The sequence below is a fragment of the Micromonospora sp. NPDC049240 genome, from assembly GCF_040647835.1.
Classification (GTDB): domain Bacteria; phylum Actinomycetota; class Actinomycetes; order Mycobacteriales; family Micromonosporaceae; genus Micromonospora.
In genome coordinates this window covers 56627-113467 of record NZ_JBEZCX010000007.1, presented here as the reverse complement: position 1 = coordinate 113467, position 56841 = coordinate 56627, and the positions used below count along the sequence as shown (strand labels likewise).

51 protein-coding genes (2 of these 51 only partly in view) are annotated in these 56841 nt (G+C 74.6%); 26 read left to right on the top strand and 25 right to left on the bottom strand.

Features of this window, described 5'->3' with window-relative positions:
• Positions 1-444 carry the 3' portion of a hypothetical protein gene (locus AB0B02_RS12410; RefSeq protein ID WP_357299778.1) on the top strand. 258 nt of this gene lie to the left of the window's left edge, so the window shows 444 of its 702 coding nt (coding positions 259-702); its start codon lies off the left edge, out of view; its stop codon occupies positions 442-444.
• A 51-nt stretch (positions 445-495) separates the two neighbouring features.
• On the opposite strand, the gene folE is transcribed toward AB0B02_RS12410, so the two are convergent.
• The 4 genes from folE to AB0B02_RS12390 all read right to left on the bottom strand — a co-directional run bounded on the left by folE (position 496) and on the right by AB0B02_RS12390 (position 4397).
• On the bottom strand, positions 496-1113 hold the full coding sequence (folE, locus tag AB0B02_RS12405; protein ID WP_107159537.1) for a GTP cyclohydrolase I FolE: 618 nt from the start codon (positions 1111-1113) through the stop codon (positions 496-498).
• 83 nt (positions 1114-1196) lie between these two features.
• Complete coding sequence (ftsH, locus tag AB0B02_RS12400) at positions 1197-3203, bottom strand: ATP-dependent zinc metalloprotease FtsH (RefSeq protein WP_281934368.1); 2007 nt, start codon at positions 3201-3203, stop codon at positions 1197-1199.
• Between the two features lie 381 nt (positions 3204-3584).
• A complete protein-coding gene (hpt, locus tag AB0B02_RS12395) occupies positions 3585-4160 on the bottom strand; it encodes a hypoxanthine phosphoribosyltransferase (protein WP_281934365.1) in 576 nt (191 codons plus the stop codon).
• Between the two features lie 99 nt (positions 4161-4259).
• A complete protein-coding gene (locus AB0B02_RS12390; RefSeq protein ID WP_199199870.1) occupies positions 4260-4397 on the bottom strand; it encodes a hypothetical protein in 138 nt (45 codons plus the stop codon).
• A gap of 150 nt (positions 4398-4547) precedes the next feature.
• Between AB0B02_RS12390 and AB0B02_RS12385 the strand changes: the two genes are divergently transcribed.
• Complete coding sequence (locus AB0B02_RS12385) at positions 4548-5534, top strand: helix-turn-helix domain-containing protein (RefSeq protein ID WP_357299771.1); 987 nt, start codon at positions 4548-4550, stop codon at positions 5532-5534.
• A 41-nt stretch (positions 5535-5575) separates the two neighbouring features.
• On the opposite strand, the gene tilS is transcribed toward AB0B02_RS12385, so the two are convergent.
• The 3 genes from tilS to dacB all read right to left on the bottom strand — a co-directional run bounded on the left by tilS (position 5576) and on the right by dacB (position 9155).
• Positions 5576-6568: a tRNA lysidine(34) synthetase TilS gene (gene tilS, locus AB0B02_RS12380; RefSeq protein ID WP_357299769.1), complete on the bottom strand. Its 993-nt coding sequence runs from the start codon at positions 6566-6568 to the stop codon at positions 5576-5578.
• Positions 6569-6596: 28 nt separating this feature from the next.
• The gene (locus AB0B02_RS12375) at positions 6597-7664 is read right to left on the bottom strand and encodes a zinc-dependent metalloprotease (RefSeq protein ID WP_281934359.1); all 1068 of its coding nucleotides are present in this window, start codon (positions 7662-7664) and stop codon (positions 6597-6599) included.
• 66 nt (positions 7665-7730) lie between these two features.
• Entirely contained in the window at positions 7731-9155 is a 1425-nt protein-coding gene (gene dacB / locus AB0B02_RS12370) for a D-alanyl-D-alanine carboxypeptidase/D-alanyl-D-alanine-endopeptidase (protein ID WP_357300183.1), read from the bottom strand.
• 427 nt (positions 9156-9582) lie between these two features.
• Between dacB and AB0B02_RS12365 the strand changes: the two genes are divergently transcribed.
• A complete protein-coding gene (locus AB0B02_RS12365; RefSeq protein ID WP_091070192.1) occupies positions 9583-10089 on the top strand; it encodes an inorganic diphosphatase in 507 nt (168 codons plus the stop codon).
• Between the two features lie 52 nt (positions 10090-10141).
• On the opposite strand, the gene eccD is transcribed toward AB0B02_RS12365, so the two are convergent.
• On the bottom strand, positions 10142-11524 hold the full coding sequence (gene eccD / locus AB0B02_RS12360; protein WP_357299765.1) for a type VII secretion integral membrane protein EccD: 1383 nt from the start codon (positions 11522-11524) through the stop codon (positions 10142-10144).
• Between the two features lie 101 nt (positions 11525-11625).
• Here eccD and eccCa point away from each other — a divergent pair, with 101 nt between their 5' ends.
• The 4 genes from eccCa (at position 11626) to AB0B02_RS12340 (ending at position 18564) form a co-directional block, all read left to right on the top strand.
• On the top strand, positions 11626-15573 hold the full coding sequence (gene eccCa, locus AB0B02_RS12355) for a type VII secretion protein EccCa (RefSeq protein ID WP_357299762.1): 3948 nt from the start codon (positions 11626-11628) through the stop codon (positions 15571-15573).
• Positions 15574-15662: 89 nt separating this feature from the next.
• Positions 15663-16976, top strand: a complete 1314-nt coding sequence (gene mycP, locus AB0B02_RS12350; RefSeq protein WP_281934352.1) for a type VII secretion-associated serine protease mycosin — start codon at positions 15663-15665, stop codon at positions 16974-16976.
• 43 nt (positions 16977-17019) lie between these two features.
• On the top strand, positions 17020-17808 hold the full coding sequence (locus AB0B02_RS12345; protein WP_281934350.1) for a phosphatase PAP2 family protein: 789 nt from the start codon (positions 17020-17022) through the stop codon (positions 17806-17808).
• A 30-nt stretch (positions 17809-17838) separates the two neighbouring features.
• A complete protein-coding gene (locus tag AB0B02_RS12340; RefSeq protein WP_357299757.1) occupies positions 17839-18564 on the top strand; it encodes a phosphatase PAP2 family protein in 726 nt (241 codons plus the stop codon).
• 43 nt (positions 18565-18607) lie between these two features.
• On the opposite strand, the gene AB0B02_RS12335 is transcribed toward AB0B02_RS12340, so the two are convergent.
• The 6 genes from AB0B02_RS12335 to AB0B02_RS12310 form a co-directional block, all read right to left on the bottom strand.
• Positions 18608-19786: a MarP family serine protease gene (locus AB0B02_RS12335; protein ID WP_281934339.1), complete on the bottom strand. Its 1179-nt coding sequence runs from the start codon at positions 19784-19786 to the stop codon at positions 18608-18610.
• A 76-nt stretch (positions 19787-19862) separates the two neighbouring features.
• On the bottom strand, positions 19863-20555 hold the full coding sequence (locus tag AB0B02_RS12330) for a CoA pyrophosphatase (protein WP_357299754.1): 693 nt from the start codon (positions 20553-20555) through the stop codon (positions 19863-19865).
• Entirely contained in the window at positions 20552-21154 is a 603-nt protein-coding gene (locus AB0B02_RS12325; RefSeq protein ID WP_357299752.1) for a TlpA disulfide reductase family protein, read from the bottom strand. Before AB0B02_RS12325 ends, AB0B02_RS12330 begins: the two co-directional genes overlap by 4 nt.
• The gene (gene nth, locus AB0B02_RS12320) at positions 21151-21930 is read right to left on the bottom strand and encodes an endonuclease III (protein WP_281934333.1); all 780 of its coding nucleotides are present in this window, start codon (positions 21928-21930) and stop codon (positions 21151-21153) included. The genes AB0B02_RS12325 and nth overlap by 4 nt, the downstream gene beginning before the upstream one ends.
• Positions 21931-21989: 59 nt before the next feature.
• A complete protein-coding gene (locus AB0B02_RS12315; protein ID WP_357299749.1) occupies positions 21990-23153 on the bottom strand; it encodes a CapA family protein in 1164 nt (387 codons plus the stop codon).
• 136 nt (positions 23154-23289) lie between these two features.
• Positions 23290-23994 (bottom strand): adenosylcobinamide amidohydrolase, encoded by a 705-nt coding sequence (locus AB0B02_RS12310; RefSeq protein WP_357300180.1) that lies wholly within the window; start codon positions 23992-23994, stop codon positions 23290-23292.
• 174 nt (positions 23995-24168) lie between these two features.
• Here AB0B02_RS12310 and AB0B02_RS12305 point away from each other — a divergent pair, with 174 nt between their 5' ends.
• The 7 genes from AB0B02_RS12305 to AB0B02_RS12275 all read left to right on the top strand — a co-directional run bounded on the left by AB0B02_RS12305 (position 24169) and on the right by AB0B02_RS12275 (position 29417).
• A complete protein-coding gene (locus AB0B02_RS12305; protein WP_007073398.1) occupies positions 24169-24846 on the top strand; it encodes a Crp/Fnr family transcriptional regulator in 678 nt (225 codons plus the stop codon).
• Positions 24847-24957: 111 nt separating this feature from the next.
• Positions 24958-25701 carry a metallophosphoesterase family protein gene (locus tag AB0B02_RS12300; protein ID WP_281934329.1) on the top strand — a complete coding sequence of 248 codons (744 nt, stop codon included), beginning with the start codon at positions 24958-24960 and terminating at the stop codon, positions 25699-25701.
• Positions 25702-25766: 65 nt separating this feature from the next.
• The gene (locus AB0B02_RS12295) at positions 25767-26228 is read left to right on the top strand and encodes a glycosyltransferase (protein ID WP_107159567.1); all 462 of its coding nucleotides are present in this window, start codon (positions 25767-25769) and stop codon (positions 26226-26228) included.
• A gap of 2 nt (positions 26229-26230) precedes the next feature.
• On the top strand, positions 26231-26725 hold the full coding sequence (locus AB0B02_RS12290) for a hypothetical protein (protein WP_357299744.1): 495 nt from the start codon (positions 26231-26233) through the stop codon (positions 26723-26725).
• Entirely contained in the window at positions 26722-27543 is an 822-nt protein-coding gene (locus AB0B02_RS12285; RefSeq protein WP_281934324.1) for a class I SAM-dependent methyltransferase, read from the top strand. The genes AB0B02_RS12290 and AB0B02_RS12285 overlap by 4 nt, the downstream gene beginning before the upstream one ends.
• 28 nt (positions 27544-27571) lie before the next feature.
• Positions 27572-28645: a radical SAM protein gene (locus AB0B02_RS12280; protein ID WP_357299739.1), complete on the top strand. Its 1074-nt coding sequence runs from the start codon at positions 27572-27574 to the stop codon at positions 28643-28645.
• A 4-nt stretch (positions 28646-28649) separates the two neighbouring features.
• The gene (locus tag AB0B02_RS12275) at positions 28650-29417 is read left to right on the top strand and encodes a class I SAM-dependent methyltransferase (protein WP_357299736.1); all 768 of its coding nucleotides are present in this window, start codon (positions 28650-28652) and stop codon (positions 29415-29417) included.
• Positions 29418-29449: 32 nt separating this feature from the next.
• On the opposite strand, the gene AB0B02_RS12270 is transcribed toward AB0B02_RS12275, so the two are convergent.
• Complete coding sequence (locus AB0B02_RS12270) at positions 29450-31486, bottom strand: aminotransferase class I/II-fold pyridoxal phosphate-dependent enzyme (RefSeq protein ID WP_357299733.1); 2037 nt, start codon at positions 31484-31486, stop codon at positions 29450-29452.
• A 121-nt stretch (positions 31487-31607) separates the two neighbouring features.
• Between AB0B02_RS12270 and AB0B02_RS12265 the strand changes: the two genes are divergently transcribed.
• The 8 genes from AB0B02_RS12265 (at position 31608) to AB0B02_RS12230 (ending at position 41523) form a co-directional block, all read left to right on the top strand.
• The gene (locus tag AB0B02_RS12265; RefSeq protein ID WP_107159578.1) at positions 31608-32222 is read left to right on the top strand and encodes a TetR/AcrR family transcriptional regulator; all 615 of its coding nucleotides are present in this window, start codon (positions 31608-31610) and stop codon (positions 32220-32222) included.
• Positions 32223-32246: 24 nt separating this feature from the next.
• Positions 32247-33035, top strand: coding sequence for a TIGR03084 family metal-binding protein (locus AB0B02_RS12260; RefSeq protein WP_357299729.1), 789 nt, complete (start codon positions 32247-32249; stop codon positions 33033-33035).
• Positions 33032-34711 carry an acyclic terpene utilization AtuA family protein gene (locus tag AB0B02_RS12255; RefSeq protein WP_357299726.1) on the top strand — a complete coding sequence of 560 codons (1680 nt, stop codon included), beginning with the start codon at positions 33032-33034 and terminating at the stop codon, positions 34709-34711. The genes AB0B02_RS12260 and AB0B02_RS12255 overlap by 4 nt, the downstream gene beginning before the upstream one ends.
• Positions 34708-35898, top strand: a complete 1191-nt coding sequence (locus AB0B02_RS12250; RefSeq protein ID WP_357299723.1) for an acyl-CoA dehydrogenase family protein — start codon at positions 34708-34710, stop codon at positions 35896-35898. The genes AB0B02_RS12255 and AB0B02_RS12250 overlap by 4 nt, the downstream gene beginning before the upstream one ends.
• Entirely contained in the window at positions 35895-37496 is a 1602-nt protein-coding gene (locus tag AB0B02_RS12245; RefSeq protein ID WP_357299720.1) for a carboxyl transferase domain-containing protein, read from the top strand. Before AB0B02_RS12250 ends, AB0B02_RS12245 begins: the two co-directional genes overlap by 4 nt.
• A gap of 70 nt (positions 37497-37566) precedes the next feature.
• Positions 37567-39567, top strand: a complete 2001-nt coding sequence (locus AB0B02_RS12240) for a biotin carboxylase N-terminal domain-containing protein (protein ID WP_357299717.1) — start codon at positions 37567-37569, stop codon at positions 39565-39567.
• A complete protein-coding gene (locus AB0B02_RS12235) occupies positions 39564-40727 on the top strand; it encodes an acyl-CoA dehydrogenase (RefSeq protein ID WP_281934306.1) in 1164 nt (387 codons plus the stop codon). The genes AB0B02_RS12240 and AB0B02_RS12235 overlap by 4 nt, the downstream gene beginning before the upstream one ends.
• 109 nt (positions 40728-40836) lie before the next feature.
• Complete coding sequence (locus AB0B02_RS12230) at positions 40837-41523, top strand: hypothetical protein (protein WP_281934304.1); 687 nt, start codon at positions 40837-40839, stop codon at positions 41521-41523.
• Between the two features lie 89 nt (positions 41524-41612).
• On the opposite strand, the gene AB0B02_RS12225 is transcribed toward AB0B02_RS12230, so the two are convergent.
• From AB0B02_RS12225 to AB0B02_RS12215, 3 genes are all read right to left on the bottom strand, one after another.
• Positions 41613-42707 (bottom strand): hypothetical protein, encoded by a 1095-nt coding sequence (locus tag AB0B02_RS12225; RefSeq protein WP_357299712.1) that lies wholly within the window; start codon positions 42705-42707, stop codon positions 41613-41615.
• Complete coding sequence (locus AB0B02_RS12220; protein ID WP_281934300.1) at positions 42704-43642, bottom strand: transporter substrate-binding domain-containing protein; 939 nt, start codon at positions 43640-43642, stop codon at positions 42704-42706. The genes AB0B02_RS12225 and AB0B02_RS12220 overlap by 4 nt, the downstream gene beginning before the upstream one ends.
• A 124-nt stretch (positions 43643-43766) precedes the next feature.
• Positions 43767-45548 (bottom strand): alpha/beta hydrolase, encoded by a 1782-nt coding sequence (locus AB0B02_RS12215; protein WP_357299709.1) that lies wholly within the window; start codon positions 45546-45548, stop codon positions 43767-43769.
• 236 nt (positions 45549-45784) lie between these two features.
• Between AB0B02_RS12215 and AB0B02_RS12210 the strand changes: the two genes are divergently transcribed.
• Positions 45785-46249, top strand: a complete 465-nt coding sequence (locus tag AB0B02_RS12210) for a hypothetical protein (RefSeq protein ID WP_281934296.1) — start codon at positions 45785-45787, stop codon at positions 46247-46249.
• A 15-nt stretch (positions 46250-46264) separates the two neighbouring features.
• Here AB0B02_RS12210 and AB0B02_RS12205 read toward each other — a convergent pair whose 3' ends face one another.
• From AB0B02_RS12205 to AB0B02_RS12175, 7 genes are all read right to left on the bottom strand, one after another.
• On the bottom strand, positions 46265-47755 hold the full coding sequence (locus AB0B02_RS12205) for a serine/threonine-protein kinase (protein WP_281934294.1): 1491 nt from the start codon (positions 47753-47755) through the stop codon (positions 46265-46267).
• Positions 47756-47785: 30 nt separating this feature from the next.
• A complete protein-coding gene (locus AB0B02_RS12200) occupies positions 47786-48256 on the bottom strand; it encodes a hypothetical protein (RefSeq protein WP_281934292.1) in 471 nt (156 codons plus the stop codon).
• Between the two features lie 101 nt (positions 48257-48357).
• Positions 48358-51936: an adenylate/guanylate cyclase domain-containing protein gene (locus tag AB0B02_RS12195; protein WP_281934289.1), complete on the bottom strand. Its 3579-nt coding sequence runs from the start codon at positions 51934-51936 to the stop codon at positions 48358-48360.
• The gene (locus AB0B02_RS12190) at positions 51933-52727 is read right to left on the bottom strand and encodes an MBL fold metallo-hydrolase (protein ID WP_281934287.1); all 795 of its coding nucleotides are present in this window, start codon (positions 52725-52727) and stop codon (positions 51933-51935) included. Before AB0B02_RS12190 ends, AB0B02_RS12195 begins: the two co-directional genes overlap by 4 nt.
• A 115-nt stretch (positions 52728-52842) precedes the next feature.
• The gene (locus AB0B02_RS12185) at positions 52843-53304 is read right to left on the bottom strand and encodes a RidA family protein (RefSeq protein ID WP_107159613.1); all 462 of its coding nucleotides are present in this window, start codon (positions 53302-53304) and stop codon (positions 52843-52845) included.
• A 3-nt stretch (positions 53305-53307) separates the two neighbouring features.
• On the bottom strand, positions 53308-53463 hold the full coding sequence (locus AB0B02_RS12180; protein ID WP_013289021.1) for a DUF4177 domain-containing protein: 156 nt from the start codon (positions 53461-53463) through the stop codon (positions 53308-53310).
• Between the two features lie 62 nt (positions 53464-53525).
• Positions 53526-53972 carry a hypothetical protein gene (locus AB0B02_RS12175; RefSeq protein WP_281934659.1) on the bottom strand — a complete coding sequence of 149 codons (447 nt, stop codon included), beginning with the start codon at positions 53970-53972 and terminating at the stop codon, positions 53526-53528.
• 334 nt (positions 53973-54306) lie between these two features.
• Between AB0B02_RS12175 and AB0B02_RS12170 the strand changes: the two genes are divergently transcribed.
• The 3 genes in view from AB0B02_RS12170 to AB0B02_RS12160 are tightly spaced (at most 55 nt apart) and all read left to right on the top strand, a layout consistent with a single transcriptional unit that may run on beyond the window.
• Complete coding sequence (locus AB0B02_RS12170; protein WP_281934282.1) at positions 54307-54915, top strand: hypothetical protein; 609 nt, start codon at positions 54307-54309, stop codon at positions 54913-54915.
• Positions 54916-54941: 26 nt separating this feature from the next.
• The gene (locus AB0B02_RS12165) at positions 54942-55916 is read left to right on the top strand and encodes an ArsA-related P-loop ATPase (protein ID WP_281934281.1); all 975 of its coding nucleotides are present in this window, start codon (positions 54942-54944) and stop codon (positions 55914-55916) included.
• A gap of 55 nt (positions 55917-55971) precedes the next feature.
• Positions 55972-56841, top strand: the 5' portion of a protein-coding gene (locus AB0B02_RS12160) for an ArsA-related P-loop ATPase (protein WP_281934280.1). It continues 282 nt past the right edge of the window; only the first 870 of its 1152 coding nucleotides appear in the window; it begins with the start codon at positions 55972-55974; the stop codon falls past the right edge of the window.

Sequence of the window (56841 nt, the reverse complement as noted above, 5' to 3'; positions counted from 1 at the left end):
GCCCCGACGCCGCCGGAGGTGAGCGAGGCGGCCCGGTCGATGGCGGGTGGGCCGTCGGCCGTGCTGGCGGCGCTGCGGGCTGCCGGCGGCTGGGCGGACGCCGCGGACGACACGTTGGCCGCGCACGGCCTGCCCCGGCTGGCCCGCTGGCCGGCCCGCCCGCGCAACCTGCTGGTGTACGGGCCGTTGGCGTTGGTGGTGCCGCTGTTGCAGCTCGTCCTCTACGCGGTCGCGGGTGCCGGGCCGGTGACCGTGTTGGCGCTGCTGGTGGGGCTGCCGCTGCCGGCGGTGGCGTTCATGCTGGGTTGGCTGGCGGTCGGGCGGGTGTTCCGTCCGCGCCCGACCGACCGGGTGGACCGGACGCCCCGGTTCGGCGCGCTGGTCTGCCTGGTCCCGGCCGTGCTCACCGCCGCCGGTCTGCTGCTGGCCATGCTGCCCGGCTGACCGGCCCCGGGACGACCACGGCCGCGCCGGGAAGCGTGGACGCCGGTCGGGTCAGCGGTGCATGATCAGCGCCATCGCCTCGGCCCGCGACTTGGCGTCGTTCTGGAGGCCGCCCCGGACCGCCGAGGTGATGGTCTTGGCGCCGGACTTCTGGATGCCGCGCATCGCCATGCACATGTGCTCGCACTCGAGCACCACGATGACGCCGCGCGGGGCGAGGCTGGACATCAGCAGGTCGGCGATCTGCGACGTGAGCCGCTCCTGCACCTGCGGCCGGCGGGCGAACACCTCGACCAGTCGGGCCAGCTTGGACAGGCCGGTGATCCGGCCGTCCGGCCCGGGGATGTAGCCGATGTGGGCGCTGCCCCGGAACGGCAGCAGGTGGTGCTCGCACAGGCTCATCACGTCGATGTCCCGAACGAGCACCAACTCCTCATGGTTGGCCTCGAAGGTGGTGCGGAGCACCTGCGCCGGGTCGACGCGCAGGCCGGCGAAGAGTTCGGCGTACGCGCGGGCGACCCGGGCCGGTGTCTGCTGGAGGCCGTCCCGGTCCGGGTCCTCACCGACCGCGATGAGGATCTCCCGGACCGCCTTCTCGATCCGGCCCAGGTCGACGCTGTCCTCGACCGGGCCGCCGGTGAGCTTGCCGCTGATCAGGCGCGCGGCCACGTAGTCGAGCGCGTCGTCCCCGTCGGGCTCGGTCGCGGAGACGGCCGGCTCCCGGTGAGGGGAGCCGGCCGTCGGGTCGGTGCTCAGTGCGAACCGTCCGAGTTGTTGCTGGCGCCGCCGACCGAGATGCCGTCGGCGGTGGCCTGCTTCTGCAGCGCGTCCTTCTCGGCCGGGGTGAGCACCGGCGGCTCGGTGGAGGGCAGGCGCTTGCCGAAGCCGTGATAGGGCGCCATCGGCGGGCGCTTGACCACCCGGGCGGCGATCCGCGCCATATCGGCGGTGGAGAGGGTCTCCTTCTCCATCAGCTCAAGGACCATGGTGTCCAGCACGTCCCGGTATTCCACCAGGATCTCCCAGGCCTCGTCGTGCGCCAGCTCGATCAGCGCGCGCATCTCGCTGTCGATCTCGGCGGCCACCGAGTCCGAGTAGTCCCTCTCATGGCCCATGTTGCGGCCGAGGAACGGCTCGTCGCCGCTGGTGCCGTACTTGATCGCACCGAGCTTGGAGCTCATGCCGTACTGGGTGATCATCGCGCGGGCCAACTGGGTGGCCTTCTCGATGTCGTTGCCGGCGCCGGTGGTCGGCTCGTGGAACACGAGTTCCTCGGCCGCCCGACCGCCCAGCGCGTACGCCAGGGTGTCGATCATCTCGGCCCGGGTCTGGGTGTACTTGTCCTCGGTCGGGAGGACCAGCGTGTGCCCCAGCGACCGGCCCCGGGACAGGATGGTCACCTTGTGCACCGGCGCGGCGTGCGGCAGCGCCCAGGCGACAAGCGCGTGCCCACCCTCGTGGTACGCGGTGATCTTCTTCTCCTGGTCGCTCATCACCCGGGTGCGACGCTGCGGGCCGGCGATCACCCGGTCGATCGACTCCTCGAGCGAGTCGTTGGAGATCGCCCGCTGCTCCTTGCGCGCGGTGAGCAGCGCGGACTCGTTGATCACGTTGGCCAGGTCGGCGCCGGAGAAGCCCGGGGTACGCCGGGCCACCGCGTCGAGGTCGACGTCGGGCGTGAACGGCTTGCCCTTGGCGTGCACCCGCAGGATGGCCTTGCGGCCCTCCATGTCGGGGGCGTCGACCGGGATCTGCCTGTCGAACCGGCCCGGGCGCAGCAGCGCCGGGTCGAGGATGTCCGGCCGGTTGGTGGCGGCGATCAGGATGACGCCGCCCTTGGTGTCGAAGCCGTCCATCTCGACCAGGAGCTGGTTGAGCGTCTGCTCCCGCTCGTCGTGGCCGCCGCCCATGCCGGCGCCACGGTGGCGGCCGACCGCGTCGATCTCGTCGACGAAGACGATCGCCGGCGCGTTCGACTTGGCCTGCTCGAACAGGTCACGGACCCGGCTGGCGCCGACACCGACGAACATCTCGACGAAGTCGGAGCCGGAGATGGAGTAGAAGGGCACGCCGGCCTCACCGGCCACGGCGCGGGCCAGCAGCGTCTTACCGGTACCGGGCGGGCCGAAGAGCAGCACGCCCTTCGGGATCTTGGCGCCCAGGGCCTGGTACTTCGCCGGGTTCTGCAGGAAGTCCTTGATCTCGTGCAGTTCCTCGACGGCCTCTTCCGCCCCGGCCACGTCCGCGAAGGTCGTCTTCGGCGTGTCCTTGGTGATCATCTTCGCCTTGGACTTGCCGAAGTTGAGCACCCGCGAGCCGCCGCCCTGCATCTGCGACATGAAGAACAGCAGCAGGAGCACGAGCAGCGCGATGGGGAGGAGATTGACCAGCAGGCTGACCCAGATGCTGTCCGACGACACCTTGGTGTCGACCGGGCCGGTGATCCGGTCCGCCGCCTCGGCCTCGCGGACCTGGTTCCAGACCTGGCCGCCGACCTCGTACGGGAACTGCGCCTCGATCTTGTCGGTGGTGGTGTCGTCGAACTTGGCCTTGTCCTTCAGGTCGAGCTGGAGCGTCTGCTCCTTGTCCTGGAAGACGACCTTCTCGATACCACCCTTGTTGAGCTGGTCGAGCGCGACGGACGTGTCCACCCGGTGGTAGCTCGGACCAGCGGTGAACAGTTGACTGAGCACAACGGCGCCGAGGATGACCAGGATGATCCAGACCACCGGTCGGCGGAAGAAACGCGTACGTTCCATGCTGTCGTCGGGCACCGAGGCGCCCGCATCCTCCTGATCGACGTCCTGACCGTCTGAATGGTGTCGCCGCCTCGGGCGGCGGCCGGGGCCGCCGTGCGGGCCGGCCCGACCCCCGGGGCGCGCGAACTGCCGCACCACGGTCACTCGACGGTACACCGTTCGTGCCGGATGTGAGCTTGCGAGCCCGGCACTTACGCGTACGGCGAACCAGGGTTTGAGCCGGCGTGGCGGGGAGCTCCGCACCCGACCGGCCCATGCCGCACGGTCACGCGGCTCGGAGGGTCGGGCGTGGAGAGTGCCTCCACGTCACCGGCCCCTACCGTAGACCGAAAGACTGAGAGCCCGCTGAACGTCCGCTGACGAGCGACTCGACGGCGGCGCTCAGGCCCGCGCGTAGACCTCGGGCTTGAGCACCCCGACGTACGGCACCTCGCGGTAGCGCTCGCCGAAGTCGAGCCCGTAGCCGACCACGAACTCGGTCGGGATGTCGAAGCCGACGTACTTCACCGGCACCTGCACCTTGACCGCGTCCGGCTTGCGGAACAGGGCGACCACCTCGACGCTGGCCGCGGAGCGCGACTCCAGGTAACGCAGCAGCCAGGACAGGGTGAGGCCGGAGTCGACGATGTCCTCGACCACCACCACGTGCCGGCCGGCGATGTCCCGGTCCAGGTCCTTGAGGATGCGGACCACCCCGGACGAGGTGGTGCCCTGGCCGTACGACGAGACGGCCATGAACTCCAGCTCGGCGGGCGGGCCCTGGCGGCCCAACGCGCGGGCGAAGTCGGCCATGAACATGACCGCGCCCTTGAGCACGCAGACGAGCAGGAGACCGTCCTCGACGTGCGCGTAGTCCGCCGAGACCTGCTTGGCGAGTTCCGCGGTCTTCTCGCGGATCTGCGCCTCGGAGATGATCACGTGGTCGATGTCGGCGTCGTACCAGGAGCCGTCAGCCATGCTCCTAGCCTGCCGTACGCCGGATGGTCGCCGTCGGCGGGGCCGCCCCTTTTGGCGCGGTCCCGCCGGGGATCTTCGGCGCGAACGGAACAATTCACCTCAGCAGGTACGGGAGCGCCAGCGCCGCCCGTCGTCGGTCGGCTTCCAGTCGGCCGAGTCGCGGGTGTCGGCGGTGAACCCGAGGGCGCTGGCGCCGGCCAGCAGGAGCAGGAACAGCAGGAGCAGCAGGACGGTCATGGCGGCGCTCGCTTTCGCATGGTTGGTTCGCTTTTCGCCGCCGGTGCGCACCGGACACCACCAAGTCTGCGACCCGCCGTCCGACCCGGACAGTGGCAGAAATGACCGCGAGCATCGATTTCCTGCCACCTGCCGGGTTACCCTCGTCACATGTTGCGCTCGGTGGCGGTGTTGGCGATGGACCGGGTGGCCACGTTCGAGTTGGGCGTGTTCGCCGAGGTGTTCGGCACCGACCGCACCGACGACGGCTTCCCCGCCTACCGGTTCCAGGTCTGCTCGCCCGACGGCGGGGCGGTACGCACCTCGTCCGGGTTCCACCTCCAGCCGCACGCCGACCTGGCCCCGCTCGACGACGCCGACCTCGTCGCGGTCCCCGCGCACTTCAGCGGCGTCGCCGTGCCCGGCGAGGACGACCTGCGGGCCATCCCGCCCGCCGTGCCGGCGGCGCTGCGTCGGGCCGCCGACCGCGGGGCGTACGTGCTGAGCGTCTGCTCGGGCGCGTTCGTGCTCGGCGCGGCCGGCCTGCTGGACGACCGGGAGTGCACCACCCACTGGCTCTACGTCGACGAGTTGCAGCGTCGCAATCCCCGGGCGCGGGTCCGGTGCAACTCGCTCTACGTGCAGGACGGCCGGCTGCTCACCAGCGCCGGCACGGCCGCCGGGATCGACGCCTGCCTGCACCTGGTCCGCCAGGAGCACGGCTCGGCGACGGCCACCCGGCTGGCCCGGCGGATGGTGGTCCCGCCGCACCGCGACGGCGGCCAGGCACAGTACGTCGAGGCGCCGATCCCGAAGGCGCCGGAGGCGCCCACGCTCGAACCGGTGCTGGAGTGGCTGATGGGCCACCTCGACCGCGGCGTGACCGTGGACGAGCTGGCCGCCCGGGCCGGGATGGCCCCGCGTACGTTCGCCCGCCGGTTCCGCGCCGAGACCGGCACCACGCCGCACGACTGGCTGACCAACCAGCGGGTGCTGCTGGCCCGGCGGCTGCTGGAGGACACCCGGCTCAGCGTGGAGAGCGTCGCCGACCGGGCCGGCTTCGGTGATGCGGCGGCGCTGCGGCACCACTTCACCCGCCGGGTCGGCACCACGCCGCACGCGTACCGGACCACGTTCCGCGAGCGCGCCGACGCCTGAGCCCCTGGTGTTAAGCGGGGGCCCCGCCTATACCGGAGGCGTTAAGCGGGGGCCCCTCCTTGCACCAGGCGGCCGGTGCGTCGGTGCACCTGGTGGTTGCCGGGCAGGTGGACCGGGCCCTGGCCACGCCAGGCGGTGACCAGCGCGTCCAGCGCCGCCACGTGCCGGTGGGACAGCGCGGCCGGCGCGGCGCCCAGCTCCCGCGCCCAGGCGTGCAGCACCCGGGTGCGGACCGCCGCCGGCAACGCGACCAGCCCGTCGACCGAGAGCCCGCCACCGGCGGCCCGGACGTCGGCGAGCGCGTCGCCGGCCAGCGCGTCGAGCGCGGCGGTGTCCGCCGCGAGCAGGCGCGCGGTCCGGGCCAGGTTCGCCACCACGCCCGGCCCGAGCGCGTCGACGAGCGCCGGCAACGCGTCGGCCCGGACCCGCGCCCGGGCGTACGCGGGATCGGTGTTGTGCGGGTCGGCCCACGCCGCCAGGCCGAGCGCGGCGCAGGCGGCCCGGGTGTCGGACCGGGGCACGTCGAGCAGCGGGCGCAGCAGCGGCACCCCGTCCCGCTCGCGCCGCTCCGGCATCCCGGACAGCCCGCGTGGCCCGGCGCCCCGGGCCAGCGCGAGCAGCACGGTCTCCGCCTGGTCGTCCCGGGTGTGCCCGAGCAGCACCCCGGCCGCGTCGTGCCGCCGGGCGGCGGCGACAAGCGCCTCGTAGCGGGCCTCCCGGGCGGCTGCCTCGGGACCGCCGTCGCGCCCGGCCACCCGTACCGCAACCACCTCGACCGGGTCGAACCCGGCCGCGCGGGCCCAGCCGGCGACCGCGGCGGCCCGCTCGGGCGAACCGGCCTGCAGGCCGTGGTCGACGGTCACCAGGCCGGCCGCGCGGCCGAGCCGGTGCGCCACGAACGCGGTGGCCGCGGCGAGCGCCAGCGAGTCGGCCCCGCCGGAGCAGGCCACCAGCACCGGTCCGGGCCCGGGCAGGTCGGTCAGCAGCCGGCGTACGGCGAGCCGCACGGCGGCCACTGACGGCGCCGGGCTCACCGGTGGCCGGAGAGCCGGCGCGGCCGGTTCAGCCGGCGGTCGGGGTGGCACCGGCCGGCCCGTGCACCCGGGACACCCAGGCGTCCGGGTCGCCCAGCTCGTCGAGCCGGGGCAGCGTGAGCGGGGAGGAGAAGATCTTGTTGAAGCCGGCCATGCCGACCCGGTCCACCACGCCGTGCACGAACTTCCGGCCCTCGGCGTACTGGCGCATCTTGACCTCGACGCCGAGCAGCCGGCGGATCGCCTTCTCCAGCGGGTTGCCGGACTCGCGGCGGCGGTTGAACGACGCCCGGATCGACCCGACGCTGGGGATGACCTGCGGGCCGACGCCGTCCATCACGAACTCGGCGTGCCCCTCCAGCAGCGTCATCAGCGCGGTCAGCCGGTCCAGCACGGCGCGCTGCGCCGGGGTCTGCACGATGTCGAGCACGCTGGCCCGGCTCTCCGGGTCCTTGACCGCGTCGGAGAGCGTGGCGACGCCGCGGCGCAGGCGCTCCAGCAGGTGTTCGCCGCCCTGCGAGGCGTCCACGAACGCCTGCACCTCGCCCAGGAAGTAGGCGCGCATCCACGGCACGGCGGTGAACTGGGTGCGGTGGGTGACCTCGTGCAGGCACACCCAGAGCCGGAAGTCCCGCGGGTCGGCGCCGAGCTTCCGCTCCACCTCGACGATGTTCGGCGCCACCAGCAGCAGTTGGCCGGGGTCGCCGGCGAAGACCTCGTACTGGCCGAGCACCCGGCCGGAGAGGTACGCCAGCACGGTGCCGGCCTGCACGCCGGTCACCCGGGAGCCGATCGCCTCGGTGAGCGCGCCCGGCCGCTTGTCCCCGGAGAGCCGTTCCACAAGCGGCGAGACGACCTCACGCAGCCCGGCGATGTTGGCCGCCGCCCAGTCGCGGCGGTCGACCACGCGGACCGGCGGGTGCGCCACCTGGGCCCGCAGGCCGGTGTAGTCGGCGACGTGCCCGGCGGCCTCCTCGGTCAGCCGGCGCAGGTCGCCGACCACGTCGGTGGCCTCGGCGTACGACACCCGGGGGCCCGACTTGCTCAGCGCCCCCGCGGTAGCGGCGGCCAGATCCCAGTCCACGAACTGCGCCATGAACCCACCGTACCCGCGCCGCGACACCCCCACCCGGGCTCGTCCGGACGGATCGACACCGGTCGGTCAGCGGCAGCCGCAGCCGGCCAGCGTGGAGGTGATCCGGTCGAGCGCCTGCCGGGTCTCGTCGAGCGAGCCCGTCGTCCGGTCGGTGAGCACGGCGAACGTGAGCAGCCGGCCGTCGACCGTGGTGACCGTGCCGGCGATGGCGTTCACCCCGGACAGCGTGCCGGTCTTGGCGCGCACCACGCCGGCGCCGGTCCGCGTCGCGGCCACCTGGTAGCGCTCGTCGAGCGTGCCGGACCAGCCGCCGACCGGCAGGCCGCCGAAGATCGCGGCCAGCTCGGGGTGGCTTCCGTTGCCGGCGAGCGTGATCAGGTCGGTGAGCAGCGACGGGCTGATCCGGTTGGTGCGGGACAGCCCGCTGCCGTCGGCCAGGCTGATCTCACCGGCCGGCAGGCCGAGACCGCCGAGCACCTCGTCGGTGGCCGCCGCGCCGCCGACGAAGGACCCGGGCTTGCCCTTGGCCAGCGCCACCTGGCGGGCCATCGCCTCGGCGATCACGTTGTCGCTGTCGCTGATCATGATGTCGACCAGCCGGATCACCGGCAGGGACTCGACAGTGCCCAGCTCGGCGCCGGGCGCGGTGCCGGAGCCGCCGGCGGCCGGCGCGGTCCCCCGGGTCACCTGTGCGGCACCCCCGGTGAGCCCGAGCAGCTTGGCGAACTGCCGGCCGGCGGTCAGGTCCGGCTGGGGGACCCGCTCGGCGGCGTGGTTGGTCTCCTCCGCGGTACGCCGGGCCTGCGCCGGGTCCTTCCGGGCGCCGTCGGTCATCAGCGCGGTGATCGCCGCGCCGAACCCGCCGGTGGGGATGTCGGCGTCCCAGCCGGGTTCGAAGACCGGGCCGCCGAACAGCGTCGCGTCCACGATGACCTTGGTCGGGGCGGTGCCACCGAGCGCGGTGCGCACCTGGGCGGCCAGGTCGTCCAGTCGGGCCGCGCCCGGATAGAAGGCGTTCTTCCGGTCCACCGCGAGGGTCGGGTCACCGCCGCCGACCAGGACCACCTCGCCCGGGTTCGGGCCGGCCACCGCGCGGGTGGGGATCCGGTACGCGGGGCCGCGCGCGGCGAGCACCGCGACGCCGGTGGCGAGCTTGGTCACCGAGGCGGGCACGGTCGGCGCGTCCGCTCCCCTGCCGTAGAGCGCCTGGCCGGTGGTCACGTCCGCCACCGAGACGTTCACCCGGTCACCGAGTGCGGCGGCGCGCACCAGCGGGTCCAGCGCGGCGCGGAGCCCGGCCACAGTGGGCAGCGGGGCGTTGCCGTCCGGCCCGGCCAGCACCGCCGGCGGGTCGGGCTCGGGCGGCGCGGCGGTCGCGCCGGACGAGGTGCCTCCGCTGCCCAGCCAGCCGGCCAGCGGGCCGGGGCGGAGCACCGCCAGCCCGGCCACGGCCAGGACCAGCACCAGCACGCCGGCCAGCGCCGCGACCAGCCGGCCGCGGCGGCGCGGCGGGACCGGAGGCGGGCTGGGCGGGGGCGGCGCGGTGCCGACCGGTGGGACCGGTGGGCTCACCGGCACCGGGGCCGGCCAGTTCCCGGCCGGCCGGTCGTCGGGGTGGGCCGCGCCGGTGGGCGGAGTCGCACGGTGGGTGAGGTTGGCACCCGGCACGGACACCCGGCCGGTGGCGCCTGCCGGGCCGGAACCGGATCCGACGGACCGCCGCCCGTCAACCCCTCCGGGGCGGTAGTGTGAGTCTTCCCTCCCCACGGCCCCCTCCTCCCCGCTCGAAATCACCTTGGGTGACACTACTTCGGTCCGAACACTATGCGGCGGCCGGAGCCGGCGGGGGCGTTCTCCCGTGCGGGCGGCGAGCCGGTGGTTCCGTTAGCCAGCGTGGGCAAACGAGGGAGCGTGGGAGATGGATTTCGACGTCACGGTTGAGATCCCGAAGGGTCACCGCAACAAGTACGAGGTGGACCACGCGACCGGCCGGATCCGGCTGGACCGCACCCTCTTCACCTCCACGCAGTACCCCGCCGACTACGGCTTCATCGAGGGCACCCTGGGCGAGGACGGCGACCCGCTGGACGCGCTCGTGCTGGTGCCCGAACCCACCTTCCCGGGCTGCCTGATCCGCTGCCGCACCATCGGCATGTTCCGGATGACGGACGAGAAGGGCGGCGACGACAAGGTCCTCTGCGTGCCCTACGAGGACCCGCGCCAGGAGCACCTGCGCGACATCCACCACCTGGGCGAGTTCGACCGGCTGGAGATCCAGCACTTCTTCGAGGTCTACAAGGACCTGGAGCCGGGCAAGTCGGTCGAGGGCGCGACCTGGGTGGGCCGGGTCGAGGCGGAGGCGGAGATCGTCAACTCGTACCGCCGGGCCAAGGAGGCCGCGGAGCGCGGCGAGACGCTGCACTGACGGCGAGACTTCCGGGGCCCGGGTCGCATCGGCGACCCGGGCCTTTCGCCGTTCAGGCGAGCAGGCCGCGGGCCCGGTCGTAGAGGTCGAGCACCGCGCAGGCCACCGGCACCACGGCCACCACCAGCGCGGTGTCGGTCAGGTCGGCCAGCCGACCGAGGTACGGCGAGACGGGCCGACGGGCGTACGTGGCGCCGGCGGTGACCGCGACGAGGGCCAGGGTCAGCCCGCCGACGGTCAGCGCGAGGTGGCCCCCGGGCCCGGCCCGGTCCGCCAGCACCACGCCGAGCAGCGCGTACCCGGCCAGGCCGGCGGCGACGGCCGGCACCCGGTGCCGCACCGCCACGAAGAGCCGGGAGCGCAGCAGCAGCACCCCGGCGGCGACGGCGACCAGCAGCCGCCCGGCGGTCCCCCCGGCGGCGACGAGCACGGCGGCGGCGCCCACGGCCAGCACCGCGTGCCCGAGCAGCATCCCGGTCAACGCCTCCTCGGCGCGGGCCACGGCTGCGTGCACCCGTCCCCGGTCGGGCAGGTCGCGGGTGCCGGCGGGGGCGGGCAGGGTGAGTGGCGGCAGCGGCAGCTTGCCGACCCGGATGGCCAGCAGCGGCAGCCCGCCGAGCGCGAAGACCAGAACGGCGAGCAGCACGGCCGCGGTGCCGGCCGGGTCGAGCAGCAGCGCGCCGAGCGCGGCCACCGCGCCGACCGCGCCGACCGTCACGCCGGCCACCGGGACCCGGGACCGGTGCGCGACGCCGAGCAGGCCGAGCACCGCCACCAGCAGCACCGCCACCGAGCCGACCAGCAGTTCGGGGGCGCCGACCCAGCGCAGGCCGGGGATCGGGCCGACCGGGTCGCCGGAACCGACCGCGAGCGCGCCGGCCGCCGCCGCCCAGGGCAGCGCGTACCCGCCGAGCGTGACGCCGACCGGGCCGTCGCCGTAGGCCCGGGAGGCCGCGGTGGCGGCGAGCACCAGGATCAGGGCGCCCGCCGCGGCGACCGTCCAGCCGCGCCCGCCGGGACCGGCGGACAGCACCGCGACCAGCCCGACCGCCAGCGGCACGGCGGCGCCGGCCAGCGCGGCGGCCCGGGTCGCCCCGGCCGACCAGGCGACGCCCCGGCGGCGGGCGCCGTCCACGATCGCCTCGACCACGTCGTCGTACTCCAGCTCGGGCCACTCGGCGCGGGCCGGCACGAGATGCAGCACCTCGCCGTCGCGGACGCCCTGCGGCAGCAGCGCCTGGGCGGTGGCCAGCACCGCGCCGTCGGTGCGTCGCAGCACCCAGCCGCCGTGCCGTTCGCCGTCGTCGGCGAGCCCCTCCCCGGCGTGCCGGAGCACCTCGGGCAGCAGCTCGGCCAGGGGAACCTGCTCCGGCAGGGCCACGTCGACCCGTCGCCGGGGCGCGCTGATCGTGACCCGGGCGAGCCCGCTTGTCATCGACGTATCTCCATCATCGAGCCGGATCGGTGGGCTGACGGACGGAAGGACTTTACCTACTATGAGCCAGGCTCGGGTTACCGAGAGCCATGGGAGGCCGCGTGTCCACTGTCGTCATCAAGCGACCGCCGCGCCGACCGGCCCCGGAGATCCCGGTCGGTGAGCTGCCCGTCGAGGCGCCGCCGGAGATCCCGGTGGCGACCGGCGGGCGCTGGCAGCAGGCGCTGATGGTGCTGCCGATGCTCGGCGGGACGGTGGCCATGGCGATGATGTTCGGCCGGGGCGGCGGTGCCTACTCGTACGTGGTGGGCGGCATGTTCGGGCTCTCCTCGCTGGCCATGCTGGTGACCACCTGGGGCAGCGCCGGCCCGAAGAAGTCCGAGCTGATGGCCGCCCGTCGGGAGTACCTGCGCCACCTGGCCACGCTGCGTCGCCGGGTCCGGGAGACGGCCGGCGCCCAGCGCGCCGGGCTCGCCTACCGCCACCCGGAGCCGGGGCGGCTCTGGTCCACCGTCGACAGCCACCGGGTCTGGGAACGCCGGCCGGATGACCCGGACTTCGCGGTGGTCCGGGTCGGCGTCGGGCCGCAGACGCTGGCCACCCCGCTGGTCCCGCCGGTCACCCGGCCGCTGGAGGAGCTGGAGCCGATGACCGCCGGGGCGCTGCGGCGCTTCCTGGACGCGTACTCGGTGGTGCCGGACCTGCCGGTGGCGCTGTCGCTGCGCAGCTTCGCCCGGGTCTTCGTGCGCGGCCCGGCCGGCGAGGTACGCGGCACCGGCTCGCCGGCCGCCCGGGCGCTGGCCCGGGCGGTGCTCACCCAGCTCGCCGTCTTCCACGCCCCGGACGAGCTGCTGATCGCGGTCTGCGCCGGCCCGGAGCGCCGGGACCGGTGGGAGTGGGTGAAGTGGCTACCGCACGCCCACCACCCGGCGCGCACCGACGCGCTCGGCCCGGTGCGGCTGGTCACCAGCGCCGCCGCCGACCTGGAACGACTCCTCGACGACGTGCTCGGCAGCCGGTCCCGGTTCAGCCCGCACGGCCCGGCCACCGACGGGCCGCACGTCGTGGTGGTGCTCGACGGCGGCGACCTGATCGGGGCCGCCGACCTGGCCGGCGACGGCGGCATCGACGCGGTCACCGTGCTCGACCTGGACACGCCGCCGCCCCGGCTGCTCGACCGGTACGCGCTGCTGCTCGACCTGGTCGACGGCCGGCTGCACTCGCACTCGGCGGAGGGGCCCGCCGAGGTGGGCGCCGCCGACGCGTTGCCGACGGCCGACGCGGAGGCGGTCGCGCGGCGGCTCGCGCCGCTGCGGCTGGCCGGCACGGTACGCGGGTCGGACGCGCCGCCCGGCGCCGAGCCGGGCCTGCCGGAGCTGCTCGGTCTCGGCGACCCGGACGGTTTCACCGCCGAGCAGGGCTGGGCGCCCCGCGCCGCCCGGGATCGGCTGCGGGTGCCGATCGGGGTGGGCGCCGACGGCGGGGCGATCGACCTCGACCTCAAGGAGTCGGCGCTGGACGGCATGGGTCCGCACGGGCTGCTGATCGGCGCCACCGGCTCCGGCAAGTCGGAGCTGCTGCGCACGCTGGTGCTCGGCCTGGCCGCGACGCACAGCTCGGAGCAGCTCAACTTCGTGCTTGTCGACTTCAAGGGCGGCGCCACGTTCGCGCCGTTCGAGCGCCTGCCGCACACCGCCGCCGTGATCACCAACCTGGCGGACGCGCTGCCGCTCGTCGACCGGATGGTCGACGCGATCAACGGGGAGCTGATGCGCCGCCAGGAGCTGCTGCGCCGGGCCGGCAACTTCGCGAGCGTGCGTGACTACGAGCGGGCGCGCGCGGCCGGCAGTCCGCTCGCCCCGTTGCCGTCGCTGCTGCTGGTCTGCGACGAGTTCTCCGAGCTGCTCTCCGCCAAGCCCGACTTCATCGACCTGTTCGTGCAGATCGGCCGGCTGGGCCGGTCGCTCGGCGTGCACCTGCTGCTGGCCAGTCAACGGCTGGAGGAGGGCCGGCTGCGGGGGTTGGACACCCACCTGTCGTACCGGATCGGGTTGCGCACGTTCTCCACGTTGGAGTCCCGGACGGTGCTCGGCGTGCCGGACGCGTACGAGCTGCCCCGCAGCCCGGGGCACGGGTACCTGCGCTCCGGCACCGAGCCGCTGGTCCGGTTCAAGGCGGCGTACGTCTCCGGCGCGGTCCGTCGACGCATCGGCCCGGCGGGTGCGTCCGGCGTCGGCGCCGCGCGGGTGCTCGCGTTCTCCACCCACCTCGCGCCGGTGCCCGCGCCAGCCGCGCCGGCCGCGCTCCCGGCCGAGGAGGAGAGCGGCGAGACGCTGCTCGACCTGCTGGTCGACCGGCTGGCCGGGCAGGGCCCGCCGGCGCACCGGGTGTGGCTGCCGCCGTTGGACGCCTCCCCCACGCTCGACGAGCTGCTCGGGCCGATCGGCGTCGACCCGGTCCGTGGGCTCACCGTGGCCAATCCCGAGCTGCACGGCGCGTTGCAGGTGCCGGTGGCGTTGGTGGACAAGCCGTTCGAGCAGCGGCGGGACCTGTTCTGGCTGGCGTTGGACGGCGCGGCCGGGCACGTCGCGGTGGTCGGCACCACCCGCAGCGGCCGGTCCGCCGTGCTGCGCACGCTGGTCTGCGCGCTGGCGCTCACCCACACCCCGGCCGAGGTGCAGGTCTACTGCCTCGACTTCGGTGGCGGCACGCTCGGCGCGCTGCGGGAGCTGCCGCACGTCGGCGGCGTGAGCGGGCGGACCGACGGCACCGCGGTGCGCCGTACCGTCGGCGAGGTCGCCGGCCTGCTCGCCGAGCGGGAGCGGCGCTTCACCGAGTCCGGGGTGGAGTCGATGGCGGCGTGGCGTCGGCGACGGGCCGCGACACCGGCGGCCGGCGCCGACCCGTTCGGGGACGTGTTCCTGGTCGTCGACGGCTGGAACACGCTGCGCGGCGAGTACGAGGACCTGGAACCGCTGGTCACCGAGCTGGCCACCCGGGGGCTGGCGTACGGGGTGCACGTGGTGGCGAGCGCGCTTCGCTGGTCGGACTTCCGCCCGGCGATCCGTGACCTGTTCGGCTCCCGGCTGGAGCTGCGCCTCGGCGACCCGGCCGACTCGGTGGTGGTCAAGCGCGCGCTGGCGGCCACCGTGCCGGAGGAGCGGCCGGGGCGCGGGATCACCGCCGGCGGGCTGCACTTCCTCACCGCCGAGCCCCGGTCGGCCGCGTCGGGCGACGGGACCGCCGACCTGGTGAAGGCCGTCGCCGACGGGTGGTCCGGGCCGGTGGCGCCCCGGGTGCGGCTGCTCCCGCCGGTGCTCCCGTACGCCGAACTGGACCAGACCGCGACGACCGGGCTGGCGTTCCCGGTCGGGGTGGCGGAGGCGGATCTGGCCCCGGTGGTGCTGGACTTCGCCACCGAGCCGAATTTCGTGGTCTTCGGCGACGCCGAGTGCGGCAAGTCCTCGTTCCTGCGCGCGCTGGCCACCTCGATCGTCCACCGGTTCACCCCGGAGCAGGCCCGGGTGATCCTGGTCGACTACCGGCGCAGCCTGATGGGCGCCATCGAGACCGCGCACCTGATCGGGTACGGCACGGCCGCGCCGCACACCACCGAGCTGATCGAGTCGGCGGCCGGTTACCTCCAGGGGCGGCAGCCCGGCCCGGAGGTGACCCCGGCCGAGTTGCGCGCCCGGACGTGGTGGACCGGGCCGGAGCTGTTCGTGCTGGTGGACGACTACGACCTGGTGGCCGGTGGGCCGACGAACCCGCTGCGCGCGTTGGAGGAGCACCTGCCGCACGCCCGGGATGTCGGGCTGCACCTGGTGCTGGCGCGGCGCTCCGGCGGCGCCGGCCGGACCGCGTACGAGCCGATCATCCAGCGGCTGCGGGAGCTGTCCACGGCCGGGCTGGTGATGTCCGGCGGCCCGGAGGAGGGGCCGCTCGTCGGCCAGGTGAAGGCCGGGCCGCTGCCGCCCGGTCGGGCCCGCCTGGTCACCCGGCGTGAGGGCGTCCGTCTGGTGCAGTTGGCTCATCTCCCGCCCGGATGAGCCGGGTGCGCCGAGTTGCCCCGGGACGGCCGGGACTACCGGTAATCTCCGAGCAGCATGTGTCGGACGCGACGGAATGGCTGGGGAATGTGACCAGGGATCGGCAGGGGCTTCCCGGCGTGCCGTCCCGGCGTCTCGCCGGGCGTGCGCTGCTGGCCGGCGCGGCGGCGTTGGCCGTGACGGCCGGCCCGCTGGCCCCGCCGGCACACGCCGCGCCGGCCACCGTCCAGGTGCCGGCCTGGTCCGCGCCGGAGCGCGTGTTCCGGGCCGACCAGGTCCGCGACGAGCAGTGGCAGTTGGCGGAGCTGCGGGCGAAGACCGCCTGGCGGACGTCGACCGGGCGCGGCGTGGTGGTCGCGGTGATCGACTCGGGAGTGGACGCTTCGCACCCCGACCTGGCCGGTCAGGTGCTGCCCGGCCTCGACCTGGTCGAGCCGGGCGGCACGGACGAGCCGGACCCGGTGGGGCACGGGACCACGGTGGCCGGGCTGATCGCCGGGCGGGCCGACGACGACCACGGCGTGGTGGGGCTGGCGCCGGACGCCCGGATCCTGCCGGTCCGGGTGCTGGACGCGGAGAACCGGTACGACGACGCGTTGATCATCGCGAAGGCGGTGCGCTGGGCGGTCGACAACGGCGCCCGGGTGGTGAACCTGTCACTCGGGGGCGGCGGCGACAGCCCGGCGCTGGCCGCGGCGCTCGACTACGCGTTCGCCCGGGACGTGGTGGTGGTCGCCTGCACCGGCAACCTGGCCACCTCGACCACCACCAAGGTCTGGTACCCGGCCCGTGAGCCGGGCGTGCTGGCGGTCACCGGCCTGGACCGCGACAGCGAGAACCTCTGGTCCGGTTCGATCACCGGCCACGAGACCACGCTCAGCGCCCCGGCCACCGCGCTCTACGGCGCCCGTTCCCGGGGCGGCTACTGGCGGGTGCAGGGGACGAGCTTCGCCGCGCCGCTGGTCGCCGCGACGGCCGCCCTGGTCCGGGCCCGCTATCCGCGGATGCCAGCCGGGGACGTGGTCAACCGGCTGATCAGCACCGCCCGGGACCTCGGCCCGACCGGCCGGGACGACCGGTTCGGGTACGGCATGGTCGACCCGGTGGCCGCGCTCACCGCCGACGTGGCGCCGGTGGGCCGCAACCCGCTCGACGACAACGCCGCCCCCGGCGTGGTGGGTTTCGGTCCCGCCCCGGGCGAGGGCCCGGACACCCGGGCCGCGGCGGCGGGGCAGGGCGGCGACCCGTTCGGTCGCCCGCAGCCGGCCGGTTGGTCGGCCGGCGCGGCGGGCCAGACCGACAACCCCGCCCAGGGACGGCTCTGGATCGGCCTGGCCCTGCTCGTCGCCCTGGTCACCGGCTCCGCGCTGGTGGTGCGCCGGTTCCGGCGGGCCCGCCGCTGACCGGCGAGTCTGACCGCGCCCTTCCCTGGGTAGTGAACGGCGCATGAACAGCACCGGCCCGGCGTCCACGCGCGACCGGTCGTGGCGGAGCCGCCGCCTCGACCCCGACCACTCGCTGGGGCTGCGCCTCAGCCTGGCCGCGGTCGCGGCGGTCCTGGTGCTGGTGCCGTTCGCCCTGCTCGCGCTGCTGGTGCTGGGCGCCTGGCCGCCGCTGCTCCGGCTGGACGCCTCGGTCACCGACGCGTTCCACGGATATGCGGTGCACCATCCGCTGTGGGTCCGGGTGATGACGGTCTGGACGCACGCGTTCGGGCCGGGTCCGCTGCGGGTGGCCGCCGCGGTGGCGGTGGTCTGGCTGCTGCGGCGCGGGGCGCCGCGGCTGGCGGTCTGGGTGGTCACCACGATGCTTGTCGGCGGCCTGCTCGGCGCGCTGCTCAAGCTGCTGGTCGGCCGGGACCGGCCGGACCTGCTCGAACCGGTGGCCCGGGCCGCCGGCTACTCCTTCCCGTCCGGTCACGCGCTGAACGCGGCGCTGGCCGCCGGGGTGCTGCTGTTGCTCTTCCTGCCGTTCGCCCGCGACAACCGCGCCGGCCGCATCGCGCTCTGGACGGCGGCGACGCTGCTCACGGTGGTGACCGGGTTGAGCCGGATCGCGCTGGGCGTGCACTGGACCAGTGACGTGGTGGGCGGCTGGGTGCTGGGGGTGGCCACGGTCGCCGCCACCACGGCCGGGTTCGCCACCTGGCGCACCGGGACCGGCCAGCGGCCGACCCACCCGCTGCGTGAGGGGGTCGAGCCGGAGCTGGCCGACCCGGAGGATCGACACGCGTAACAAGACGTCCGCCGGGGTAAAGGGCGGCTCATGTCCGATGTCGCGGTCCAGATCGCCCGGCGCGTCCTGCTGCCGGTGGCCCTGCTCTTCGCCGTGATGGTGGGGCTGGGCCTGCTGGTCACCCGGGTGCTCACGCACACCTGGCCGTTCACCGTGGAGGACGCGGTGAACCGCGAGTTCGCCGGTGACCGGTCGTCCGGCTGGAACGACGTGTCGCTGGTCTTCAGCACGCTGGCCAGCACCCAGATAATCGTCGTGGTGACGGTGCTGGCCGCGCTGGTGCTACGGCTGGTGCTGCACCGCTGGCGGGAGCCGATCTTCCTGTGCGCGGCGGTCAGCGCGCAGGCGCTGATCTTCCTGTTCACCACCATGGTCATCGACCGGAACCGGCCGGCCGTGGAGCACATGGACGCCTCTCCCCCGACGTCCAGCTTCCCCTCCGGGCACACCTCGGCGGCGACCGCGCTCTACGTCGGCCTCGCGGTGCTGCTGGCGCTGCGGGCGCGCAGCACCCCGGCCAAGGTCACCTGGTGGACGCTGCTGGTGCTGGTGCCGGTCGGCGTGGCGCTCACCCGGATGTACCGGGGCATGCACCACCCCAGCGACGTGGTGGCCTCGTTCGTCAACGGCGGCACCTGTGTCGCGATCATGGCGCGGGCGGTGCTCGACCGCACGCTCACCTGGGGCCGCGCGAACCTGTCGCTGAGCCGGCCGGGCGACGACGTGACGCCGGCCGGGGCCCCGGCGGGCGGCTGACCGCCGCGCCGGCCGGCTCGGGCACCGGCCGCCGGTGCCGGGTTCAGGTGCAGTCGCCGGTGGCCACGCCCCGGGTTCGTTCCGCGCCGGCCAGCGCCACCGACCGCGCCTCGGCGGCGGTCACCGCGAAGCCGGTGTTCGGGTCGTCCGCCGCCGCCGCGAAGATCACGCCGAGCACCAGCCCGTTCGAGGAGACCAGCGGGCCGCCGGAGTTGCCGCTGCGCACCAGCGCGCGGATCGTGTAGATCTCCCGCGTCACGTCCCCGGAGGAGTAGATGTCCGGCCCGGTGATCCGGTCGACGTCCCGCACCCGGGCCGGCCGGGCGTCGTACGGGCCGTCCAGGGGGAAGCCGAGCACGATCGCGTCCGCCCCGCTGGCCGCCGCACCGGCGGCGAAGCGCAGCGACGGCCCGGGCAGCCCGGGCACGTAGAGCACGGCCAGGTCCCGATCCGGGTCGTAGACCACCACCTCGCCGTCGTACCGCTCGCCGCGCAGTTCCACCGCCACCGAACGCGTGCCGGCCACCACGTGCGCGTTGGTCATCACCCGGTCGTCGGCGTAGACGAAGCCGGAGCCCTCGATCCGGCGGGAGCAGCTCGGCGCGGAGCCGAGCACCTTCACCACCGACCGCTTGCTGTTCTGCACCACCTGGGAGTTGGCCAGCGCCGGGTCGGGCGGCGAGACCTGCCGGGCGTTGGTGCTGCCCAGGCCGTTGAACACGTCGGGGAAGCCGTTGGTGTCGACGGTGTCCCGCAGGGCGGTGGAGAGTTCCTGGGCCCGGTCGGGCAGCACCCGGTCCACCACGGTGAGCAACGCGCTGTCCTTGACCGAGGCGGCCAGCCAGGGCACCGACGAGGAACCCAGCGGCACCGCGACCAGCCAGGCCACCAGCATGACCGCGATGACCGAGATGAACGCGCCGCCGACGTCGTCGACCTTCTTGCCGGCCGGCCCGGTGATGGCCGCGCGCAGGTTGGAGCCGAGCCAGCCGGCCAGCGCCTGCCCCAGCACGGCAAGCCCGAAGATCGCCACCAGGGAGATCAACACCCGGGTGCCGCTGGACGCGAACTGCCTGGCGATCAGCGGGCCGACCTGGAGGCCGAGCAACGCGCCCAGGAAGAAGCCCGAGAACGACAGCGCTCCGACGACGAAGCCCTGGCGGTATCCGCTGATCGCGAACACGAGCATGAGCAGGAGCAGGACGAGATCCACGGCGGACACGCCCCAAGGGTACGGGCACCGGGCCGGTGGCCGGCTCAGCGCTCGCTGAACGTGACCTGAGGATGCGTGCGGGTGATCAGCGCACCGGGCTCTCGTCGGCCGCGTCGGTGCCGGCCGAGGGGGCCGGGGTGGCGCCGACCGGCGGCAGCTCCCACACCCGCGAGCGGGGCCAGGGCCGGGCCCAGCCGCCCAGCTCCAACAGTCGGTCGATCACGCCGCCGGTGAAGCCCCAGACCAGCATGCCGCGGACCGAGAACGCGGGGCCGATCCAGCCGCTGGGATGGCGTACCCGCATGCGGTTGTCCGGGTCGACCAGCTCGGCGACCGGCAGGCGGGCGACGTGCGCGACCTCGGCCGGCTCGCGCGGGTGGACCGGGTGCGGGTCGTGCCACCAGGCGAGCACCGGGGTCACCACGAAGTCGCTGACCGGGATCCACAGCCGGGGCAGTTCGGCCAACACGGTGACGCTGGCCGGGTCGAGGCCGACCTCCTCGTTCGCCTCGCGCAGCGCGGTGGCGCGGGCGTCGGCGTCCTCCGGGTCGGCCGCGCCGCCGGGGAAGGCCGGCTGCCCGGCGTGGTTGCGCAGCGTGGCGGCGCGCTGGAGGACCAGCATGTCCGGCCCGGCGCCGGGATCCTCGCCGAGCAGCACCAGCACGGCGCTCTCCCGGCCGCCGGTCTCCGGCGTGGTGAGCTGGGTGAAGTCCTCGGCCCGGGCGCTGCCGAGCCGGCCCAGCAGCGGGTCCAGCCATCCGGGCGGCGTCCGGGTCACACCCGCACCCCGAGATGCGTACGGACGAGCGCGGCGAGGCGGGCGTCGTCGAGCGCGCCGGTCCCCTCGATGTGCCGGATCCGGCCGTCCGCGTCGACCAGGACGGTCAACGGGAACGCGCTGCGTTCGAGCGCGCGCTCGAACGCGTCGCCCTGGTCGAGCAGCATCGGGAAGTCGATGCCGAAGTCCTCGCCGAGGGACTGCGCGCCGCCGCGGCTGTCCCGGCTGTTCACGCCGATCACCTGGAACCGGCCGTCGGCCCGGTCGCTGAGCCGCTGGAACGCGGGCAGCTCCTTGCGGCAGGGCGGGCACCAGGACGCCCACACGTTGATCACGGCGGGGCCCTTCACGTCGCGCAGCTTCACCGGCGCGCCGCCGGTGAAGCAGTTGAGCGCCAGGTCGGGCAGCGGATCACCGGGCCGGCCGGCCGGCGACGGCGCGGCCGAGGCCGGCGCCACGGTCAGCGGGGCGCAGTCGGCGAACGGCGAGGGGCGCTCCGCGCGGGTGGCCGACGCCGGGCCGGCCGGCTCCTCGGCCGTGGCGGTGCAGCCCGCCGCCAGCAGCAACGGGACGAGCAGGAACACGAGCCGGCGGGTCACGGCACGTCCGCCACGGTCGCCTGCTGCGGCACCAGGTCCGGGTCGAGGCCGACGGCCGACGCGAGGTCCCGCGCGCGGGGGCCCTTCAGCAACTTGGCCGCGGCGGCCGGCTCGGTCGGCCCGGTGCCGTACGCGGGGCAGAGCTTCGCCAGCGTGCACGCGCCGCAGGCCGGCTTGCGGGCGTGGCAGACCCGACGGCCGTGGAAGATGATCCGGTGCGACAGCATGGTCCAGTCCCGCTTGGGGTAGAGCACGCCGATCGCGTGCTCGATCTTGACCGGGTCGGTCTCGGTGGTCAGCTCCCACCGCTGCACCAGCCGCTGGAAGTGGGTGTCGACGGTGATGCCCGGGACGTCGAACGCGTTGCCGAGGATCACGTTCGCGGTCTTGCGCCCGATCCCCGGCAGGGTGACCAGGTCGGCGAGCCGGCCGGGCACCTCGCCGTCGTACCGCTCGCAGAGCGCGCGGCCCAGGTTGATCAGCGAGCTGGTCTTGTTGCGGTAGAAACCGGTGGGCCGGATCAGCTCCTCCAGCTCGACGCGGTCCGCCCCGGCGTAGTCGGCGGCGGTGCGGTAGCGGGCGAACAGCTTCGGCGTGACCTCGTTGACCTTCTTGTCGGTGCACTGGGCGGACAGGATCGTGGCGACCGCCAGCTCCAGCGCGTTGCCGTGGTCGAGTTCACAGTGCGCGTCGGGGTGGGTCTCGGTCAGCACCCGCCCGATGCGGCGGGCCCGACGCGTACGGCCGAGGTCGGTCTCGGGGGAGCGCGTGGTCACGCCGGCCAGCCTACGTCGCGGGGCCGACGCCCCGGTGGGCCGACGCGGGCGGCGTGCGCTCAGCCACCCGCCGGGGCGCTGATCTTGCCGCTCGCGTCGAGCTTCGCGCCGGTGTCCGGGAAGTCCGCCCGGGTCACCTCGCGCACCAGCCCGAGGCCCCGGTCCTGCCGGTCGACGGAGGGTCGGCCGACGCCGTTCATCACGGTAGAGGTGAACGTGCCGCCGACGAAGCGGCCCTCGGCGGTGAGCGACACCTTGAGCACCCCGCCATAGCCGAGCCGGCCGGCGCTCTGCAACGACTTCCCGCCGCCGGCGAAGTTGCCCAGGCTGTAGGCGATCAGCTTGCCCTGGTAGAACTCCAGGCCCCGCAGCACGTGCGGGCCGTGCCCGATCACCAGGTCCGCGCCGGCGTCGATCACGGTCCGGGCGAAACGCATCGGGTCGCCCCGGTTCTCCCCGACGTACATCTCGGTGCCGGGCTTGACCCGGGTCTTGTCCGCGCCCTCGGCGCCCATGTGCACCTGCACCACCACGAGCTTGGCCATCCCCTTGGCCATCTCGATGACCTGCTTGGCGGCGTTCAGGTCGATCAGGCTGTTCGACCAGGGGTACGACGAGAAGCCGACCACTGCCACCTTGACGCCCTTGACGTCCACGACGGTGATCTCGCCGGGCGCGCCGGTGTGCTTGAGGCCGTGCGCCTCCAGCGCCGACTGGGTGTTCTCGTAACCCTGCTGGCCGTAGTCGTTGCCGTGGTTGTTGGCCTGGTTGAGCAGTTGGAACCCGGCCGAGCGCAGGTGCGCGGCATAGCCGGGCGGCGCCCGGAACTGGTAGCAGTTCTGCGGGTTCGGGCCGCACTTGCCGGCGCCGGTGTCGTCGGTGAGCGGCTCCTCCAGGTTGCCCATCACCAGGTCGCCCTTGAGCGCGGACTTCACGTCGTCGAAGAAGCCCTTGCCGCCGTTGGGCGGCAGCCGGTTCGGCGCGTTCCCCATGATCACGTCACCGGTCGCGGTCAGCGAGATCGACGGCTCGGTCGACTCGCCGGAGGCGGCCGGCTGGTCGCCGGACGCGGGGCCGGCCGACCCGGTCGACCCGCCGCCCTGCCCGGTCTGCCAGAGCGGGCCGTCGCCGCCGCCGGAGTCCGAGCAGCCGGCGGCGAGCAGGACCGCGAAGAGCGCGGCCAGCGCGGCGAGGCGCGGGCGGGGGACGGCACGGCGTGGCACGGGACCGACGGGGCGGGGCCCGGTGGCGCGGCGGGAACGGGGCACAGAGTGGGCGGAAGCGTACATCGTCGGCGACGCTACCGCCCCGGGGACGCCGCGACGAGGGCCGAATGGTCGGAATACCGGTCTGCGCACGTCAGCCGGCCCGCCGGTCGGACCAGGGCACGACCGGGCCGGCGCCGCCGGCGCGCACGGCGGCGTGCACGGCCCGGGCCAGCGGTGCGCCCCAGGTCGAGCGCGGGCCGCCGTACGGGGCCGGCGCGCCGTCGGCCGGGCAGAGCACGGTGACCGCGTCGGTGGCGGTGCCGGTGGCCGGCAGTCCCAGCTCCCAGATCGCCTGCGCCTTCGCCTCGGTGGCGGTGGCCACCGCGTTGACCAGCGCGGCGTCCCCGAGCCGGACCGGCACGTGCACCACGATGTTGACGGTGCCGACCGGGTGGGCCGGCGCGGGCCCGGCCGCCGTGGCCGGGGCGTCGGTGGTCTCCCGGCCGCCGCCGACCGGCGCGGCGGCCCAGACCGGGGTGCCCAGGCCGACCGTCGCCCAGACCCGCACGCCGGCGTCGCCGCGGTGCACCACCTCGGTCACGTCCACGCCGGTGAGCAGCCCGACCCCGGGCCCGTCCAGGCCCAGGTCGCGGGCCAGTTCGGCCAGGTGGGCGGCCGGGTCGTCCCGGTCGTACGTCATCGGCACGGTCGCGTTGACCACCCACCGGCGGACGCCGATCCCCCCGCCCAGCGGGGCGGAGCCGACCGCCAGCAACGGCGTCTCGGCCCGCCACACCAGCAGCGGGATGTCCCACCCGGCTTCGGACCGGCTGGTCAGGATCGGCTCGCACAGCACGCCGGTCACCTTACGATCAGGTGGGGACCGGTGGCACCCGGCCCGGTGCCGCGGGGCCGGATCCAGGGGTGCACCTCCGATTCCTGCTCATGTGCGCCTAGACTGGCGGCGCGCGAGGGATCAGCGGACGGCGGACCCGGGCCGACGGACGGCACGCGCAGGCGGAGGTGCGCGATGGACGAGGTACTGGCCCGCAGCGGGATCTTCCAGGGTGTCGACCCGGAGGCTGCCGAGGCGCTCGCCAAGGAGATGGAGACGATCGAGGTCCGCAAGGGCGAGGTCGTCTTCAACGAGGGCGAGCCCGGTGACAGTCTCTACATCCTCCTGTCCGGCAAGATCAAGGTGGGTCGCCGCGCGGCGGACGGCCGGCAGAACCTGATCGCCGTGATGGGCCCGTCGGACATGGTCGGCGAGTTGTCGCTGTTCGACCCCGGCCCGCGGACGGCGACCGCCACGGCGGTCACCGACACCCGGCTGGTCCGGCTGCGCAAGCAGGCCCTGCGGCCGTGGCTCAACAACCGGCCCGAGATCGCCGAGCAGCTCCTGCGGGTGCTGGCCCGCAGGCTGCGCCGGACGAACGACTCGCTCGCCGACCTGATCTTCACGGACGTGCCCGGCCGGGTCGCCAAGAACCTGCTCCAGATGGCCGGCCGGTTCGGCACCCGCGACGGCGGCGTGCTGCGGGTGACCCACGACCTCACCCAGGAGGAGATCGCCCAGCTCGTCGGCGCCTCCCGGGAGACCGTCAACAAGGCGCTCGCCGACTTCGCCTCGCGCGGCTGGCTGCGGCTGGACGGCAAGAGCATCATCATCCTCGACCCGGAGCGCCTGGCCCGTCGCGCGCGGGTCTGACCTTCCGCACCTCCACGCCGGCCCGGCCCGCCCCACGCGGTCCGGGCCGGCGCGTGTCTGCCCGGCGCAGAATTCCTGGACGTCCCGGTGACCGACGTCCAGGCTGGGCCGATGATCGAACGCGTCGCCGTCCTCTCCGACATCCACGGTGTGCTGCCGGCGCTGGAGGCCGTCCTGGCCGAGCCGGACGTGGCCGCCGCCGACCTGATCGTGCTCACCGGGGACATCGCCTCCGGCCCGCAGCCGGTCGAGGTGCTGGACCGGCTCGCCGCGCTCGGCGACCGCGCCCGCTGGGTCGGCGGGAACGGCGAGCGGGAGCTGGTCGAGGCGCGGGCCGGGAAGCCGTCGGAGTTCGAGGTCGCCAACTGGGCCGCCGCGCAGCTCCGGGACGACCAGGTGGCCCGGCTGGCCGCGCTGCCACCGCACGTCACGCTGCCGGTGACCGGTCTCGGCGACGTGCTGTTCTGCCACGCGACGCCCCGCGACGACGAGGAGGTCGTACTCGTCGACTCGCGGCCGGAGCGCTGGGCCGAGGTCTTCGCCGGCCTGCCGGCCGAGGTCGGCACCGTGGTCTGCGGGCACACCCACATGCCGTACACCCGCTTGGTCGACCGTCGCCTGGTGGTCAACCCGGGCAGTGTCGGCATGCCGTACGGGGGCGCGGGCGCCTGGTGGGCGCTGCTCGGTCCGGGGGTGCAGTTGCGCCGCACCCGGTTCGACGTGGACGCCGCCTGCGCCGAGGTGGTCGCCGGGTCCGGCTTCCCGGAGGCGGCGCAGTGGGCCGACGAGTACCTGCGCGGCGGATACTCCGACCTGGACGCGCTCACCGCCTTCGGCCCCCGGGACGGTCGCTGACGGGTACCCGACGTCCACGCTGGACGGGGGCGTCCTGAGTCGCGACTCTGCGATAGCGTGGCCTGATGGGACGGCGGTACCGGGTGCTCCTCGTCTCCAGCAGCGGTGGCGTCCTGCTGGACCTGCTGGCGCTCCGCCCCTGGTGGGCACGACACGATCCGGTCTGGGTCGCGGTCCGGGCCCCCGACACCGAGGTGGCGTTGGCCGGGCAGCGGGTGCACTGGCAGCCCGAGTTGTCGACCCGCACCCGGCTGCGGGTGCTGCCGGCGACCTGGCGGGCGCTGCGGCTGCTGCGCCGCGAGCGACCCGACGTGGTGGTGTCGGCCGGCACCGGCGTGGCCGTCGGCGTCTTCCTCGCCGCTCGCCTGCTCCGGGTGCCGTCGCTGTGGTTGGAGACGTTCAACATGACCGGGCCCGCCGGCTCCGCCGCCCGGCTCTGCTCCCGGCTCGCCGCCGCGGTGCTGGTGCAGCGCCCCGCCCTGCTGGCGTCCCGCCCCCGCGCGGTGCTCATCGGAGAGCTCTACTGACCATGGCCCGTGTCCTGGTCACCGTCGGCATGGGTCCGTGGCCGTTCGACCGCCTGATCCACGGCGTCGCGCCGCTCTGCGCCGCGCACGAGGTGTTCGTCCAGACCGGCACGTCGACCGTGACGCCGCCGTGCCCGCACGAGGCGTTCCTGCCCCTGGACGACCTGCGCGAGCGGCTGGCCGCCGCCGACGTGGTGATCACCCACGCGGGGAACACCGTGCGCCTGGTCCAGCGGCTCGGCCGGGTGCCGGTGGCGGTGGCCCGGGAGGCCGCGCGGGGCGAGATGGGCAACGACCACCAGGTCGCCTACCTGCGCGACGAGGAGCGTTCCGGCCGGGTGATCGCGGTGTGGGACGCGGCCGACCTGCCGGCCGTGGTGGCCGCGCACCCGGAGCGGCAGCGGCGGTTGCTGGCCGAGCGGCCACTGCCCGGCGCGGTCGACGGCGCCCGGTTGGCCGCCACGTTGGACGCGCTCTGCGCCCGGCTGGTCCGATGAGCCGGGCCGACGAACGCCCGGCCGGTCCGACGAACCGGGCCGACGCGGCGACCGGCCGACCGGGCCGGCAGCCCTTCGCCACCCACCCGCTGCGCCGGTACGCGTTCGCCTGGTCCGCGCTGGCCGGCCGCACCGGCCGGCACCTCGACCTGGGCTGCGGCCCCGGGGACTTCCTCGCCGCGCTGCACGACCACGGCACCGTGACCTGCGAGGGCGCCGACCCGCACCCCGGTTACCTCGCCGGGCTGGCCACCCGCCACCCCGACCTGCCGCTGCACCGGCTGCGGGTCGGTCGGCCGCTGCCGTTCACCGACTGTCGCTTCGACTCGGTCAGCCTGCTCGACGTGCTGGAGCACGTGCCCGACGAGGCCGCGCTGCTCGCCGAGACGCACCGGGTGCTCGTCCCCGGTGGGCTGCTGGTGCTCACCGTGCCGCGCCGGCACGTGTTCAGCTTCCTCGACCCCGACAACGCGAAGTTCGACTTCCCCCGGCTGCACCGTCGCGTCTACTCGTGGCGGTTCGGGTCGCAGGTGTGGCACAGCCGGTTCGCGGACCTCTCGAACGACCTGCGCGGGGACATGTCGGTCGGCCGGGACCGGCACACCAACTACCGCACCGCCGACCTGCTCGACCTGCTGCGCGCGGCCGGTTTCGCGCCGACCACGGTGACCGGCGCCAACCTGTTCTGGCGGTGGTTGCAGATCCCGGCGCTGCTCACCGGCGGGCCGGTACGCCGCCTGCTGGAGCGCGGCATCCACCTCGACGGCCGGCTGTTCCGCGCGGCCAACCTCTTCGTCGTCGCCCGGAGGCAGCCGTGAGCATCACCCACCCCACCCGGAGGCAGCCGTGAGCGTGGCCGACACCGCGCGGCTGGCCTGGTTCTTCGGCCGGCTCGCCATCAAGGAGCGGGTCGCGCCCCGGCTGCACGTCCGGCCGCTGGTCGCCGAGCTGTTCCTCACCGACAACTGCAACCTGCGCTGCACGAGCTGCGGCTGCTGGACCACCAACACCAAGGGTGAGCTGTCCACCGACGAGTGGCGGGACGTCCTGCGCCAACTCGTCGCGATGCGCATCCACAAGGTGAACTTCACCGGCGGTGAGCCGTTGATCCGGCCGGACGCGGTGACCCTGATGGCGTACGCGCGCGAGGTGGGGGTGCGCCACCTGCACCTGAACACCAACGGCATCCGGCTCGCCCCGCCCGTCCTCGACGAGGTGCTCGCCGCGGGCGTACGCAGCTTCAACGTCTCGGTCGACGGCCCGACGGCGCTGGTGCACGACCGGATCCGGGGCCGGCTCGGCGCGTTCGAGACGACCACCCGGCACCTGCGGAACCTGATCGCGGAGCGCGACCGGCTCGGCCTGAAGGTGCGGATGAACTTCACCGTCATGCGGGACAACGTGGACAGCCTGCCCGGCATCGCGGCGCTGGCCCAGGAGCTGGGCGTGGCGCTCTATCTCAACCTGGTCACCGACCGGACGTTCCTGTTCCGCACCGACGCGGTCACCGGGCAGACCGACGTGGCCGGCGACCGGCTCGACGCGGCGCTGGCCGAGTTGGAGGCGATGGCCCGGGCGGACCAGCGGTGGTTGCCGCGCTACTCGGAGCTGCGGTACCTGCGCGGGCACTTCGACGATCTCGTGCAACGGGACCTGCCCTGCGCCGAGTCGCAGCTCAAGCTGATGGTGCACTCCCGGGGCGAGATCGGCGGCTGCTGGGCGCACGACCCGACCGCCTCGGTCCGGCAGCGCCCGATCGCCGAGATCGTCGACGCCCCGGAGTACCGCGCCGAGCACACGCGGCTGTTCCGCAAGGAGTGCGTCGGCTGCGGCAGCAACTACAGCCTCAACCTGCGCTGGCGGCCGGGCACCTACCTGGCCGACCGGCAGTGGCGGCGCGGGCGGCGCAGCCTTGTCTGAGCCGATGCGCCCGAGCCAGCCGCTGTACGACGCGCTGGCGCCCGGCTACGAGGAGCACTTCGCGGTGCCGCACCGGCGCGCGTACGACGATCTGGCGTGGGAGCGGGTCAGCGCGCTGCTGCCGCCCGACGGCCCGGTGGTGGACGCCGGCTGCGGCGTGGGCCGCTGGGCCCGACGCCTGCTCGACCTGGGCCATCCGGTGACCGGCGTGGAGCAGGCCCCGGGGATGGTCGCCGAGTTGCGTCGCCGCCCGCCCGGCCCCGGCTTCACGCTTGTCGAGGGCTCGATGACGGAGGTGACGCTGCCCGCCACGGCCGGCGCGGTGCTGGCGATGGGTTCGCTGCAATACACAGCCGATCCCGAGCGGGCGGTCCGGCACCTGGCCGGCTGGCTGCGTCCGGGCGGGGTGCTGGCCGTGCTCGTCGACTCGCTGGTGGGCCTGGTGCTGGAACTGGTCGGCGCCGGCCGGGACGACGAGGCGGTGGACCGGTTGGCCCGGCGCCGGGGCGTCTGGCGGGCCGACGGGCACGCCGCCGACCTGCACCTGCTGGACCGCGCCCGGTTGGAGGCCGCGTTCACCGCCGCCGGCCTGGTCGAGGTCCGCAGCGCCGGGTTGCTGGTCAGCGCCGGGCCGTTGGGCCGGGCGGGGCTGGCCGGGCGGCTCGCCGCCGACCGGGACGCGCTGCTGGCGTTGGAGCGCCGGCTCGGCGACGACCCGGTCCTCGCCGACGCCGGCAAGCAACTGCTGGTGACCGGCCGCCTCCCGGCCTGACCGCCCGGCCCGCCACCCGGTGCCGGCGAGGTTCAGCCCAGGCAGCGGCGCAACGCGGCGACCACCCGTTCCGCCTGCTCCACGGTGAGTTCCGACGACATCGGCAGCGCGAGCGCCTCGGCGTCCAGCCGGTCGGTCACCGGCAGCCGTTCGCCGCCGCCGAGCGGGCCACGGTGGATCGCCGCGAAGTAGGGTTTGGTCTGCACGCCGAGCGCGGCCAGCGCGTCCGCCACCCGGTCCCGGTCGGCGATCCGGGCCACCCAGTGCACCCAGCAGTGCCGGTCTCCCGGGCGGACCTGCTGGAACTCCACCGGCAGGGTGCGGGCGGCGGCGGCGTACACCTCGGCCACCTCGGCCCGCCGGCGGACCAGCGTGTCCAGCTCCGCGAGCTGGTCGACCGCGACGACGGCGTGCAGCTCGTTCATCAGCTCGGAGCGGGTCCAGCCGGCCGGCGCGGCGAGCACCGCCTCGGCGGCGTCGGCGGGCAGCACCAGGGCGCCGCCGGCCCCACCGGCGGAGACCACCTTGGCGAAGCTCATCGAGTACGAGTGGGCCAGCGCCTGCTGTGCCACCGGGCGGCCCCGGTGCAGGCTGCCGAGAGCGGCGGCGGAGTCGGCCAGCAGCGCCACGCCGGCGGGGTCGCAGACCGCCCGCAGGGCCGGGTAGTCGCACGGGTTGCCGAAGGTGTCCACGGCGAGCACCACGCGTACGCCGCCCCGCGCGACGGCGCCGGCGACGGCCGCCGGGTCGAGCGTCCAGGTCGCGGCGTCCACGTCGACGAAGCGCAGCGCGTACCCGAGCTGGACCAGGATCTCCGCCGTCGCGGGGAACGTGTACGACGGCAGCACCGCCACGTCGCCGGGACGGGCCGGGCCGACGGTGGCGGCCACCATGATCCGTAGCGCGGCGGTACCGGACGCGGTGACCAGCACCCGGTGGTCGTCGTCGAGTTCCAGCTCCTTACCCAGTCGTTCGGTCAGCTCCCGCGTCCACCGGTTGCCGTGCTTGACCTCGCCGCTGGCGAGCGCCGCCTGCTGGCGGTCGGCCACCAGGTCGGGGTGGGCGGGCGGCGGCGGCACGACGACCGGCAGCGGCGGCCGGAACACGGGTGCCCGGTCGGCGTCCACCGCGGCGACCAGTTCCGCCAGGCGCGGGCGGAGCGGCGGCACGCGGTGACCGGCGGCGGTCAGCTTGTCGGTGACCACCAGGCCGGAGCTGTCCGGCGTACGCCGGGGTGTGGTCAGCAGCGGCGCCGACGACCCGCACAGGTCACGGATCCAGGTGGCGAGGTCGACCAGGGACACCGGCTCCCCGCCGACGTTCCAGACGCCGGGGCCGATCCCGTCGAGCAGCATCCGGGCGAGGGCGTCGGCGGGCAGGAAGCTGCGTACGGCGTCCGCGGTGACCGGCAGCGGCAGCCCCTGGCGGGCCCGGCGGACCAGCCGGGTGGCGACCCGGTGCTGTCCCGCGCCGAAGGCGTTCGCGAGCCGGAGCACGGTCAGCCGGTCGGGGTCGACCGCGCCGGCGACGAGCCGTTCCTGGGCGAGCTTCGCCATCGCGTACGTCCACCGGCCGGTCGGGTCGGCGTCGGCCATGGCCCGGGCCAGTGGGGCGGCCCGCCAGGGCGGGCAGGGCGTCCGGGCCAGTTCGCGGGCGGCGGCGCACCAGCCGTCGAGTTCCTCGACGGACCACGGCAGGTCGGGTGCGGTCTCCTCGGTCAGCGGACCGGCCGCGGCGCCGTACACCTCGACGGAGGAGGTGAGCACCACCTGGCGTCCGGCCAGCCGGGGCAGCAGCCGGGCGGTGCTGATCGCGTTGTCGAGCGGCAGCGTCCAGGGCCGGCGGGGGCGCGGCTCGCTGGCGCCGAGCAGCACCACGACGAGGCCGGGCGGCAGCTCGGGTGGGTCGTCGACCAGCAGGTCGACGCGAATCCAGTCGGGCGCGCCGGTGTTCGTGCCGGCCGGCGGATGCCGGTCCACGACGGTCACCCGCGCGCCGGCGGCCAGCAGTGCCTCGGCGGTCGCGGCGCCCAGGAAACCGGAGCCGCCGACCAGCACGAATTCATCCATCGTCGTGCCTCCCCGTGAACCGAGCACAGTATCGCGGAACGGACCGTGCGAGGGGTGTCGGATAGCGGCGGCAGAAAAAGTCAGGCTTGACTGTTTGTTTCCCGGGCGGGAGGCTGTCCCCGTGCCCACCGCACCGACCCGCGTCCCGCAGCAGGAACGCAGCCGCGCCACCCAGGCCCGGCTGCTGGAGGCGACCGTCGAGTGCCTGGTCGAACACGGCTGGTCCGGCACCACGACCACGGTGGTGGCCGCCCGGGCCGGCGTCTCCCGGGGCGCCCAGCTGCACCACTACCCCACCAAGGCCGCCCTGGTCACCGCCGCCGTCGCCCATCTCGCCGAGCGCCGGGCGGTGGAGCTGCGCACCGAGGCGGACGCGCTGCCGGCCGGCCCGCGACGGCTGGACCGGGTGATCGACCTGCTCGGCGCCGCCTTCACCGGGCCGCTCTTCGTCGCCGCCCTCGAACTCTGGGTCGCCGCCCGCACCGACGCCGAGCTACGCGACGCGCTGGTGCCGCTGGAGGCCACGGTGGGCCGGGAGATGCACCGGCTCACCGTCGAGCTGCTCGGCGTGGACGAACGCCGGCCCGGCATCCGCGAGGCCGTGCAGGCCACCCTCGACCTGCTCCGCGGGCTGGGCGTGGCCAACCTGCTCAGCGACGACTCACCCCGCCGCACCGCCCTGCTGCGGATGTGGAAGCGCCAACTCGCCACCCTGCTCACCCCCGACGCCCCCTGACCGGCCCACCCGCCCGGAGGCACCATGGTCGACGCGACCGCACTGCTCGCGGATCTCACCGCCGAGTCCGACCAGCTCGACGCGCTCGTCAGCGGGCTGCCACCGGAGGACTGGGCCCGGCACACCCCGGCCGCCGGCTGGACCGTCGCCCACCAGATCGCCCACCTGGCCTGGACCGACCACGTGGCCGGGCTCGCCGCCACCGACCCCGACGCGTTCTACGCCTCGGTGCTGTCCGCGCCCGACCCGGCCCGGCTGGTCGACGACGGGGCCGAGTCCTTCCTCGCCCCGCCGGCCGCGCTGCTGGCCCGCTGGCGGGACGGCCGCACCGCGCTCGCGACGGCCCTGGCCGCCACCCCGGCCGGCGAGAAGCTGCCCTGGTACGGCACCCGGATGTCGCCCGCCTCGATGGCCACCGCCCGGCTCATGGAGACCTGGGCGCACGGCGAGGACGTCGCCGACGCGCTCGGTGTCACCCGCGCCCCGACCGCCCGGCTGCGACACGTCGCGCACCTCGGCTTCCGTACCCTCGGGCACAGCTTCGCCGCGCACGGCCGCCCGGTGCCGACGGACCCGGTCCGGGTCGAACTCACCGCACCGGCGGGCGACGAGGTCTGGGCCTTCGGGCCTGCCGCGGCGACCGACCGGGTGACCGGGCCGGCGCTCGACTTCTGCCTGCTGGTCACGCAGCGCCGGCACCGCGCCGACCTGTCCCTGGTCGCGACCGGGCCGGTCGCCGACGAGTGGCTGGACGTGGCCCAGGCGTTCGCCGGCCCGCCGGGCGCCGGCCGGGCGGCGGAGGCCCGGCCATGAGCGGGGTGCTGCGCGTCGGCAACGCGTCCGGCTTCTACGGTGACCGGTTCGCCGCCTGGCGGGAGATGCTCGACGGCGGCGAGCTGGACGTGCTGACCGGCGACTACCTGGCCGAGCTGACCATGCTGATCCTCGGACGCGACCGGATGCGCGACGCGTCGCTGGGCTACGCGAAGACGTTCCTGCGACAGGCGGAGGGCGTGCTCGGCACCGCGTCGGAGCGCGGGGTCACGCTGGTCACCAACGCCGGCGGCCTCAACCCGGCCGGGCTGGCCGACGCGATCCGGTCGCTCGCCGCACGACTCGGCCTCGACGTGCGGGTCGGGTACGTCGAGGGCGACGCGCTCCAGCGGCCGGACGCGCTGACCGCGAACGCGTACCTGGGCGCGTTCGGGATCGCGGCCTGCCTCGACGCGGGCGCGGACGTGGTGGTGACCGGGCGGGTCACCGACGCGTCGCTGGCGGTCGGCCCGGCGATCGCCCGGTTCGGCTGGACCCGGGACGACCTCGACGCGCTGGCCGGGGCGACCGTGGCCGGGCACCTGATCGAGTGCGGGGCGCAGGTCACCGGCGGCAACTTCAGCTTCTTCACCGAGTTGCCGGACGGCGGCCGGCGCCCCGGCTTCCCGATCGCCGAGCTGCACCCGGACGGCACGTCGGTGCTCACCAAGCACCCCAGCACCGGCGGCGCGGTCACCGTCGAGACGGTCACCGCGCAACTGCTGTACGAGGTAGGCGGGCCGGACTACCTCGGGCCGGACGTGGTGACCCGGCTGGACACGGTCCGGCTGGAGCAGGCGGGACCGGACCGGGTACGCGTGTCCGGCGTACGCGGCACGCCCCCGCCGGACACGCTCAAGGTGGGCGTCAACAACCTGGGCGGCTTCCGCAACTCGATGACGTTCGTGCTGTGCGGGCTGGACATCCCGGCCAAGGCGGCCCTGGTCCGGGGTCAGGTGACGGATGCGGTGGGCCCGGACGGGCTGGAGTTCACGCTGGCCCGCACCGACCACCCGGACGCGGCCGACACCGAGGCGGCGAGCGCGCTGCTGCACGTACACCTGCGCGACGTCGACAAGGCGCGGGCCGGGCGGGCGTTCTCGGCGGCGGCGGTGGAGCTGGCACTGGCCTCCTACCCGGGCTGCACGCTGACCACGTTGCCCGGCGACGCCACGCCGTACGGCGTGTTCACCTCGGACACCGTGCCCCAGGACGCGGTGCCGCACGTGGCGGTGCTCCCCTCCGGCGAGCGCGTGCAAATCCCCCCGCCCTCCGTGGTGGGTGGTTTGCCCGGGCCCCCTGTTATGCACCAGGCGTTAACCGGGGGCCCCTCCTTACCCGCCACCCGGCGGGGGGCGCTGGGGGAGCTGGTGGGGGCGCGGTCGGGGGACAAGGGTGGGGACGCCAACCTCGGCGTCTGGGCCCGCACGGACGCCACCTGGGCCTGGCTGCGCGGCTGGCTGACCGTGGCGCGGCTGGCCGAGCTGCTGCCGGAGACCGCCCCGCTGACCGTGGAGCGGTACGAGCTGCCGAACCTGCGCGCGGTCAACTTCGTGATCCGCGGGCTGCTCGGGCCGGGCGTGGCCGCCTCCACCCGATTCGACCCCCAGGCCAAGGCGCTCGGCGAGCTGCTCCGGGCCCGGGTGGTCGACCTGCCGGCGGAGGTGCCGGCATGACCATCGTGGACACCCCGGAGCGTCGCCAACTTCGCGAGCTGACCCGCGCGTTCGTCACCCGGGAGGTGCTGCCGCACCTGGCCGACTGGGAGCGGTCCGGTGAGGTGCCCCGCTCACTGCACGAGACCGCCGCGAAGGTCGGGCTGCTCGGCATCGGCTTCCCGGAGTCGGTCGGTGGCAGCGGCGGCGACCTGCTCGACTCGATCGTGGTCACTGAGGAGATCATCCGCTCCGGCGGCTCGTCCGGGCTGATCGCCGCGTTGTTCACGCACGGCATCGCGCTCCCGCACATCATCGCGGCGCAGGACGAGCACCTGATCGACACGTACGTCCGGCCCACGCTGGGCGGGACGATGATCGGCGCGTTGGCGATCACCGAACCGGACGGCGGCTCGGACGTGGCCGCCATCCGCACCTGCGCGGTCCGCGACGGCGACCACTACGTGGTGAACGGCGCGAAGACGTACATCACCAGCGGCGTCCGGGCGGACTTCGTGACCACCGCGGTCTGCACCGACTTTCCCGGCTCCGGCTCACTCAGCCTGCTGGTGATCGACAAGGGCACGCCCGGGTTCACCGTGGGCCGGCGGCTGGAGAAGCTGGGTTGGCACTGCTCGGACACCGCCGAGCTGTCCTTCGTCGACGTCCGGGTGCCGATGGTGAACCGGGTCGGCCCGGAGGACACCGCCTTCCTGGCCGTCATGCAGCAGTTCGCCGCCGAGCGGCTGTCGCTGGCCACCCAGGCGTACGCGACCGCGCAGCGCTGCGTCGACCTGGCGGTGCGGTGGTGCCGGGACCGTTCCACGTTCGGTCGTCCGCTCGCGAGCCGGCAGCTCGTCCGGCACCGGCTGGCCGAGATGCACACCCGCGCCGAGGCGGCCCGCGCGTACGTGCACGAGGTGGCCGAGCGGGTGGCTCGACCACTCCAGCTCGGCGCGTCTGGCGCCGCGCCGCGACCTGGAGCAGTCGGCGGGCAGCCGGTGGTGACCGAGGTGGCGATGGCGAAGAACGTGGCGGTGGCCGCCTGCGACCACGTGGTGGACGCCGCGCTGCAACTGCACGGCGGCTTCGGCTACCTGCGCGACGCGGAGGTGGAGCGGCACTACCGGGACGCCCGCATCCTCGGCATCGGCGGCGGCACCACCGAGATCATGAACGAGATCATCGCGAAGGGCATGGGCCTGTGACCGTTCTCCAGACTGCGATCGACACCTCCGCACCCGCCTTCGCGGCCAACCGGGAGGCGCTGCTGGAGCGCCTCGCCGAGTTGGAGACCGTGCTGGACCAGGCGCGGGCCGGCGGCGGCGAGAAGTACGTGACCCGGCACCACAAGCGCGGCAAGCTGCTCCCCCGGGAACGCATCGAGCTGCTGCTCGACCCGGACAGTCCGTTCCTGGAGCTGTCGCCGGTGGCCGCGTACGGCACGGACTTCCCGGTCGGCGCCAGCACCGTGACCGGGATCGGCGTGGTCGAGGGCGTGGAGTGCCTGATCGTGGCGAACGACCCGACGGTACGCGGCGGCGCGATCAACCCGTGGTCGTTGGCGAAGACGCGCCGGGCGGGTGAGATCGCGCTGGCCAACCGGCTGCCGATGGTGAACCTGGTCGAGTCGGCCGGCGCGGACCTGCCCTCCCAGGCGGAGATCTTCATTCCCGGCGGGCGGGTGTTCCGTGACCTGACGCGGCTCTCCGCGGCGAAGATCCCCACGGTCAGCGTGGTGTTCGGCAACGCCACCGCCGGCGGCGCGTACGTGCCCGGCATGTCGGACTTCACCATCATGATCCGGGGCCGGTCGCAGGTCTACCTGGCCGGGCCGCCGCTGGTGAAGATGGCCACCGGCGAGGTCACCGACGACGAGTCGCTGGGCGGTGCGACCATGCACGCCACCACGTCCGGCCTGGCCGACTTCCTCGCCGAGGACGAGCGGGACGGCATCCGGCTGGCCCGGCAGTGCGTCCGCCGGCTCAACTGGCGCAAGGGCGGCCCGCCGCCGCGCACCTTGTCCCCGCTGCCACCCCGGTACGACCCGGAGGAGCTGCTCGGCATCGCCAGCGCCGACCTGAAGGTGCCGTTCGACCCGCGCGAGGTGCTCGCCCGGGTGCTCGACGACAGCGCGTTCGACGAGTTCAAGCCCGGCTACGGCACGGCACTGGTGACCGGCTGGGGCGAGCTGCACGGCTGGCCGGTCGGCGTGCTGGCGAACGCCCGGGGCGTGCTGTTCGGCGAGGAGGCGCAGAAGGCGGCCCAGTTCATCCAGCTCGCCAACGCGGCCGACACGCCGCTGGTCTTCCTCCAGAACACCACCGGCTACATGGTCGGCACCGAGTACGAACAGCGCGGCATCATCAAGCACGGCGCGCTGATGATCAACGCGGTGTCGAACTCGACGGTGCCGCACCTGACGGTCAACCTGGGCGCCTCCTACGGCGCCGGCAACTACGGCATGTGCGGCCGGGCGTACGAGCCGAGGTTCCTGTTCACCTGGCCGAACGCGAAGTCGGCGGTGATGGGCCCGGCGCAGTTGGCCGGCGTGCTGTCGATCGTGGCCCGGCAGGCCGCCGCGGCCCGGGGGCGCGACTACGACGAGGACTCCGACACCGCCATGCGGATGATGGTCGAGCAGCAGATCGAGTCGCAGTCCGGCGCGCTGTTCCTCTCCGGCCGGCTCTACGACGACGGGGTGATCGACCCCCGGGACACCCGTACCGTCCTCGGGCTCTGCCTGTCGGCGATCCACAACGGACCGGTGAAGGGCGCCGACGGCTTCGGCGTCTTCCGGATGTGAGGGCCGTGAGCGCGAGGAACGCAGCGAAGCGGAGTCCCGCAGTCGCGAACGAAAGGCAGGCTCAGCGCAAATGATCACTCGACTTCTGGTGGCCAACCGGGGGGAGATCGCCCGCCGGGTCTTCGCCACCTGCCGGGCGCTCGGCGTGGCCACGGTCGCCGTGCACTCCGACGCGGACGCCGACGCGCCGTTCGTCGCCGAGGCCGACCACGCGGTCCGGCTGCCGGGGAACACGCCGGCCGAGACGTACCTGCGGATCGACCTCATCCTGGACGCGGCCCGGCGCTCCGGCGCGGACGCGGTCCACCCCGGCTACGGCTTCCTCGCCGAGAACGCGGAGTTCGCGGCGGCGGTGACCGACGCGGGCCTGACCTGGGTCGGCCCGTCCGCCAAGGCGATCGCCGCGATGGGCGACAAGATGGCGGCCAAGGCGCTGCTCGCCGACGCGGGCGTGCCGATGCTGCCCACCTGGACCGACCCCGACCAGGTCACCGCGTTCCCGGTGCTGGTCAAGGCAAGTGCCGGCGGCGGTGGCCGGGGCATGCGGATCGTCCGCGACGCGGCCGGGCTCGCCGAGGCCGTCGCGGGCGCGCGCCGCGAGGCGGCGGCGGCGTTCGGCGACGGCACGGTCTTCATCGAGCGGTACGTCGAGCGTGGCCGGCACGTCGAGGTGCAGATCTTCGGCGACACCCACGGCACGATCGTGGCGCTCGGGGTACGCGACTGTTCGATCCAGCGCCGGCACCAGAAGATCGTCGAGGAGGCGCCCGGGGTGCTGCCCGACGAGGTGCGCGAGCGGCTGCACTCCGCAGCGGTGGCGGCCGGCCGGGCGGTCGACTACGTCGGCGCGGGCACCGTGGAGTTCCTGCTGGCCCCGGACGGGCAGGTGCACTTCCTGGAGATGAACACCCGGCTCCAGGTCGAGCACCCGGTCACCGAGCTGACCACCGGCCTGGACCTGGTCCGGCTGCAACTGCTGGTCGCCGACGGCGAGCCGCTGCCGGTCACCACCACACCGGCCGCCGACGGCCACGCCATCGAGGTACGGCTCTGCGCGGAGGAACCGGCCGAGGGGTTCCGCCCGGCCACCGGCACGCTGCACCGGTTCGCGATCCCCGGCGTCGACGCCGAGTTCGGGCCCACCCGGGGCCTGCGCCTGGACTCCGGCGTGGTGGACGGCTCGACGGTGAGCGTGCACTACGACTCGATGCTGGCCAAGCTGGTCGCCTGGGCGCCCACCCGCACCGAGGCGGCCCGTGCCCTGGCCGGCGCGCTGGCCCGGGCCGAGCTGCACGGCGTGGCCACCAACCGGGACCTGCTGGTCCGGGTGCTGCGCAGTCCCGAGTTCGCCGCCGCCGACGTGGACACCGGTTTCCTGGACCGGCACCCCGAGGTCTTCGCGCCGCTGCTGCCGGCCGACCAGCTCCCGGTGGTGGCGCTCGCCGCCGCGCTGTCCGGGGCCGCCGCGCGCCGGGCCGCCGCACCGGTGCTGGCCGGGCTCCCGTCGGGCTGGCGCAACGTGCCGGCTCATCCGCAGGTCACCCGCTTCACCGACATCGAGATCCACTACCGCCTCACCCGCACCGGCGCACTCGCCGAGTGGACAAGGACGGGCCCCCTCCTAACGGATTCGGTAGAGGAACGCGCCCCGCTTGACAGCGAGCTGCCCGTGGTCGAGCTGGTGTCGGCCGACCCGGACCGCGTGGTGCTCGACGTGGACGGCGTGCGGCGGGCTTTCCGCGTACACCGGGTGGGGTCGTCGGTGTTCGTGGACGGCCCGGACGGGGCGGCGAGCCTCACCGAACTGCCGCGGCTGCCCCGGCCCACCGCGGAGCTGGCGGCCGGGTCGCTGCTCGCGCCGCTGCCCGGCGCGGTGACCCGGGTGCACGTCGAGGTCGGCCAGCGGGTCGCCGCCGGTGACCTGCTGCTGACGCTGGAAGCGATGAAGCTCGAACACCCCGTGCTCGCCCCGGCCGACGGCGTGGTGGCGGAGCTGCCGGTCGCGCCCGGCGGCCAGGTGGAGACGGGTGCCGTGCTGGCCGTGGTCGACCCCGAGGAGGACCCGCAGTGAACTTCGACCTCACCCCCGAGCAGGACCAGCTCCGCGACGCGGTACGCGCGCTGGGCCGCCGGTACGGCCACCCCTACTTCGTGGCCAGGGCCAAGTCGGGAGAACACACCACCGAGCTGTGGCACGAGGCCGGACGGCTCGGCTACCTCGGCGTCAACATCCCCACCGAGTACGGCGGCGGGGGCGGCGGCATCACCGAACTGGCGCTGGTCTGCGAGGAACTGGCCGCGGCGGGCTGCCCGCTGCTGCTGCTCGTGGTCTCCCCCGCCATCGCCGCCACCGTGATCAACAAGCACGGCACGGAGGAGCAGCGCAAGAAGCACCTACCCGGCCTCGCCGACGGCTCCCAGAAGATCGTCTTCGCGATCACCGAGCCGGACGCCGGGTCGAACTTCCACCGCCTCGGCACGGTCGCCCGCCGCGACGGCGACGACTGGCTGCTCACCGGCCGCAAGGTCTACATCTCCGGGGTCGACGAGGCCGACCACGTGCTCGTGGTCGCCAGAACCGAGGATGCCTCCTCCGGAAAGCTCAAGCCGGCGTTGTTCATCGTGCCGACCGACGCGCCCGGCCTGGAGAAGTCCAAGCTGGACATGGAGATCCTCTCCCCGGAGAACCAGTTCCAGCTCTTCCTGGACGACGTCCGGCTGCCCGCCGACGCGCTCGTCGGTGAGTCGCTGGACGCCGGCCTGCCGGCGTTGTTCGCCGGGCTCAACCCGGAACGGATCACGGTCGCCGCGATGGGCGCCGGCACCGGCCGCTACGCCGTCGAGAAGGCGTCCGACTACACCGCCACCCGCAAGGTCTGGGGCGGACGCTCGATCGGCTCGCACCAGGGCGTCTCGCACCCGCTCGCGCACGCCGCCGTCCAGGTGGAGCTGGCCCGGCTCATGATCTACAAGGCGGCCAGCCTCTATGACGCCGGCCGCGACCTGGAGGCCGGCGTCTCCGGCAACATGGCCAAGTACGCGGCCGGTGAGGCCGCCGCGCTCGCCGTGGACACCGCCGTCCAGGCGCTCGGCGGGGCCGGCATGACCACCGAGTACGGCGTGGCGACGCTGCTCGGCGCCGTACGCGCCGGCCGGATCGCCCCGGTCAGCCGCGAGATGATCCTCAACTTCGTCGCCCAACACGTCCTGTCCCAGGACAAGTCCTACTGACCGCAGCTTTCTTCGCGCCCCCTGGGGCGACGAGTGGAACGCCGTGGCTGTCTCCGGCCCCGTGTGACAGCCATGGCGTTCCACCCGAGCGGTCGGCGAGACTGGCGGGGTGGGAACGGGCGAGGTGGAGCGGGCGGGTGAACGGCTGTACGCCGTGTTCGCCCGGCACCCGATGCCGGGCGACATGGCGGCGTGCGAACACTGCGTGGACCCGGCCGACGTCGACCGCTTCCGGCGTACGCCGCTGCGCGCGTTGACGCCGGACCAACTCGGCAGCTACCTGTCCAACCCCGGCACCTGGGGTGACGGGAGCGAGCTGCCGCACCTGGTGCCCCGGCTGCTGACCGCGTACGCCGCCGGCGAGATGGTCGACCAGCCATGGCCGGACACGCTGGCCCGCCGGATCGCCGGGCACTGGGCGGACTGGACGCCCGTCGAGCGGAGCGCCGTGAAGGACTTCCTCCGCGCCTGGTGGCGGTCGACGCTGACCTCGTGGCCGTCCGAGCACCCGGCGGAGGACATCCTGGACGCGGTGGCCGCGCTGGAGCTGGACCTCGGCCCGTACCTGGCGGCCTTCGCCGAGCTGCCGGGCGGGGCGGTCACTCGGCACCTGGCGGAGATCGTCGGATGGTCGGCACCCGACGAACGGGCGGGACGCGCGCTGGACCGCTGGCTGACCTCCGACACCCCGGCCGAACTGTTGTGGGCCGCGGCGGTCGCCGACGCGGGAACCCCGCTCGGCGACGAGTTGGTCGAGGCGGCCGACCTGGCCGACCTGCTCCGCAAGACACGCTGACCCGGGTTCGGGGCAGATCTTGGAAGCAAACGGCCCTCGGAGGGGCCCTCATCTTCCAAGATCTGCGTGCGGATTGCGAGCCGCGCCGGTCAGCGGACGGTGCGGCAGGCGGCATCGATGCGGTGGACCGGGCGGACCCGGCGACCCAGCCCCTCCAGTAGTGAATCCTCCACGTGGAAGTCACGCACCCGGAGCTGCCGCCGGGGCAGCTCGTCCTCGCTCGGGCAGAGCACCTGCGCGCGTACCTGGCCGACCGGCAGGTAGCGGACGCCACCACGTTCCTGGAGCAGCACCACGTCGACGTCGTCCACGGTGACCACGTGACCGCGGACGTCCTCGGTGACGCCGGGCGACGTCTCGACGGTGGTGACGGTCAGCGGCAGCACCGGCGTGCTGATCACCGGCAGCGCGGCCCAGACCAGCATGGCCAGCACCGCCGCCTCGGTGACCGAGGCGAGCGGCCGGACCACCGCCGCCGGCAGCGGACCGGTCACGAACAACGCCAGCACCGGGGGTACGACAAGCAGCGCCAGCGCCAGCGCCTCCCCCTGCCCGCCGGCGTCGAGCAGGGTGGGCCCGAGCAGCCAGAGGTATCCGGCGAACCCGGCGGCGAGCAGCAGCAGCCGGGGCACCCGCTGCTCGTGCAGCCGTTCCGGGCCGAGCTGGAACGCGGCCACGAACGCCGGCAGCAGCAGCGGCAGGTAGAGCAGCGGCCAGGTGCCCAGCGCGAGCAGGAAGCTGGCCACCGCGAACCAGGCCGGCGTGCTGTCCACCCAGCGGGCGAAGAGCGGCCGACGGATTCCGGGCGGCATCCGGTCCACGCTGACCCGCAGCACCGCGCCGAGCGCGAACACCGCGACCAGGGCGGTGGAGAGCAGCGCGGCGGCGGTGGTGAGGAAGCCGGCCAGCAGGTTCACCGTGCCGACGTTGGCGACCAGCAGCAGCGTGGTCTGCAACTCGCCGCCCGCCTCGACGCCGAGCCGCAGCACCGAGAAGACGGCCGGCACCCCGACGACCGCGGTCCAGAACGACTGGGTGGCCCGCGCGCGACGCTCGGCCGGGTCGGCCGGCGGTGGCACGGCCCGGGTCGGCGCGGCGGCACCCGGGCCGGCGGCCCCGGCAGCGGCAGTGCCCGCGCCCGGATCGGCAGTGCCCGCCGGGACGGCGTCCGGCGGGGCGGTCATCGCCGGGGCGCCTTGTCGTCGAAGTCGACGAGCTTCGGCACGTTCAGCGGCTGCGGCTGGGACTTGTCCGCCTTGAGCCACGGCCCGAGCGTGCGGTTGTACGCGGTCAGCCACGGGCTGCTGATCCCGTCCCGCCCTTCCAGGTAGCTCTTCTGGAGCGCGAACGCGACCAGGTCACGCAGCGCCGGGTCGCCGATCGGCACACCGATGCCGAGCAGCTCGCTGGTGCCGAACGGCATGTCGACGATCTCGAACTCGGTGGGGTACTGGGACAGGAAGCCGGCCAGGATCGTCTCGTCGGAGCTGACCACGTCGTACCGCTTCTCCCGGATGCCCCGTACGCAGTCGCCGACGGTCTTCACCACGTACGCCCGGACCTGGTGTTTCTCCAGTTCCGCCTCGGTGGTGGAACCGCCGCTGGTGCAGACGCGCAGCCCCGGCCGGCGTAGGTCCTCGATGGTGCGGACCCGGTCGCGCAGCCGCGTCGGCACCATCACCTCCTGGGTGGTGACGAAGTACGGCCCGGCGAAGCTGATCAGCTTCTGGCGCTCCTCGGTCATCGAGAAGCTCGACACGATCAGGTCGACGGTGCCGCCCTGGAGCGCGGGAATGCGGTCCTCGGTGGCCAGCGCCACCCACTGGATACGCTGCTCACCCTGGAAGCCGAGGAACGCGGCGATGTAGCGGGCGATCTCCACGTCGAAGCCGATGTGCGCGCCGTTGCGCAGCTCGCCCATCAGCGGCTCGGTCTCCGACACCCCGATCTTGATCTTCGCTTGACCGTCGATGTGCGAGTCGTGCAGCTTGTCGAGCACCGAGGGCAGCGGGGGTTCGCGACGGTTGTCGCAGCCGGCGGCGGCGGCCAGGGTGAGTGTCAGCGCCACGGCCAACGTGGTGGCGAGGGAACGGAGCCGGCGGGGAGAGATCTCGGGCATCGGACACCTCGTTCGCGGGACACGACGACGGGAAACTCAGCGTAGCGGCCACCACACAATGCGCTGCGCCCTGCGGCCCGGGGTACGGCGGACGCCCGATCGCCCGCCGCACCTCGGGGGTCCGTCAGCGGACGGTAAGCGTGCCGACCGCCGGCCGCGGCGTGCTCACCGGCGGCAGCCGCTTCGGCTCGCCCCGACCGGGCGCGCCGGCGCGGGCCAGCTCGCTCTTGGACGCGGCCACCCGGCCGGTCGGCGGGTCCTCCTGGAACGGCTGGGCGTCACCGACGCAGCGCGCACCCTTGGCCGGCGGCTTGCCGGTGAGCAGGTACGCGTCGATCTTCCCGGTCACGCACGCCGAGGTGCCGTACGCGGTGTGCCCCCAACTGTCGCTGCTCAACAGCCGGCTGTTCGGCAGCAGCGCGGCCGAGCTGACCGCACCCTGGTAGCTGGTCGCCGGGTCCCAGTAGTTGCCGACCACGAGCACCGGGGCGGCGGTGGTGCGGTTGAACGGGCCGGGGTACGCGTCCTCGTCGCGCACCGTCCAGGTGTCGCGGGCGCAGGGCGCGGTGCCCCAGGCCCAGGCCCGCCCGAAGTACGGGGCCCGCTGGTCCTCCCTGGCCGTCAGCGCCGGCCAGGCGTCCGCGTTCCTCGGGTGGTACGCGTCGGTGCAGTCGACGGTCAGGAACGTCTCCAGCCCGTTGTTGTAGGGGAAGTCGTACCCCCGCTGCTGCCGGGCCTGCGCGGCACGGGCGGCGAGCGCCCTGCGGGCCGTCGTGGCGGCGGCCCTGCCGGTGGCCGGGTCGGTCGCGGCCAGCAGTTGCACGGTGATGTCCACGACCGACTGCCAGCCGTACGGGTCGTAGAGCGCGTTGAGCGTGGCGCCGACGAAGTCGGCGTAGCTGACGGTGAACGAGCCGTACTCCGGGTCGTCGATCACGGCCGGCTTCTTGCGCAGCCGCTTCGCCACCGTGTCGTACCCGGCGACCGGGTCACCACCGGCGGCCAGCGCGCACTGCTCCGCGCCGACCTTGCCGCACCGCACCAGGATCTCGTGCAGCGCCCGGTACGCGCCGTCGGCGCTGCGCAGCCGCGTCTCCTGGAGCTGGTTGCGGGCCGGGCCCTGGCCGACCCAGGCGTTCGGGTTGAGCACGCCGTCGACGACGAGCGCGCGGAACCGGTCCGGGAACATGTTGGCGTAGTACTGGCCCAGCGCGGTGCCGTAGCTGAAGCCCAGGTAGCTGAGCTTCCGGTCGCCGACCGCCCGGCGCAGCACGTCCATGTCGCGGGCCACCTCGGCGGTGGACGCCGCGCCGGTCAGCGGCTTACCGGTGGTCGAGCACGCCGTGCCGACCGCCTTCGAGGCGGCGACGTACGCCTTCTCCTCCGCCTTCGTCCACGGGAACGCGACGTTCAGCCCGGCGTACGCCCGGGTCTGCTCCTTGACGGTGCGGAAGCACCGGATGTTGTCGCTGGCCTCGATGCCGCGCGGGTCGACGCCGACCACGTCGAAGCGGTCGAGCAGGTCGTCGCCGAGGAAGTAGGGCGCGGCGAGCGCGATGCTGGTGCCGGAGCCGCCCGGGCCGCCCGGGTTGAGGAACAGGCTGCCGACCTTGTGCTGCTGGTCGCGGGCCTTGACCCGGAGCAGCGCGACCTCGGTGGTGGCGCCCTTCGGGTTGTCGTAGTCCAGCGGGAGCCGGACCGTGGTGCACTCGGCGTAGTCGTAGCAGGCGTACCAGTCCAGCTTCGGCGTCGGTACGCGGTCCACCCGACGTGCCTCGGCCGCGCTGGTGCGGTCGTACGTCGTCGGTTGCGGTGTCGGCGCGGCCACGGCGGGCGAGACGGCCGATCCGGCGAGGAGGATCCCGGCGATCCCGGTTGCGGCGAGGGGCCGGATTACACGGGGCATGTGACTGCCTTCCGGTGGGGAACAGATCCGCCGAGGAGCACCTCGACCCCGTCACTTTAGGATTCCCCCACGACCGGAAGTGACCCCCAAAAGCGGACTGATGCCGCAAAATGCCGAGTTATGTAACGATTTTTTATCGATCGACGCTTTTCGCGCTCCGATGTGGAGCCGGTAGTGACGGGAAGCCGTCCCGGGTCGACGGTTGACAGGTCGACGCGCTAAGCCATGCTTGTCGGGTGAGTTCGTTCCCGAGGTCCGATGCGCGGGTGAAGGCCGTCGCCGCGTCCGCGGCGACGGTGGCGGCGCTGGTGACGCTGGCGGTGTGGCGACCGCCCGGCATCCTGTCGGTGGTGCTGGCCCTGGTCTGCGTCGTGCTCGGCATGATCGCCGGCGTGACGATCACCGCCGCCCGGCAGTCGCCCGGCGGCGGAGTCGCCGCACCGTCGGCCGAGGGCTGGCCGGCCCCCGACCCGGGGTACGGCGTGGACGCCGACACGCTGGAGGCGATCGACCCGCGCGCGGTGCGGAACCTGCGCACCCCGGGCGGCGCTCCGGTCGACGCGGACACGCTGGAGGCGCTCGACCCCCGGGCGGTCCGCGGGCTGCGCGCGGCCGGCGCGCTCGACGCCGACACGCTGGAGGCGCTCGACCCGAGGTCGGTGCGACAGCAGCGGACGGTGAACGGGATCAGCGACCGGTGAGCGCGGTGAACGGGATCAGCGGCCGGTGAGCGTGGGGCGGGCCAGCGCGTTCACGCCCTGCCCGGCCAGGCAGCGGTAGGTGCGGTCGGCTTCGCTCTCGGCCGGCGGCAGCACCTCCAGGTTCCACCCGGCCCCCGACTTGACGCCACTGACCAGCCGGAACGTGCCCGCGTTGCAGACCTTGCGGACAGCCGGATCGGCGGCGACCGCGTCGTGGCCGGCCCCGGTCAGACCGGTCGGCAGGTCACCGGCGGCGTAGGTCTCCCAGGTGTGCTGGCCGTCGCACGGCACCCGGCTCGCCTCGGCGCGTTCCCGACGCAGGCGCACCGGGCCGTAGCACTCCAACTCGGGCGCACAGCGCGCACCGGCCGGGAGGCGGACGTCGGCGGACGCGCAGCCGGGCAGCGGCGTCATGCCGGCCGCGCCGCTGGCCACCGGTGTCGGCGACACCACCGGCGGGGTGCCGCCGGCCAGCCAGGCGCCGCCGGCGGCCGAGGCGGCCAACGCCAGCACCCCGGCTCCGCCGAGGAACCAGCGCCTCGGCCAGCGCCGGCTCCGCGCCGGCACGGTCGGGTGGTCGTCCCGGACCGGCTGCCGCGGGCCCGGCCCGCCGCTTCGGTCGTACGGGCCGCCGGTGCGGTCGTACCGGCCGCCGGTGAACGGGGGTGCGGGGGTGCCGGGGTCGAGCGGGAGCGCGGCGAGCAGGCCGCGCAGCTCCACGGCGGACGGCCGCTCGCCCGGGTCGTTGGACATGCCCAGGCGCAGCACGTCGATCAGCTCGTCGGGCACCCCGGGCAGACCCGGGATCGGGTGCTGGAACATCTCCAGCACGGTGACCAGGCTCGGGTTGCGCTCGGACTGCCAGCGCGGCGGCCGGCCGTGCATCACCGCGTAGAGCGTGGCGCAGAGCGCGTAGACGTCGACGGCCGGGCTGGGCGGGCTGTGGTTGAACATCTCCGGCGGCGCGTACGCCGGGGTGAGCACCTCCAGCGTCACCGAGGCGTCGCGCACCTCGGCCAGCACCGCCAGACCGAAGTCGGCGAGCACCGCCGAGTTGAACTCGGAGTGCAGGATGTTGGCCGGCTTGACGTCGCGGTGCAGCACGCCGGCCGCGTGCGAGTGGGCCAGCGCGTCGGCGATCTTCACGCCGAGGTCGCGGGTCTCCGACGCGTCGAGCGGAGAGGTGCGCATCCGTTCCGCGTACGAGCCGTCGCACAGCTCCATGATGAGGTAGGGGTGCTGGTCGACGGTGACCCCGACGTCGAAGAGGTCGACCACGTGCGGGTGCGACGACATCCGCCCGGCGGCGCGGGCCTCGCGCAGGAAGCGGGCCTGGTCGCGCTCGCTGTTCAGTGTCCGGTTCTCGACCTTGACGGCCACCTCGCGCCCCACCGAGATCTGGGTGGCCCGGTAGACGGTGGCGTACCCACCACGGGCAAACACTGACAGGTCGGTCAGACCGGGCACGATGGGCAGCCGCATGGCGCCGGGCGGGGTCTCGGTCACGGCTCGAAAATACCCAACGGTCCCGGTCGGTCAGCGCGCCGCGTCGGAGGCGGGTGCCGGCGCGGAGTCTTCCGACCGGGTCGGGACCGCCGGATCGGCGGCTCCCCGACGGGCGTCCCACCACAGGCCGGCGGCGGTCGCGAGCGCGCCCAGCCCCTCCCACGCGGCCACCCCGAAGAACCGGTCCGGCGCGATGTCGGAGAGCACCGCGATGGTGAACACGGTGAACGTGACCAGCCGGAACCAGACCGTGAAGCGGTAGAACGGCCGCCACTCGGTGGCCACCGCGAGCAGGTAGTAGACCCCCATGTTGAACGAGGCCATCGAGGACGCGGTGAGGAACGTGCCGGTGTAGTCACCGGGGGCACGCTCGGCCGGCACCTCGAAGCCGAGCAGGCGCAGCTGCGTCTCCGGCCAGAGCAGACCCAACGCGCCGAGCAGCAGCGCCAGGAGCCCGAAGACCGCGATCGTCCAGCCGGCGCCGGAGCGCGGCAGCCTCATCGTCCCTCCCCCACGAACTCCCCCGACGGCGCTCGCCGGCCGCCCCACGCTAACCGGCCCCACCGACGAACACATCCCCGGAACCGGCAGAACAGGGGTGTTCAGCCGTTGGCGAGACGGGACCGCAGCGCGTCCGCGGCGACCCGTTCGCTGAGCTGCTCGGTGGCGTACGCCAGGCGGACCGCCTCCTCGGCGCTGGCCAGCGCCTCCGCCGGGCGGCCGGCGGCGTCCAGCGCCTCGGCCAGCGCCAGCCCGGCCACCACCTGGCTGCGGACGTCCTCGGCGGGGGCGGCGACCGCCCGCTGCGCCCAGTCCAACGCCTGCTCCCGCTGGCCGTGGGCGAGCAGCGCGGCAGAATACCGGGCCATCGTCTGCCGCCGGGAGATCAGCAGCGAGGGTGCGTTCGCCGCCACCATGGCCACCGGGGCGAGCAGTCCCACCGCGGTCCCCGGGTCACCGGCCGCGACCCGGGCCATCGCGAGCAGCACCCGTGGCGCGACCTGGGCCGGCGCCTGCGGGTTGTGCGGCTCCACACTGGTCAGCACCGACCGCGCCTCCCGCTCGGCGGTCTCGCAGTCGCCCATGTCCAGCGCGACGAAGCCGCGCAGCGTGCCGGCCATGCCGGTGAGCAGCGGATGGGTGGTGCGGGCGGCGTACTCCAACGCGTCGGAGAACAGGTCGGCGGCGTGCTCCGGCTCGCCCAGCCCGCGCGCCACCACCCCGCGCACCACGAGCGCGAAGCCCTGCCCCCAGTCGTCGCCCACCTCGGCGAAGTCCCGGTACGCGCGCCGCGCCGCGCGGTCCGCCTCGGCGAGGTCGCCCAGCTCGGCGGTGGCGTACGCCTCGACCGCCCGCAGCGTGCCCACCGCCCACGCCTCGCCGACCCGCTCCCCGAACGGCAGGAACACCTGGGCCAGCCGGCACGCCTCGCGCAGCCGGCCGGCGAGCAGCCGGGCGAACGCGGTGGTGCCGCGCAGCCAGGCCCGCCCGTACGGGTCCTTCAGCTCGGCGAACAGCCGGGCGGCCCGGCCGAGCACCGCGTCGGTGCCGGCGAAGTCGCCCCGGGTGGTGGTCACCCAGGCCAGGTTCTGCAACGACCAGGCCTGCCCGCGCGGATCCTTCGCGGCGAGGCTGACCTGGTAGGAGGCGGCCAGCCGGCTGCTCGCCTGCCCCAACCGGCCGGCGATGAAGTCGGCCATGCCGAGCCGGCGCATCGCCGAGGCCCGCAGCGTGGGCAGGTCGGCGGCGGTGGCCACCTGCAACGCCTCGGAGTAGCTGCGTTCCGCGCGCTCGGCATCGCCCAGTGTCTGCTGGGCCTGCCCGGCCAGCAGCAGCGCCGCGGCCCGGGTGGCGGCCTCACCGGTGTTCGCGGCGATCTTCTCGGCTGCGGCGAGCGCGTCGGTCGGGCGGCCGATCTGCAACAACGCGCGGGCGTGCACCACCCGGTCGGCCGGGGGCACCGCGCCACGGGCCAGTTCGGCCGCGCGTTCGGCGTACTCGACGGCAAGCGCCGGCTCGCCGACGCGCAGCGACCGGCGGGCGGCCCGGCCCAGCGCCGCCACGCCCAGGCCGGCGACCGCGCGGGCCGGCGCGTCCGGGCGGAGCTTGACCGCGTCGGCGAGCGCGGTGGCCCGCTCGACGTGCTCGGCGACGAAGTCGTCGCGGGCCGCCTCGGTGAACCCGCCCGCCGGGGTGCCCGCCTCGGTCACGCTCTCCGGGGCGGCCCAGCGGGCCAGCGCGGCGTGCCGCTCGGCCAGCTCCGCCTTGCTCACCCCGGTGTACGCGGCCTCCCGCATCAACGGGGTGGCGAACGCGAACCCGGTGCGGGTTCGGTGCAGCATGCGACGTTGCAGCAGCTCCTCGACGGCCCGGTCCAGCTCGACCGCGGCCACCGCGGCGGGCCGCCCGTCCCGCCCGACCCGCTGCTCGCGCAGCGCCTCCAGCGCGCCGGCGGCCACCGTGTCGCCGACCACCGCGGCGTCGCGCAGCACCGAGCGGGCGTCCGGCGGCAGCGCGTCGATGCGCGCCGCGAGCACGGCGGCCAGGTCCCGGGAGAGCAGCCGGCTGCCCAGCGAGCCGGGGGCCAGTCGCCAGGCCACGTCCGGGCCCCGCCCCGCGCCGGCGGTCAGCGCGCCGCGTTCCATCAGCAGCGTGACCAGTTCGGCCAGGTAGAACGGGTTGCCCTGGGCGGTGGCGAGCAGCCGGTCCGCGTCGGCCTGGGGCAGCCGGCCCCCGGCCAGGTAGCTGGTCAGCAGCCGGGCCGCGTCCGCGCCGCGCAGCGGCGGCAACGCGTGCACCTCGGCGTCCGCGAGCCGGGTGAGCGCGCCTGCGGTACGCACCAGCTCGGGACGGCCGAGCAGCAGCACCAGCACCGGCCCGGTGAGCCGGTTGAGGGTCAACGCGAGCGCCTTGACCGTCTCGGGGGTGGCGTCGTGCAGGTCGTCCACCACGATCACCAGCGGGGCCTCGCCGGCCAGCGCGCTGAGCAGGTCCGCGACCGCGTTCGGCACCACCTCGGCGTCCGCCGGTCCGGTGGCGGCGTTCCACTCGACGCTCTCCGCGGCGGGTGGCAGCTCGGCGTACCCGAGCAGGGCCAGGAGCTGGTCCACGGCGATCGGCGGCGGGTCGCCGGGGAGCCGGGCGAGGCGCTGGCCGAGCCGGCGCAGGCGTTCCTCGACGGCCGGCCGGGTCACCGCGGTCGCCGCGTCGCTGGGCAGGCCGACCGCGGCGCGGACCAGGTCGGCCAGCGGCGCCAGCCGGCGTCGTTCGCCGAACGCGGCGCAGCGGACCGACAGCACCCGGGCGCCGGTGTGTGCCGCGTACCGGCCGGCGCCGACGTCGTAGCCGGCGGCGAGGCGCTCCACCTCGGCGGCGAACCGGGACTTGCCGATGCCCGCCTCGGCGGTCATCAGCAGCACCCGGGGCTCACCCCGGTCGATCACCTCGGCGAGCCGGCCGGCCATGCGGCCGATCTCGGTCTCCCGGCCCACGTAGGGCGCCTCGTCACCGAGGCCGGACCGGGTGCCCGGCGCGTCCAGCAGGCCCAGCAGCTCGTACGCCTCCACGGGTTCGCGCTTGCCCTTGAGCCGCAGCGGGCGCAGCGCCCGCCAGGAGGCGACGTGCCGGGTGGCGGTGGAGGTCCGCGCGCCGGCGTAGATCGCGCCGACCGCGGCGGCGTCGGCGAGGCGCGCGGCGGTGTTCACCGTGTCGCCGATGACGGTGTACTCGATGGCGGCCTGGATGCCGGCGATGACGTCCCCGGTGTTGAGCCCGACCCGCAGGCCGAGCGGCGCGCCACCGCCCCGCTCGTCGTCGAGCACCCGGCGGACGGCCCGCTGCATGGACAGCGCCGCGCGGACCGCCCGCTCGGCGTCGTCCTCGTGCGCGACCGGCGCGCCGAAGACCGCCATGATCCCGTCGCCGGTGAGCTTGTCGACGTGCCCGCCGAACGTCTTGACCGCGCCGGCCAGCGCGGCGAGCACCCGGTCGGTGACCGCGCCGACCCGCTCCGGGTCCAGGTCCTCCGACCAGGAGGTGAATTCGGAGAGGTCACCGAAGAGCACGGTGACCACCCGGCGCTCGGCGGCCGGCAGCGTGGCGGCGGCCGGCAGCGCCGCCCCGCAGTTGTGGCAGAACCGCGCGCCGGGCACGGCGACGGTCCCGCACACTGGGCAGGTCACGGCTGCTCCACCCCGAGGTGTTCGAGCTGGGCGCGGACCGACCACTCGGCGGCCCACCACAGCGACCGGTCGACGTCGGCGTAGACCACGGCGACCACCTCGGGCGCGGTGCGGGCGCCCGCGGCCACCGCGGCGCGCACCTGGTCGAGCCGGGCCCGCCGGTGGGCCAGGTAGAAGTCGGCCGCCGCGCCGCAGTCGGCGAGCGCCGGGCCGTGGCCCGGCAGCGCCGGGATCCCCCGGTACGTCGAGAGCAGCTCCAGGCTGGCGAGGTAGTCCCCGAGGTGCCCGTCCGGGTGGGCGACCACGGTGGTGCCCCGGCCGAGGATGGTGTCGCCGGTCAGCACCACCCGCTCACCGGCGTGCTCGACCAGCAGGCAGACCGAGTCGGCGGTGTGCCCGGGGGTGGGCAGCAGCCGGAGGCCGAGGCCGGCGTCGGGCGTGGTCGCGGCGGTCAGCGGCTCACCCCCGGCGGTGTGCGCCGGGTCGGCGGCCAGCACCGGCACGCCGCCGAGCAGCTCACGCAGTCGAGGCGCGCCCTCGGTGTGGTCCGGGTGCCCGTGCGTGATCAGCACCCAGCCGACCGGCCCGTGCGCCGCGATCGCGGCCAGGTGCCCCTCGTCGGCCGGGCCCGGGTCGACCACCACGGCCGGCGCGTCCGGCCCGGCCCGCAGCACCCAGGTGTTCGTCCCGTCGAGCGTCATCGGCCCCGGGTTGGGCGCACGCAGCAGCGAAACCCATCCCGGCAACTCGTCCGCCAGCGCCCCTGCGGCCCCCGTCACACGCCCACCCATGGCAGCGATCGTACGACCCCACCCGCCATCCCCCGCGATCTTGCAGGTCCGGCCCCGGGTTTGTCCTCGTTCGAGGCTTCTGCCGGGGCGGAACCTGCAAGATCACGGAGGCGGGTTACGCGACCTCGACGATGACCTCGACCTCGACCGGGGCGTCGAGGGGGAGTTCCGCCACGCCGACCGCGCTACGGGCGTGCCGGCCGGCCTCGCCGAAGACGGCGCCGAACAGGTCGGAGGCGCCGTTGATGACGCCGGGCTGGCCGGTGAAGCCGGGCGCGCTGGCCACGAAGCCGGACAGCTTCACGATCTTGACGACGTTCTCCAGCCCGACCAGCGCGTCGATCGCGGCGAGCGCGTTCAACGCGCACCGCTCCGCCAGGTCCTTCGCCTGCTCGGCGGAGACACCGTTGCCGACCTTGCCGGTAGCGAGCAGCTTGCCGTCGGCCATCGGGAGCTGACCGGAGACGTAGACGTGCTGCCCGGACTGGACGGCCGGGACGTAGCTGGCCACCGGCGGCACCACCTCGGGCAGCGCCAGACCGAGTTCGGCGAGTTTCGCGTGCGGTCCGTTGCTCATCGGTCAGCCCTTCGGACGCTTCAGGTACGCGACGAGCTGCTCCGGGTTCGGTCCGGGCACCACGGAGACCAGCTCCCAGCCGTCCTCGCCCCAGTTGTCGAGGATCTGCTTGGTCGCGTGGACCAGCAGCGGGACCGTGGCGTATTCCCACTTCTGCATCGGAGGAAGGCTCCCTTGCCTGACTTGGACTTCGGTCAGGCACAGCCTACGGTCCGACCGCCTCAGCCAGACGCGGGACGCTGCTCCGGGGCGGGCGACTCGCCGCAGGGGCCCTCGTGCTCGTAGCGCTGCGGGCAGCGACCGCGGTCGGGCAGCAGCAGGTCGCAGAAGACGCGGTGCCGGTTGTTCTGGTCGTCGGCGGTGGAGACGGTGGTCTCGCCGGCGTCCAGCTCGGCCAGGAAGCCGAGCGAGGTGGCCACGATGCCGGCGAGCGCGGTCGCGGCGGCCAGGTCGGGCACCCGCACCGGCAGGTGGATGACGTAACCCGGCTCATCCTCGTCCCGCCGGCGACCGGCCGGCCGGAGCAGCGTGCGGACCACCTCGACCGGGGGCCGGTACGAGCGCTCGTTGAACGGTGTGCCCGCGCCGGGGCCGTCAGCGTCCCCGGGCCGGGCGGCCCGGTCACCGGGGGGAAACTGGGCTCGGGGAATGTTCTCCGCGTCGCGCATCCGCTGCCTCCGGACGTCGTACCTGCTCATGGGCACCACTGCGCGGCTCGGAATCCCCCGGTCCGGCCGCTGTGTCGCGACGAACGTAGGACGTGGCCGGCCATTCCGACAACGGGACGCGCATGAATGATCACGTCGAGTCACATATGTGACACAAGGCTGGTCCGAAACGCGACGGCGCTCTCGCGTCCGGCACACCATGACGCGGGGCTGGCAAGTGGCCCGCCGACCGCTACCCTTCCGGACTGGGCGCGCGCGGTCGCGCACCCACCACCTCGACCCCGTGCCCGTCGCCTGGGGCGGCGACGGGCGCGCCGCAACCCGGGGGAGACCGATGACCCAACCGCCCGCCGGTGGCACGCCCGGCACGCCCGGCGAACCGATCCCGCAGCCCGCATCCGCCGGGGCCCTCCCGCCGACCGGGCCGGGCCAGCCACCGCCCGGCGCCGGCCCGCCGCCGGGGCTCGGCCACCCGCCGTACCCGTCCGGCGCGCCGCCGCGCAAACGCCCGACCCTGTTGATCGTCTCGCTCGTGCTGGCCGCGGCGGTCCTGCTGTGCGGCGGCGGTGGCACCGCCGCGTTCCTCGCCCTCCGCGACGGCGCGGACGGCCAGGGCGCGACGGAGCCGCAGGTGGCGGTGGACGGCTTCCTCAAGGCGGTCTACCAGGAGCGGGACGCCGACAAGGCGGCCACGTTCGTCTGCTCCGCGGCCCGCGACGACGAGAAGATCGCCGCCAAGGTCGCCGAGGTGCAGAAGTACGCCGGGCAGTACCAGAACCCCCGCTTCCGCTGGACCAACCCGACGGTCGACAACCAGACCGGGGACCGCGCCACGGTCTCCACCAAGGTCACCATGACCACCGCCGACGAGAAGGTCGCCGATCAGGACCTGCGCTTCACGGTGGTGCGGAAGACGGGTTGGTGGGTCTGCGAGGTCAGCTGATCCCGGCGGCTGGTTAGGCTCGACGGATGGCAGCGAGTGAGCAGCCGGCCGAGTCCGCCGGCAGATGGCCGGGCCGCCTGCACGTGGTGACCGGCAAGGGTGGCACCGGGAAGACCAGCGTGGCCGCCGCGCTGGCCCTCGGGCTGGCCGCCGGGGGCCGGCGCACGCTGCTGGTCGAGGTCGAGGGCCGGCAGGGCATCGCCCAGCTCTTCGGCACCGACCCGCTGCCGTACGAGGAGCGGCACCTCACCGACGCGCCCGGCGGCGGTGAGGTGCGCGCGCTGGCGGTCGACGCCGAGGAGGCGCTCCTCGAATACCTGGACATGTTCTACAAGCTCGGCGCCGCCGGCCGGGCGCTGCGCAAGCTCGGGGCGATCGACTTCGCCACCACGATCGCCCCCGGGCTGCGTGACGTGCTGCTCACCGGCAAGGTGAAGGAGGCCACCACCCGCACCGCGGGGTCCCGCCGGGCGTACGACGCGGTGGTGCTGGACGCGCCGCCGACCGGGCGGATCGGCCGCTTCCTCAACGTCACCGCGGAGACCGCCCGGCTGGCCAAGGTGGGCCCGATCAAGACCCAGAGCGAGGGGGTCTCCGCGCTGCTCCGCTCCCCGATGACCGCGGTGCACGTGGTCACGCTGCTGGAGGAGATGCCGGTCCAGGAGACGCTCGACGCGGTGGCCGACCTGACCCAGTTCGGCTTCCCGGTCGGCCGGGTGATCGTCAACGGCGTCCGTCCGCCGGTGCCGGCCGGTCGCGCGGTGACCGCGGCCGAGCTCAAGCGGGGGTTGGCCGCCGCCGGCCTCCCGACCGACGCCCGGACCGTGGCCGGCCTCGCCGAGGAGGCCCGCGACCAGCGGGTACGCCGCGAGCTGGAGGATTCGCTCCGGGGTGACCTGGTGGAGTTGGGGCTGCCCCTGATCGAGCTGCCGCTGCTGCCCGACGGGGTCGACCGGGCCGGGCTGGAGACGCTGGCGGAGACGCTCGTCCGGGCGGATTGACTCACACCTGGGGCCGGCTGCGGAGCAGAGAGCCCCTCGGGACCGATACGCTCGATTGGTGCCTTCCGAAGACGCGGCGCCTCCGCTGGACGTCGACCAGATCCTCGCCGACCCCGGCGTGCGGATCGTGGTCTGCTGCGGGGCGGGCGGCGTGGGCAAGACGACCACCGCCGCGGCGCTGGCGCTGCGGGCGGCCGAGCGGCACGGCCGGCGGACGGTGGTGCTCACCATCGACCCGGCCCGCCGGCTGGCCCAGTCGCTCGGCCTGACCGAGCTGGACAACACCCCCCGGCAGGTCAAGGGCCTCGACGTCGAGACCAGCGGTGGCGAGCTGCACGCCATGATGCTCGACATGAAGCGCACGTTCGACGACGTGGTGCTCCAGCACACCGACCCGGCGAAGGCGGCGGAGATCTTCGCCAACCCCTTCTACCAGGCGATGAGTTCCACCTTCGCCGGCACGCAGGAATACATGGCGATGGAGAAGCTGGGCCAGCTCCACGCGCGCGGCGAGTGGGACCTGATCGTGGTGGACACGCCGCCGTCGCGCTCCGCGCTCGACTTCCTCGACGCGCCGGCCCGGTTGTCGCGGTTCCTCGACGGCCGGATGCTGCGGCTGCTGCTGGCTCCGGCGCGCAGCGGTGGGCGGAGCATGTTCAGCCTGGTGACGGCGAGCTTCGGGATGTTCTCCAAGGTGGTGCAGAAGGTGCTCGGCGCGCAACTGCTCACCGACCTGTCCGGTTTCGTCGCCGCGCTCGACTCGATGTTCGGCGGGTTCCGGCAGCGGGCCGAGCAGACGTACCGCATCCTCCAGGCCGACGAAACCGCGTTCCTGCTGGTCGCGGCGCCGGAGGCGGACGCGGTCCGAGAGGCCGCCTACTTCGCGGGCCGGTTGCGGGACGAGCGGATGCCGCTGGCCGGGCTG

Excerpts from the sequence above, each read along its gene's own strand:
- AB0B02_RS12165 (WP_281934281.1), top strand. The coding sequence starts at position 54,942 with ATGGCAGCGAGTGAGCAGCCGGCCGAGTCCGCCGGCAGATGGCCGGGC.
- AB0B02_RS12180 (WP_013289021.1), bottom strand. The coding sequence starts at position 53,463 with ATGCAGAAGTGGGAATACGCCACGGTCCCGCTGCTGGTCCACGCGACC.
- ftsH (WP_281934368.1), bottom strand. The coding sequence starts at position 3,203 with ATGGAACGTACGCGTTTCTTCCGCCGACCGGTGGTCTGGATCATCCTG.
- AB0B02_RS12255 (WP_357299726.1), top strand. The coding sequence starts at position 33,032 with ATGAGCGGGGTGCTGCGCGTCGGCAACGCGTCCGGCTTCTACGGTGAC.
- AB0B02_RS12285 (WP_281934324.1), top strand. The coding sequence starts at position 26,722 with ATGAGCCGGGCCGACGAACGCCCGGCCGGTCCGACGAACCGGGCCGAC.
- AB0B02_RS12295 (WP_107159567.1), top strand. The coding sequence starts at position 25,767 with ATGGGACGGCGGTACCGGGTGCTCCTCGTCTCCAGCAGCGGTGGCGTC.
- AB0B02_RS12190 (WP_281934287.1), bottom strand. The coding sequence starts at position 52,727 with ATGGGTGGGCGTGTGACGGGGGCCGCAGGGGCGCTGGCGGACGAGTTG.
- AB0B02_RS12390 (WP_199199870.1), bottom strand. The coding sequence starts at position 4,397 with ATGACCGTCCTGCTGCTCCTGCTGTTCCTGCTCCTGCTGGCCGGCGCC.
- eccD (WP_357299765.1), bottom strand. The coding sequence starts at position 11,524 with ATGACAAGCGGGCTCGCCCGGGTCACGATCAGCGCGCCCCGGCGACGG.
- AB0B02_RS12200 (WP_281934292.1), bottom strand. The coding sequence starts at position 48,256 with ATGAGGCTGCCGCGCTCCGGCGCCGGCTGGACGATCGCGGTCTTCGGG.
- AB0B02_RS12185 (WP_107159613.1), bottom strand. The coding sequence starts at position 53,304 with ATGAGCAACGGACCGCACGCGAAACTCGCCGAACTCGGTCTGGCGCTG.
- AB0B02_RS12305 (WP_007073398.1), top strand. The coding sequence starts at position 24,169 with ATGGACGAGGTACTGGCCCGCAGCGGGATCTTCCAGGGTGTCGACCCG.
- AB0B02_RS12270 (WP_357299733.1), bottom strand. The coding sequence starts at position 31,486 with ATGGATGAATTCGTGCTGGTCGGCGGCTCCGGTTTCCTGGGCGCCGCG.
- AB0B02_RS12275 (WP_357299736.1), top strand. The coding sequence starts at position 28,650 with ATGCGCCCGAGCCAGCCGCTGTACGACGCGCTGGCGCCCGGCTACGAG.
- AB0B02_RS12340 (WP_357299757.1), top strand. The coding sequence starts at position 17,839 with ATGTCCGATGTCGCGGTCCAGATCGCCCGGCGCGTCCTGCTGCCGGTG.
- AB0B02_RS12240 (WP_357299717.1), top strand. The coding sequence starts at position 37,567 with ATGATCACTCGACTTCTGGTGGCCAACCGGGGGGAGATCGCCCGCCGG.
- AB0B02_RS12290 (WP_357299744.1), top strand. The coding sequence starts at position 26,231 with ATGGCCCGTGTCCTGGTCACCGTCGGCATGGGTCCGTGGCCGTTCGAC.
- AB0B02_RS12385 (WP_357299771.1), top strand. The coding sequence starts at position 4,548 with ATGTTGCGCTCGGTGGCGGTGTTGGCGATGGACCGGGTGGCCACGTTC.
- AB0B02_RS12375 (WP_281934359.1), bottom strand. The coding sequence starts at position 7,664 with ATGGCGCAGTTCGTGGACTGGGATCTGGCCGCCGCTACCGCGGGGGCG.
- AB0B02_RS12365 (WP_091070192.1), top strand. The coding sequence starts at position 9,583 with ATGGATTTCGACGTCACGGTTGAGATCCCGAAGGGTCACCGCAACAAG.
- AB0B02_RS12225 (WP_357299712.1), bottom strand. The coding sequence starts at position 42,707 with ATGACCGCCCCGCCGGACGCCGTCCCGGCGGGCACTGCCGATCCGGGC.
- AB0B02_RS12345 (WP_281934350.1), top strand. The coding sequence starts at position 17,020 with ATGAACAGCACCGGCCCGGCGTCCACGCGCGACCGGTCGTGGCGGAGC.
- AB0B02_RS12215 (WP_357299709.1), bottom strand. The coding sequence starts at position 45,548 with ATGCCCCGTGTAATCCGGCCCCTCGCCGCAACCGGGATCGCCGGGATC.
- AB0B02_RS12220 (WP_281934300.1), bottom strand. The coding sequence starts at position 43,642 with ATGCCCGAGATCTCTCCCCGCCGGCTCCGTTCCCTCGCCACCACGTTG.
- AB0B02_RS12260 (WP_357299729.1), top strand. The coding sequence starts at position 32,247 with ATGGTCGACGCGACCGCACTGCTCGCGGATCTCACCGCCGAGTCCGAC.
- hpt (WP_281934365.1), bottom strand. The coding sequence starts at position 4,160 with ATGGCTGACGGCTCCTGGTACGACGCCGACATCGACCACGTGATCATC.
- AB0B02_RS12300 (WP_281934329.1), top strand. The coding sequence starts at position 24,958 with ATGATCGAACGCGTCGCCGTCCTCTCCGACATCCACGGTGTGCTGCCG.
- AB0B02_RS12170 (WP_281934282.1), top strand. The coding sequence starts at position 54,307 with ATGACCCAACCGCCCGCCGGTGGCACGCCCGGCACGCCCGGCGAACCG.
- AB0B02_RS12175 (WP_281934659.1), bottom strand. The coding sequence starts at position 53,972 with ATGCGCGACGCGGAGAACATTCCCCGAGCCCAGTTTCCCCCCGGTGAC.
- AB0B02_RS12250 (WP_357299723.1), top strand. The coding sequence starts at position 34,708 with ATGACCATCGTGGACACCCCGGAGCGTCGCCAACTTCGCGAGCTGACC.